We start from the raw sequence: 57,671 nt of genomic DNA on the forward strand, positions 1-57,671 counted from the left end.
ACCACCACCGGCACCACAGCCGGAGACACACCAGCCCCGACCTCCCCGACCTCCGGAGCGGGCGCCTCCTCCACCACCACATGCGCGTTCGTCCCGCCCATGCCGAAGGACGAGACGCCGGCCAGTCGCAGCCGGCCGGTTCCCTGCTCGTCGGGCTGCGGCCAGGTTTCCAGTCGGGTGGGTACGTGCAGGTTGAGCCGGTCCATGGGAATGGCAGGGTTGGGCGCCGCGTGGTTCAGGCTCGGAGGTACCGCGCCCTCACGGACGCACAGGGCGGCCTTCACGAATCCCACGATGCCCGCAGCCGCTTCCAGGTGGCCGACGTTCGTCTTGGCCGACCCCACGGACAGCGGTGTGCTCCGGCCCCGGGCCGTGCCGAGCACCGCGCCGAGAGCCGCCGCCTCGATGGGGTCGCCGGCAGGCGTTCCCGTGCCGTGCAGTTCGACGTAGGACACCTGGTCCGGGCCGACCCCGGACCGTTCGTACGCCGTGCGCAGCACGGCTTCCTGGGCCTCGCGGTGGGGTGTGGTCAGGGTGGAGCCGCCGCCGTCGTTGTTGACTGCGCTGCCTCGGATGACACAGTGGACGCGGTCCCCGTCGGCCAGTGCCCGGTCCAGAGGCTTGAGGACGACGCAGGCTCCGCCCTCACCCCGTACGTAGCCGTTGGCGCGAGCGTCGAAGGTGTAGCAGCGGCCGTCCGGCGAGAGCGCGCCCATGAGCTCCATGCCTGCCGTGCTGTTCTCGGCGAGGATCAGGCTGACGCCGCCGACGATCGCGAGGTCGGACTCGCCGCGGCGCAGGCTCTCGCAGGCCAGGTGGACCGCGACCAGCGAGGAGGACTGCGCGCTGTCCACCGCGAGGCTGGGACCGCGCAGGCCCAGGAGGTAGGAGAGGCGGTTGGCGGCCATACCCCGGCTCAGGCCGGTCGCGGTGTGGCCGCTGACGGGGGTCTCGGACCGGTGCAGGAGTGCCGCGTAGTCGTCGGCGGCGATACCGACGAAGACGCCGGTGTCCGTGCCGGCGAGGCTGCCCGGGACGATCCCGGCGTTCTCCAGGGCGGTCCAGCCGAGTTCCAGCATGAGCCGCTGCTGCGGGTCTGCGGCGGCGGCCTGGCGGGGGGACATGCCGAAGAAGGCGGCGTCGAAGTCGGCGGCCCCCTCCAGGGAGCCTCGCCAGGTGCCGTCGGCGCGACGCTCGATCGCGCTGCCTCCGGAGGTCAGCAGTTCCCAGAACTCATCGATGCCAGGCGCCCCCGGAAGGCGGCAGGACATGCCGACGACGGCTATGTCGCTCGAACGCTGCGCACCATTCTTGGGGGCCATCGGAACTCCTGGTCGATCGATAGGGGCTGTCATGCTGACAGTGCAGGGCGACTGTCAGCACTTGCTGAAATGGGTGAGGCCGTATGCGCGGCATTCCATAAGGAATTGCCGGGGAATTGGCCGGTTGTCGTGTCGTGCGCGCAATTGGGGTTCAGTCGCTGTGGGTGCGCGTCACGGGGATTCTTCGGCACTGCACCGGGCGGCCGGCGGCCCGGATGCCTGCGTTAAGGTTGGCCGGTCCGCCGACTCGTCCGAAGGAACGGTGCCCCATGCTCAACAGGATCGTGCGATACCTCGCCTGCCCGCACTGCGGCGCTTCGCTGGCGCTGGGCGACCGTGCACTTTCCTGCCCCGCCGGACACTCCTTCGACATCGCGAAGCAGGGTTATGTGAATCTGCTTCCCAGGGCGACGAAGCTGCGAGCGGACACAAAGGAAATGGTGGAGGCCCGGGACGCATTCCTGTCGGCGGGTCACTACGACCCTGTGATGGACGCGCTGGTCGATCTGGCGCGGCGGACGGCTGATCCGGCCGTGCCCGGTTGCATCGTCGACATCGGTGGCGGAACGGGCCATTACCACGCCAAGGTCATGGACGCGTTCCCTGATGTCGAGGGACTGCTGCTGGACATCTCCAAATACGCCGTGCGACGTGCCGCGAAGGCCCATCCGCGGATCGCGGCCGCCGTCACCGACGCCTGGCAGACGCTTCCGCTGCAGGACGCCGCCGCCGCCGTGGTGATCAACACGTTCGCTCCTCGCAACGGTCCTGAACTGCATCGCATCCTCCATCCCCGTGGCGTCCTCCTGGTCGTCACTCCCCTGTCCGATCACCTGCAGGAACTCATCGGCACTCTCGGCCTGCTGCAGGTGGACGAAGGCAAGGAGTCGCGTCTCGCGGAGCAACTCGCCCCGCACTTCTCGGCCGTCGCCACGGAGCGGCTGACCCGGACCATGGCACTGGACCACCAAGCTCTGGCCCACCTGGTCGGCATGGGGCCCAATGCCTGGCACCGTGACGCGCAGCGGGATCACGAGATGATCCAGCGGCTGCCGGTGCCGTCCCAGGTCACGCTCTCCGTGCGGCTCTCCGCCTACCAGCTCTCGGCGTAGCGGCGCGGGCCCCGGGCCCGTCGGCCGGCGGGCGAGCGGGTTCCGGCCCACCCGCCCGGCGGTGGCCGTCTCAGGGCGCGACCCGTGCTGTCTCCGCCCACTTCTCGAGGATGTCGCAGGCGGTGTCCACTCCCCGTTCCTTGGAGACCAGTTCGCCCAGCCGCCTGGCCCGGGCCGCCATCGCGGGATCGGTGACCGCCTGACGGACGCTCTGTGCCAGTGCCTCTCGGCTGAACCGGGTGAAGGGGACCGGCCGGGCGGCGACGCCTGCTCTGGACAGCCGCGCCGCCCAGAAGGGGTGATCGGCGAAGACCGGCACGATGACCTGTGGCACTCCGGCCCGCACGACTTCGGCGGTCGTGCCGGCGCCGCCGTGGTGGATCACCGCGGCCATCCTGGGGAACAGGGTGGCGTAGTCGACCTGGTGCAGGCGGAGCACGTCGTCGGGCAGGTCACCGTCCGGCCCGTCGACCATGACCAGTCGGCGTCCGACGCCGCGGACGGCGTCGAGGGCGGCCTGGAGGGCTTCTTCCTGCCGATGGAGTGACCAGGTGCTGCCGAAGGTGAGCGCCACCGGGGGTTCACCGTCCTCCAGGAACGCCTCCAGCTCGGCGGGCGGCTCCCAGTGCTGGTCCCAGAACCAGTAGCCGGTGACATGGCTCTGACGCGGCCAGTCCCGCGGCTTGGGCAGCACACTGGGGCTGAAGGGGAACAGGTACGGGCGGTCGTGGCCCAGTCGGAGGAACGGGGACTTGTCGCCGAAGGGGCGGAGACCGAGTCGCTTCCGGTAGCCGTCGACCTCGGGCCGCCGCCACTCCCACTCGTCGCGGGCCGCCCTGCGGTGGGTGTAGCGGTTGTACAGAGGCGTCAGCGGACCGAATCTGCGCTGTCCGGACTCGACGGCCGGGAAGGCCGAGGTCATGCTGTTGGGCCACCAGGACACCGAGGCCCACGGGGCGGGCGGGTGCCCGTACGCGGCGGCCAGGGTGAGGGGCGCGTTCACGATGAGGTCGGCGCCCTCGGCGGCGTCGTGGATCGCGTCGACGACCTGCTGCGTGTAGCTCTCGGGTGCCTCGGGCATCCCCGCGAGCATGTTCTTGAACGAGGGACTGCGCCGCAGCGCTTCGATGACCTCGGGCATGCTGAAGAACCCGTCGGGGTCCCCGGGCGAGAGCTTGTACGTCAGCCCCGCGCGCTCGACCAGTGGCCGCAGCGTGGCGGGAGCGGCCAGGGTGACGTCGTGGCCGCGGGCCTTCAGCCCGATCCCCAGGGCGATGAACGGCTGTACGTCACCTCGGGATCCCACGCTCAGCAGGCTCACACGCATGCCGGCCTCCCGCCGTCCGGTCGGGTGTGTCCCGGTGGCTGGTGCCGACGGCTCCTCATTCGTGCCCCCCCGAAGAGACGGCGACCAGCGTCTCGAAGTCGCGCGGGATCCACGGGGGGATGCCGCCCTCGGCGTTGGTGCCCTTCTCGATGAAGGCCAGGTTGTGGTACAGGTGCATGCCGACCACGTGCTGGTCGACGTAGCCGGGGCGGTGGCCGCCGGCCTGCGGCAGTTCCTCGTGCTGGATCGAGTCCACGAGGGACTTGAGCAGACCCAGGCTCGTGCCGCTGTACTGCTTCGGGTCCTCGTTGCCGCCGAAGCCGGACCAGTAGGCGGTCCACAGGTCCTCGATCACATAGAGGCCGCCGGGCCGCACGTGCGGGAACAGGGCCTGGAACGACGTACGGATGTGGTCGTTGATGTGGCTTCCGTCATCGATGACGATGTCGAACGGGCCGTACTCCTCGGCGATCGACCGCAGGTAGTCGGGGTCGCTCTGGTCGCCGCGCAGGGTCGTGATGCGCGGCGCGTCGAAGTGTGACTTGTCGACGATGTCCAGCCCGTAGATCTCACCGCGGTGGAAGAAGTGCTTCCACATGCGCAACGAGCCGCCGCCCCACTCGGGGTGCTTGTAACCGCCGATGCCGATCTCCAGAACGCGTACCTGCTGGTCACGGTAGCTGCTGAAGTGGCGGTCGTAGTGGGGGGTGAACCAGTGCAGGGAACCCCACTTCGGGGTCAGGTAACGCGAGGAGAGTTCGCTGAGGTCCGGCTTGTGGGAGTGGCAGCCGGCCAGCACGGTCTGGGAGCCCTGCTGCGCGGCCAGGAAGTGCGTGCCGATGTGTTCGGCTCCCGAGCCCTCCTCGCCTTCCGACTGCGCGTCGGTGACGTACGGGAAGAGGGTGGTCCGGCGCACACCGGTGACGTTCTCCCGCACCGGCCCGAACAGCTCCCGCGCCAGTTCGCCCAGCTCGTACTCGACACGCATGGCGACGAACGCCTCGTCCTTGGTGGCGAGGCGCACCGGGCCGCCCTTGAGGACGTACAGGTAGGTGGGAAACAGCTGGTCGCCCGCCCGGACGGCCAGCTCGACGAGGACGGGGACATCGTTCACGGGAGCGGGGCAGCGCGTGGTGATCTCGTCCAGGAGCACACGGACGATGTCGGCCGGAGCGTACCGGGCGGCCAGGTCCTTGAGGTCGGCGTCATGTCCGCCGGCGGCTCGGATTATTTCTCGGATCAACGAGTTCGGGGCGTGCTTGACCACGAGTTACCTTCCAGGGGTGTACGAGAGGGGTTCAGCGCTTGTGAAGGCGGTACCAGCGAGCGGTCTCTTCCAGCCCGGCCCGCAGAGGCTGGGGATCGAAGTCGATCACTTCTGACATTCTGGACAGATCCAGAAGTCTGCTCGGGGCGCCGACCGGGCGGCTGGGGTCGAGGCGGATGCGCTCGGGCCGTCCCAGGACGGCCATCACCATCCGGGCCAGCTCCAGGATGGAGACCTGCTCCGCGCCGGCCACGTTCATCTCCGGGTACTTGCCGGTCTCCAGCAGGCGCAGCGAGGCCCGCACCAGGTCGGCGACGTGCACGAAGGACCGGGTCTGGCTGCCGTCCCCCCAGATCTCGATCTCCTCGCCCGCGTCGGCCTTGGCCAGCATGCTCGGGATCACCCGGCCCCGGGAGCGGTCGAATCCGTCCCCCGGCCCGTAGACGTTGCCCGGTCGCACCAGGAAGACGTTGGTGCCGAACTGCTCGCGGTGGAGCCTGGCCAGGATCTCGCCGTAGGTCTTGGACAGGACGTAGCCGTTGTCCGTGTACCGCATGGACCTGCGGAAGTCGTCCTCCTCGCGCGCCGCCGCGGTGGGCGCGGCGGAGTACAGCTCGGAGGAGCTCATGACGACAACCTCGCCCACGCCGAAATCCCGCACACAGTTGAGCAGGTTGGAGATGGTGCGCTGGTTGCTGTCGAGGATCTCGGCCGAGCGTTCCAGCTTGAACTGTGCGTTGCCGTCCATGGCCGCGCAGTGGACGACGGTGTCGATGGACGGTGCCAGGTATTTGAAGGCTCCCCGCACGTCCGACTCGTCCCGCAGCTCGGTCCGCACCAAGCGGACCCGGCTCAGTGCCGCCAACTCGGCTTGGACTTCGGGCCGTTCGGTGCGGTACAGGGCCAGCACCTCGGCTCCGCGCGCGTCCAGCTGCCGGACGAAGTGGGAGCCGATGAACCCCAGTGCACCCGTGACGAGCACCGTGCGGCCGGCCCAGCGATCAGCAGTCACTCGGTGTCCTGCGGCGCGTGACCAGGAGCCTCTTCGACGGTCACGGCCTGTACGGGGCAGAGTTGCACCGTCTGGAGCACCCGCGGCCACAACGCCGGCTCGGGCTCGGCGACCAGGACCCGGCTCAGTCCTTCCTCGTCCTGGCGGAAAACCTCCGGTACCAACTGCTCGCACTGGCCGGCCCCCAGGCACCGGCTCTGCTCGACTGTCACCCGCACGCTGTATCCCCCTTCCGTCACCACTCGACCGGCAGCTCGTGCAGCCCGAAGATCGTCGAGTCGTGCTTGACGCGCAGTGCGTCGACTTCGCCGGCCAGCCTGAGCGTGGGAATACGCTCCACCACCGCGCCCAGTGTGACCTCCAGCTCCAGCCGGGCCAGGTTCTGCCCCAGGCACTGGTGCGGGCCGTAACCGAAGGCGACGTGCTGGCGTGCCGAGCCGTGCAGGTCGAAGTCGTCCGGGGAGGCGAAGGCGCTCTCGTCACGGTTGGCGGAGGCCAGCGAGAGGATGAGACCGTCCCCGGCGCGCAGCGTGATACCGCCGAGCTCGATGTCCTCTGTGACCGCCCGCCGAAGGCCGTCCGCGATGGAGTGGAAACGCAGGAGCTCGTCGACCGCCTGGGGCAGCAGCGTACTGTCGCCACGCAACTCTGTTAATGCGTCGGGGTGCTGCAACAGTGTCAGGATACTCAGTGCCACCATGCTGGCACTGGTCTCGTGACCGGCGGCGAGCAACAGCACGGCGTTGTCCACGATCTCGGCGTGCCGCATCTCACCGGTGTGCAGTCGATCGGCGATGAGCCGGCACAACAGGTCGTCGCCCGGAGTCTCGATCTTTGCGGTGACCAACCGGTCCAGATAGTCACGCAGCTCCAGGAGGGCGGCCAGTGACTCCTCGTTCCCGCCCACCCGCGTGGCCTGTTCGCTGCGCTCCTGGAAGAACTCATGGTCTTCGTACGGCACGCCGAGGAGCTGGCAGATCACCAGGGTGGACATCGGCAGCGCGAGTTCGGCCACCAGGTCCACCGGTCCCCGCTGTTCGAGGATCCTGTCCAGCAGCCTGTGCACCGTGTGTTCGATGCCCGGGCGCATCTCCCGGACCCGGCGCACGCTGAACTCGGGTATGAGCATGCGGCGGAGAACGCTGTGGTCCGGCGGATCCATGGTCAGCAGTGACCGGAAACCGCCGCCGTCGCCGTCGGAGGCGGAGAGCTTGGGCAGCTTGGCCGGATCGATGGTGATCCGGGGGTCGGCGAGAAGGGCTCGCACATGCTCGTGCTTGGTGATGAGCCAGGTCCTGGAACCGTCCCAGACCTGAGCCCGACATATGGGCTCGTTCTTCCGCTTCTCGGCGTACTGATCGGGGAGGCTGAAGGGGCAGGTACGCGCAAAGGGCCATGCGACACCTGGCTCCGGAGGGCTGTTGTGAACAACTTTCGAAGATTCCAAGGATTTCCTTGCTCTAAACGTATTCGTGAGGAAGTGATCTTCCTCCAACATGCAACCACACGGTCAGCAGCCCAGCAAGGGTCGACCAGAGCGACCACGGTCGTTACTGCACCATATGGCCCTCATTTTCCAGACACGCGCGACAATTGACATGGCTCGTTTTCGACCCTTGCCCGAATCTGATCACTGAGGTTAGATGGTCACCCCATCCAGCCCATCAGCGTGGATGCAGGGAATTCAGCCCCGGCGGCTCCCGCCCTGAACGAGCCGCCGCTGGGCACTGCTACCCGTAGGCGAGGAAAATGACAGTCATACCTGCCGGCACAGACTTGTATCTCGACCTTCTGAAGAAGGCCGTAACGAACATGATTTACGAGGACCAGACCAACGTCGCCGGCTTCATCAAGAGCAGCTCGTATTCTGCGGAACTGCGCGCGGTGGGCGAGGACTACCCGCGCGTCGCGCACACGATGATCGGTCTCAAGCGGCTCGACAATCTGCAGAAGTGTCTCGAAGACGTGCTGCGTGACGGCGTACCGGGGGACTTCGCGGAGACCGGGGTCTGGCGGGGCGGGGCCTGCATCTTTGCCCGCGGCGTCTTCCAGGCGCACGGCGTGCGGGACCGGAAGGTGTGGGTCGCGGACTCCTTCCAGGGTTTCCCCAAGACCACCGAGGACGACCATCAGCTGGATGTCGACATCGACCTCGGCCAGTACAACGAAGTCCTCAACATCCCGGTCGACGTGGAGACGGTGAAAAGCAACTTCGCCCGCTACGGACTCCTGGACGACCAGGTCCGGTTCCTCCCCGGTTGGTTCAAGGACACGATGCCTACCGCACCCATCGAGAAGCTCGCGGTGCTGAGGCTCGACGGGGACTCGTACGCAGCCACCAAGGAAGTGCTCACGAACCTCTATCACAAGGTGTCGGCCGGCGGATACATCATCGTCGACGACTACTGCATTCCGGCGTGCCGGCAGGCTGTCCATGAGTTCCGGGACGAGCACGGCATCACGGACGAGATCCACCAGATCGATCGCCAGGGTTCCTACTGGAGACGCTCCAGCTGATCGGCTCGGCCGTGACCGCCCAGCCCTGCCAGTGCCCGATCAATCGGTCCGAAGGACAAAAAGCGATGCACCCACTCAGCATCGAGGGGGCCTGGTCGCAGGAACCCGTCATCCACTCCGACCACCGCGGGAGGTCCCACGAGTGGTTCCGGGGCGAGAGGTTCCGTCAGGCGTTCGGTCATGATTTCCCGGTGGCCCAGGTCAATGTCGCGGTGTCCCACCGCGGCGCGCTGCGCGGGATCCACTACACCGAGATCCCGCCCGGTCAGGCCAAATACAGCGTGTGTGTGAGCGGAGCGGGCCTCGACGTCATCGTGGACGTCCGTACCGGCTCACCGACCTTTGGGCACTGGGAAATCGTGCCCATGGACGCGGAACGCAATACCGCTGTTTACCTGACCGCGGGACTGGGCCGCGCTTTCCTCTCCCTCACCGACGACGCTACTCTCGTCTACCTGTGCTCCTCCGGATACGCCCCCGAACGCGAGCATTCCATCAATCCGCTCGACCCGGACCTCGGGATCACGTGGCCGGCTGACATCGAGCCGCTGCTCTCCGACAGGGACAAGAACGCCCCGACCATCGCGACAGCCGAACGGCTTGGACTGCTGCCGACCTATCAGGCGTGGCAGGAGCAGCAACGGGCCGAGGCGTAGGGCGTCCGAGCACAGCCCGCCGTACCGGAGACCATCCCGGCGGAGGAGGCACGGCCATGGTTCCTTCCCTCGCCGCCACCTGAGAATCCCCAGCGGTTCGGAAGCGCTGCGCCGCCTCACGGCAGGCCGGAAAACACTCCCCGTTCTCGGCATCCACGACACGGCACCTCCTGCATTCGGGATTGTTCGGATTGCGGGTCACGGATCGGGATGATTACTGCCTGCCGCTGTGTCCGCGAGGCAATCACCGGTCCGGCCGGTCCCTTCGAAAACGGATGCCGTGCACGCATCCGCGCTGCCCGGAACCTTCCACGACATGCACGCGGCCTGCGAACCCGGCCGCATCGAGAGGACCAACCGTGTTCGAGACACCGCTGAAACGCCCCAAGGTGAGGGGGATAGTCCTCGCTGGGGGCAGTGCAACTCGACTGCAGCCGCTCACCGGTGCGCTTTCCAAGCAGCAGTTGCCCGTTTATGACAAACCCATGATCTACTATCCGCTGTCGGTACTGATGCTGGCCGGCATCCAGGACATCCTCATCATCTCCTCGCACCAGCACGTGGAAACGTTCCAGGTCATGCTCGGCGACGGATCACGCCTCGGCATCCACCTCGACTACGCGGTTCAGGACGAGCCGCGCGGTATCGCCGACGCGTTCCTGGTCGGCGACAAACACATCGGAAACGACCGGGTGGCGCTCATTCTGGGCGACAACGTCTTCCACGGCCCTGGATTCTCCACCGTGCTGAAGCACTCCATCCAACGCCTCGACGGATGTGAACTGTTCGGCTATCCATCCAAGTCCCCCGAGCGCTACGGCGTCGCCGAGATCGACGGGCAGGGGAACCTGCTGTCGCTGGAGGAGAAACCGAGCCGTCCCCGGTCCAACCTCGCGGTCACCGGGCTGTACTTCTACGACAACGACGTGGTGGAGCTGGCGAAGGACCTCAAGCCGTCCGCCCGCAACGAGTTGGAGATCACGGACATCAACCTCTCCTATCTGGAGCAGGGCCGGGCGCGGCTGACCCAGCTCGGTCGTGGATTCGCCTGGCTGGACATGGGGACCCACGACTCTCTGCTCCAGGCGGGTCAGTACGTCCAGCTGCTGGAGCAGCGCCAGGGCGTACGCATCGCCTGCGTCGAGGAGATCGCACTGCGTATGGGGTTCATTGACGCGGACACCTGTTACCGGCTGGGGGAGGAGCTGAGCGCCTCCAGCTACGGGAGCTATCTCATGGAGGTCGCTTCGGGACTCGGGGCGACGCTCACCGGTTGATCACCCCTCCCCCCACAGCACGGCAGAAAGGCAGATCAAGGATGCGCGTCCTGGTGACCGGGGCAGCGGGCTTCATCGGCTCGCACTTCGTCAGACAGGTCCTGTCGGGCTCCTACCCGGAGCTGGCCGACGTCCACGTCCTCGCACTGGACAAGCTCACGTACGCCGGAAACACCGAGAATCTCGCCGAGGTCGCCGGCCACCCCCGTTACACCTTCCTGCACGGCGACATCTGCGACCGGCATACGGTCACCCAGGCTCTGCGCGGTATCGACCTGGTGGTGCACTTCGCCGCCGAATCACACGTGGACCGCTCGATCACGGACTCCGCCGCCTTCATCACCACCAACGTGCTGGGCACGCACATACTGCTGCAGTCGGCGCTGGACGCGGGCGTGAGCCGCTTCGTCCACGTCTCCACCGACGAGGTGTACGGTTCGATCCCCGAGGGCTCCTCGGCCGAAACCGGCCCCCTGGACCCGAACTCCCCCTACGCGGCGTCCAAGGCCTCCTCCGACCTCCTCGCGCTCGCCTTCCACCGCACGCACGGCCTCGACGTCCGAGTGACGCGCTGCTCCAACAACTACGGCCCCCATCAGCACCCCGAAAAGGTCATCCCGCTCTTCGTGACCCACTTGCTGGAGGGCCTGCGCCTTCCCCTGTACGGCGATGGCCTCCACCGGCGCGACTGGCTGCACGTGGACGACCACTGCCGGGGCATCGCCATGGTCGCCGGCCGGGGAAGGGCCGGAGAGGTGTACAACATCGGCGGCGGTACGGAACTGTCCAACGTCGACCTCACCCGCCATCTTCTCGGCATCTTCGGCGCCGACTGGTCCGTGGTCGACAGGGTGCCGGACCGAGCGGCGCACGACCGCCGCTACTGCGTGGACACCCGGAAGATCACCGACGAGCTGGGATGGGCTCCCCGCGTCGCCTTCGAGCGCGGACTCGCGGAGACCGTCGACTGGTACCGGGACAACAGCACATGGTGGAAGGCGCTGAAACCGTGACGCCCGCAAGCGGATCACGCATGGGCGGGACACCTGCCGCGCCCGCGCCCGGCTCCACCGACGCAGGCGACCTCTGGCTGCGCCGCTACCGGCCCGTCGTCGACCCCGCGCTTCGGCTCGTGTGCCTTCCGCACGCCGGCGGCAGCGCCAGCGCCTTCCTCCCTCTCACCCGCCTGCTACCGGACTCGGTCGAGGTGCTCGCCGTCCAGTATCCCGGACGGCAGGACCGGCGCCTGGAGCCGTTCGTGGACACCGTCGACGGCTTGGTGACGCACATCGTCGGGGCACTCGAACCCTGGCTGGACCGGCCGGTGGCGCTCTTCGGCCACAGCCTGGGGTCGTTGGTGGCCTTCGAGACCGCCCGCCGCCTAGAGAAACAGGCGCCGGGAAACAGGTTGGCGCACCTGTTCGTCTCCGGCCGCGTCGCCCCGACCGTCGTCCATCGGACCACCACACATCTCCTGAGCGACGACCAGCTGGTCGCCAAGCTCGCCGAACTGCAAGGCACCGAGCCTCGTGTGCTGGCCGACCAGGAAGTCCTGCGACTGGCCCTGCCCGCGATCCGCAACGACTACCGGGCCGCCGCCACCTACACCTGGCGCGCGGGAGCGCCGCTCGCCTGCCCGATCACCGTGCTGACGGGAAGCGAGGACCCCCACGTCCCCGCCGACGGAGCCCGGGCCTGGCACCGGCTGACCACCGGGGAGACAGCGTTCCATTCCTTCCCCGGAGGCCACTTCTACCTCACCGAGCACGCCGAAGCGGTAGGCCGGACGATCCAGGCGGCAACCGGGCTCGCCGTGCAGCGCTCACACCCCTCAAGCGCTCCCGCTGCCCCCGTACGACCGAGAGAGTATTCATGACGTCCAGTTGTCCGGTCCATCAGGCTCGCCCCTACCCCTTCTCCATACCCGACGGCGTCGCGCTGGATCCGCTCTACAGCTATCTGCGGGAGCACGAACCCGTGTCCCGGGTCCATATGCCGTACGGGGGTGAGGCCTGGTTGCTGACCCGGCACGCCGACGTGAAGGCGGTCCTGGGCGACCAGCGGTTCAGCATGGAGGCCGGGGCCGGACGTGACGTGCCCCGGCCCACCGAGTACCCGCTGCCCGCCGGCGGCCTCATCTCCATGGACCCGCCCGAGCACACCAGGCTCCGGCGGCTGGCCGGGAAGGCGTTCACCGCCCGCCGAGTGGAGGAACTGCGCCCGCAGGTCTCGCGGTTCACCCACGAGCTGCTCGACGGCATGGTCGCGCGCGACGAGCCGTCCGGTGAGATCATGGAAGATCTGGCGCTGCCCGTGTCGATCTCCGTGATCTGCAAACTGCTGGGCGTCTCCTACAGCGACCGCCATCGCTTCCGGGACTTCTCCGAGGCGCTGGTCTCCTCCTCCCTGAGTCCCGCGGAGGTACAGCAGGCGACCGAGGAATTCACCGCTTACATGGCCGAGCTGGTAGCCGATCGCCGCGCCCGGCCCACTGACGACTTCCTCAGCACCATGGTCCAGGCCCGCGACGAAGGTGACCGGCTCTCCGAGGCCGAGCTTCTCATGATGGGCGCCGGCCTGCTGATCAGCGGCTACGAGACCACAGCCACCCAGATCGGCAACTTCCTCCACCTCCTGCTCAGCGACCGCCGGCTCTACGGCCACCTGGTCGCCGACCCGGACCTGGTCCCCGCCGCCGTCGAGGAGCTGCTGCGCTTCACCCCGCTGAGCACCATGGACGGGTTCGCTCGCATCGCCCTCGAGGACGTCGAGATCGGCGGCACGCTCATCCGCGCGGGCGAGGCGGTCATCACCTCGATCGCGTCCGCGAACCTCGACGCCACGGCATTTCCCGGTGCCGAATCCCTCGACTTCACACGCGCCCAGAACCCGCACCTCGGCTTCGGTCACGGCGCCCACTACTGCATGGGCGCCCCCCTGGCACGGCTCGAACTGCAGGTCGTGCTGAGCACCCTGGTCGAACGCCTGCCGGGGCTGAGGCTGTCCGTCCCCGCGAGCGAGCTCCGCTGGCGGACCGGCTCCCTCATGCGCACCCCCGAGGCGGTCCCCGTCACGTGGGGCCACCCCGCTGAGTGATCCGTCCCGAGCCCCGGCCCGGGCGAGCGGCCGGCAGCACGCAGCGCCGCCTTCCGTGAACCGGGGGGGGCAGGCACGTATGACTGCGGCCGCCGCACTCCGGTTCCCAGGACGCGAAAGAACCCGACCGACTCGATGTGGGGCCCGAATTGACCAGCACGAAGTCCGCACCCGTCTCCTATCCCTTCAGCCGCTCGACGGGACTGGACCTGGACGAGGCGTACGAGCAGGCCCAGAAGAGCGAAGGACTCCTGTGGGTCCACATGCCGTACGGGGAGCCGGCCTGGCTCGTCTGCCGTTACGACGACGCACGTTTCGTACTCGGCGACCGGCGGTTCAGCCACGCCGCGGAGGCGGAGAACGACGCACCGCGCATGCGGGAACTGCGGACCCCCAACGGCATCCTCGGCATGGACGCACCTGACCACACCAGGCTGCGCGGGCTGGTGACCAGAGCATTCACTCCGCGCCGCGTGGAGGCCATGCGGCCGCGTGTCAGGAAGATGACCCAGTCGCTGCTCCAGGACATGACGGCGCTCGGCGCACCTGCCGACCTCGTGGAGCACTACGCCGTCCCGATCCCCGTGGCGGTCATCTGCGGCCTGCTGGGCGTGCCCGAGGAGGACCGTGCGCTGTTCCGCGGCTGGTGCGACATAGCGATGTCCACCAGCTCGCTCACCGCCGAGGACCATGTGCGGCTGGCCGGCGAGTTGACCGGCTATCTGGCAGACCTGATCGCAGACCGCCGCGCCGCTCCGCAGGACGACCTCGTATCGGCACTCGTGGAGGCCCGCGACGCCGAGGGCCGGCTCTCGCAGGAGGAATTGGTCAACCTGATCGTCTTCCTTCTGTTCGCCGGACACGAGACCACGGCCAGCCAGATCAGCAACTTCGTCCTGCTCCTGCTCGAACAGCCGGACCAGTTGGCCCTCCTCCGCGACCGTCCGGACCTGCTGGACAACGCGGTGGAAGAGCTGACGCGATTCGTTCCGCTGGGCAGCCAAGCGGGGTTCCCGCGCTACGCCACCGAGGACGTCGAGGTGGGCGGGACCCTGGTGCGGGCGGGCGAGCCGGTTCTGGTCCAGATGAACGCGGCCAACCGGGACGCCCTGCGCTTCCGTTCGCCCGGCGTGCTCGACATCACCCGCGACGACGCCCGTCAGCACCTGGGTTACGGGCACGGTCCGCATCACTGCCTCGGTGCGTCCCTCGCGCGGCTGGAACTCCAGGAGGCGCTGCGGACCCTGCTCGACGGACTCCCCGGGCTGCACCTCGCCCAGGCCGTCGAGTGGAAGACGCAGATGGTGGTGCGGGGACCGCGCACGATGCTCGTGGCCTGGTGAGCGTTGAGACACGGACTGAGGCGAGCGGACCCGGCCTCACACGCGTATTCCGCCCGGGGCCGGCGCCGAGGCCGTACGGACGGCGACCGGGTCGTGCCTACGGAGACGAATGACCCTGCCCCCACGAGGACGGCAGCCTCAGCAGAAAGGACATCTGTCAGCATGCTGTTCGGCACAAGGAGAACGGGCCGCCGCACCCGGCGCACCGTCGGCTACGCTCTCGCAGCCCTGTGCGTCGGCGGTCTCCTCACCGCCCCTTCCGCCACCGGCGCTCCGGCCGCCGGTCCCGGGACGCCGCGGGTGCGCAGCCTGGTGGCGAAGATGACCCTCGACGAGAAGATCTCGTTCGTCCACTGGACCACCGGGCCTGTGGGCGGGCCGACCATGACCGGCATCGGCTACCTGCCGGGCGTTCAACGACTCGGCATACCCGAGCTGCGCACCGCCGACGGCCCGGTCGGCATCCGCCTGCTCGGCGGTACCGCCACCGCCATGCCCACACCCGTGGCGCTCGCCTCCACGTTCGACGAACACCTTGCCGAGGAGTACGGCACCGTCCTGGGCCGGGAGGGACGAGCCCTCGGGCAGGACATCGTCCTCGGCCCCATGACCAACATCATCCGGGTGCCTCACGCCGGGCGGAACTTCGAGACGTACAGCGAGGATCCGCTGCTGTCGTCCCGGATGGCCGCCGACGAGGTCCGCGGCATCCAGGACCAGGGCCTGATGGCCACGGTCAAGCACTTCGCCGCGAACAACCAGGAGTACCAGCGGGAGACCATCGACGCCACCGTCGACGAGCAGACGCTCCAGGAGGTGGAGCTGCCGGCCTTCCGCAGCGCCGTCAAGGCGGGAGCCGCCTCGGTGATGTGCTCGTACAACAGCGTCAACGGCACGCACGCCTGCAGCAACGAGCATCTGCTGCAGGACGTGCTGCGCGAACAGTGGGACTTCCGCGGCTGGGTGCTGTCCGACTGGCTGGCGACCCACGCCACCAGCGACATCACCAAGGGCCTCGACCAGGAACTGGGCGTCGAGCTGGCCCTGGGCCAGCCGGTGCCGGACTCCAAGTACTTCTCCTCCGCGCTCAAGACGGCCATCGAGGACGGCAGCATCCCCGAGGCGGCGCTCGATCGGTCCGTCATCCGCATCCTCGGCCAGATGGAGCGTTTCGGCCTGCTCGACGGCAAGGCGACCGAGCGCCCGCAGCGCGACCCCGAGGCCGGCCGCAAGACGGCCCGCACCATCGCCGAGAACGGCGGCGTGCTGCTGCGCAACGAGCAACAGACGTTGCCCTTGGCCGGCGGGAAGGCCGCGGACATCGCCGTCATCGGCAACAGTGCCAAGCACCCCAAGGTCACCGGTAACGGCAGCGCGCACGTCATACCCGACCAGGCGACCGCCCCCGTCGACGCCATCGAACGGCGCGCCGGCGACAAGGCCACGGTCGTCTACGAGCCGGGCGAGGACCTCGTCGGCGTGCCCGTGCCCGACAGCTCCCTCGTTCCCGCCTTCAAGGGCGGGAAGCAGTTGCAGCCCGGCGGCCAGGGCGTCTTCTACAAGGGCCAGCTCACCGTTCCCGCCGACGGTGACTACAAGATCGCCTTCACCGCCGTCGGAGGGGTCGCCAACCTGCAGATCGCGGGACAGTCCGCTGTCCTCGGCACCGAGGCGTTCGGCACCGTCACCACCACGATGCATCTGACCCGCGGCACCCACGAGGTCACCATGAACGGATGGGCCTTCGAAAAGACCCCGCTGTCGGTGGAACTGAGCTGGGTCACTCCGGAGGCGGCCCGGACCGACTTCGACCGCGCCGTCGCGGCGGCGGCCAAGGCCCGCACCGCCATCGTCTTCGCCCAGGACGACAGCGCCGAAGGCGTCGACCGGACCTCCCTGTCCCTGCCCGGCCGGCAGGACGAGCTCATCGCGGCGGTCACCAAGGTCAACCCCCGCACGATCGTCGTCCTCAACACCGGTTCCTCGGTGCTCATGCCCTGGCTGCGCGACACCGCCGCCGTGCTGGAGATGTGGTATCCGGGACAAGAGGGCGCGGAGGCCACCGCCGCGCTGCTGTTCGGCGACGCCGACCCCAGCGGCCGGCTGACGCAGACCTTCCCCGCCACCGAGACCGGCCACCCCATGGCCGGCGACCCGCACCGCTACCCGGGCGTCGACGGCAAGGAGACCTACTCCGAGGGACTGGATGTCGGCTACCGCTGGTACGACCGGACCGGCGTAGCACCGCTCTTCCCGTTCGGGTACGGCCTGTCCTACACCACCTTCGCCTACAGCGACCTGTCCGTGGTGCGCACCCCCCGGGGACTCGACGCCACGGTCACGGTCCGTAACACCGGTGACCGCGCGGGCCGGGAGACCGTCCAGGTCTACCTCGGCGCCAGCCCGGACACCCAGGCTCCCCAGGCGCTGCGCAAGCTCGCCGGATTCGGCAAGGTCACCCTCGAACCGGGAGAGCAGCGGCGTGTCACCGTCCCCGTCGACGAGGAGCAACTGCGCTACTGGGACACCTCCGCCGGCAGGTGGCAGCTGGGCACCGGCCGGAGGGCCGTGTACGTGGGGCCCTCCGCCGCCAAGACGTCCCTGACCGCCTCCGTCACGGTGCTACCCCGGTGACCGCCCCGCCGCGTCAGGGCGGCGCCCCCCTCCCCGTCGGGAGCCCGGGCACCGCAGGAGTTCTCAGCTCGCACGCGACGGAGGCCGCCCCGTTGGAGGCCGCCCCTTCCTCCGAGGGACGTCCGACGCGTGTGCGCCATCGTGCCGCTGTGCGCCTCGGGGATGGAAGTGACCCGACGACAGGGAGGCAGGGCGCCGTCCTGTCCCCGTTCCCTGGCAACCGAACCGAGCACCGGACGCAGACGATTGGACACGAAGGATGACGTCTCAAGCCTCCACCCCGGCCGATCCGGTCGCCGCCTGCGCTCGCCCCGGCGCCGACCTCGCGGCAGCGGTCCAGACGGTGCGGCGCGCCCTGACCGCCGACGGCCACGTCGGCGCTGACGAGGCCCCGGCGGTCGCCCGCCGGCTCGTACAGCTGGCCGAGCACTACGGGAACCACCCGTTCACTCCCCTCGAGGACGTCCGCCGGTTGCTGGACGTCGACCGGGCTTCCTTCAGCCGTCTCCTCGGCTTCTTCGGTCTCGTCCCCCAGCTTCGGCACGCCGTGGAGACCGGGCCGGCGGGCAAGTACTGGCAGAACACCCTGCTGCCTCTGGAGCGGCGGGGAGTCTTCGACGCGGCACTGGCGCACAAGCCGGTCTTCCCTTACATCGTGGGCCTGTACCCGGGGCCGAGCTGCATGTTCCGCTGCCACTTCTGCGTCCGTGTGACCGGCGCTCGCTACGATCCGTCGGCGCTGGAGTCCGGTAACGCGATGTTCGAGTCCGTCATCGATGAGATACCGGCCGGCAATCCGTACGCCATGTACTTCTCCGGTGGCCTGGAGCCTCTGACCAACCCGGGGTTGGGCGCGCTCAGCAGTCGTGCGGCGGCCCGCGGCCTGCGCCCGACGGTGTACACGAACTCCTTCGCGCTCACAGAGCGGACGCTGGCCAGACAGCCCGGGGTGTGGGATCTGCACGCGGTGCGCACATCGTTGTACGGGCTCAATGACGAGGAGTACGAGGAGACCACGGGCAAGCGGGCCTCCTTCGGCAGGGTCCGCGCCAATCTGCAACGCTTCCAGCAGCTACGTGCCGAGCGGGAGAGCCCGATACGGGTCGGGCTCAGCTACATCGTGCTGCCCGGGCGCGTGCATCGCCTGCTCGACCTCGTCGGCTTCATCGCCGAGCTCAACGAGGCGGCGCCGGACCGGCCAGTGGACTTCCTGAACGTGCGCGAGGACTACAGCGGCCGGGGAGACGGCAGGTTGTCCGAGGCCGAGCGCACGGAACTCCAGGAAGGACTCCTCGCCTTCGAGGAGCAGGTGAGCCGCCGGACCCCCACGTTGAACATCGACTACGGCTACGCGTTGCACAGCCTGAGGACCGGCGCGGACGCCGAACTGCTGAGGATCAGGCCCGGGACAATGCGCCCGTCCGTGCATCCCCAGGTCTCCGTGCAGGTCGACCTCCTGGGTGATGTGTACCTGTACCGGGAGGCCGGGTTCCCGGATCTCGACGGAGCAGACCGCTACATCGCAGGCCGGGTGGGGCCGGGCACCTCCCTGGCGGAGGTGGTCGAGCGGTTCGTCAACGACGACCGCCGGATAGCGCCGCACGACGGTGACGAGTACTTCATGGACGGGTTCGACCAAGTGGTCACGGCACGGCTCAACCAGCTCGAGGCGGATGTCGCCGCGGGCTGGGGGGACACGCGCGGTTTCTTGCGGTGACGTGACCGCGACGGCCTGAGCCGGCCTGAATCGACCTGCCGAAGATTGCTATGAGCCGCACGGCAGTGGAACAATGGACAGTGCACGGAGAACCGACGAGAAACAGGCGCATTTCTGACAGCGTCACCCCGTCGGGGGTGAATTCCCGAGCCTGCCGCTCCGCATAGCCGTGCATTTACCGATACCGCCGAGATGAATCCTTGCCCCCCTCCCGGATAGCCGTTAGGGTCGGTTGAAGAATTTATTTCTCTGCTTGATTCTCCAGCTGGGGGACATTGTGACTGTGCCGACTCACGAGCTTTACGTGGACCTCATGAAACGTGTCGTGACGAACACTATTTATGGGGATCACCCGACTTTCCCGGTCGGGATGAACGTCCTGGACAAGGATCTGGCGGACAGCATGCGTCCGGACGCGCCCGGCTCGGCCGTCGACCACGGGACGTTCGACGCCGGCCACCGGGCCGAAGGTCTGGACGTGCCGACGGTCGCGCACACCATGATCGGCCTGCACCGCTTGGACAACATCCAGAAGTGTGTGGAGCAGGTGCTCCGGGACGGCGTTCCCGGCGATTTCATCGAGACCGGCGTGTGGCGCGGTGGCGCCTGCATCCTGATGCGCGCGCTCCTCAAGGCGCACGGCGTGGAAGACCGGAACGTATGGCTCGCCGACTCGTTCGCCGGTGTCCCCGTGACGTCCGAGGACAGTCACCCGCTCGACCAGGCCATGGAGTTCCACAACCTGAACTGGGTGCTGAGCTGCTCCGAGGAGCAGGTGCGGCAGAACTTCGCTCGCTACGGCCTGCTGGACGACCAGGTCAAGTTCCTGCCCGGCATGTTCGCCGACACGCTGCCGAATGCGCCGATCGATCAGCTCGCGGTCCTGCGGCTGGACGGCGACCTGTACGAGTCGACCATGGACGCGCTGGTCAACCTCTACCCCAAGGTCTCCGTGGGCGGCTTCGTGATCGTGGACGACTACCTGATCCCGGCGTGCAAGCAGGCCGTCCATGACTACCGGAGCGAACACGGCATCGACGAACCGATCGAGACGGTGGACGTGACAGGCGTCTACTGGCGCCGCGCGCACTGATCGAGTCCGTGCGCTTCTCTCGAACGTGCGCGACGGAGAGTGTCGTGCACTGCGGTCTCTGTCTCTTCGGCACGTCCGAATCCTTTGTGCCGGCCGCTGCCGGGTGCACCTTTTCGCACGCACCGGGAAGGTATGACCATTGAAACGCAATGTCGGTGACCTCGCTGTATTCGGCGGTCCTTCGGCATTCCTGCAACCGCTTCACGTGGGGCGGCCCAACGTCGGTGACCGAGCCCGGTTCTTCGATCGCGTGAACTGGGCGCTGGACCACCAGTGGCTCACCAACGGCGGACCGCTGGCGCGGGAGTTCGAGCAGCGGGTGGCGGAGCTGGCCGGCGTGCGCTATTGCGTGTCGACCTGCAACGCGACCGTCGCCCTCCAGCTGCTGGCCCGCGCCGCGGATCTGTCCGGGGAGGTCATCATGCCGTCACTGACCTTCCCGGCGACCGCCCAGGCATTCCGCTGGCTGGGTCTGACCCCGGTCTTCTGTGACATCGACCCGGCCACCAGTTGCCTGGACCCCGCACTGGTCGAGGCGGCGATAACCCCTCGCACCAGTGCGATCGTTCCCGTCCATCTGTGGGGTCGTCCGTGCGCGGTCGACCAGCTCGCGAAGGTCGCCGCCGATCACGGCGTCAAGCTGTTCTACGATGCCGCGCACGGGCTCGGCTGCACGGCGGAAGGGCAGCCGATCGGTGGCTTCGGGCAAGCCGAGGTGTTCAGTTTTCACGCCACCAAGGTGGTGAACGCCTTCGAGGGCGGCGCGGTGGTGACCGACGACGAGGAACTGGCCCAACGGGTCCGCGCGATGCACAACTTCGGGTTCGCCCAGGGACGCGTGTCCACGGAGGCGGGCACCAACGGGAAGATGACCGAAGCCGCCGCCGCGATGGGCCTGACCTCACTCGACGCCTTCGAGGAGACGGTTCGCCGGAACGAGGCCAACTACGACGACTACCGGTCGGAACTCGCTGGTGTCGCCGGGCTGAAGGTCATGGAATTCAACCGTGCCGAGCGCAACAACTACCACTATCTGATCGTGGAGGTGGACGCCGCGGTGACCGGTGTCCACCGTGACCTGCTGGACAGGGTGCTCAGAGCGGAGAACGTGGTGTGCCAGCGGTACTTCTCCCCCGGCTGCCATGAGATGGAGCCCTACCGCTCGGAGCGGCCGGTCACCCTGCCGCACACCGAACGGCTCGCGCAGAAGGTACTCGCCCTGCCCACCGGTCCCACCGTCTCCCGTGAGGACATCCGGCGGGTCTGCGACATCGTCCGGGTCACCCTGGAGCGGGGACACGAGGTGACCCGCAGAGCCGACGAGCGGGTGCCCTCCACGCTGGCCCCCTGATCAGGGGATCTCCCCTGTCCGGATGGCGAAGGCCGTCCCGGCGGCCCGGCCGGGCGGGGGCCGGCGTCCACCACGACCTGGTGGCGGGTGGGGTCGCGGGGGTTGTCGCCGGAGGCGGCGCGCCCAGCCCCTGCGGCACAGCCGCCGTCACCGGCACGCCCGCACCGAGGTCACCACGTGCCCCACCTGAGTTCACGGACGTCGTTCAGGAGGAACGAATGGCGCAGCCCGACAGGACCACCTTCTCCCTGGGTGGCGACCTTGCGGTTCACCGGATGGGATTCGGCGCCCTGCGGCTGACCGGCCCGGGGCACTGGGGTCCGCCGGAAGACCGTGAGGCGGCGATCAGCATGGCCCGGCTGGCCGTGGACCTCGGTGTGTCCTTCATCGACACGGCCGATTCCTACGGGCTGGGGAGCAGCGAGGAAGTGCTGGCCGCGGCACTGCGCCCGTACCCGGACGGCCTGGTGATCGCGACAAAGGCCGGACAGTGCCGGCCCCGTCCCGACCAGTGGGTGCCGTGCGGCCGACCGGAGTACCTCCTCCAGCAGGCCGAGCTGAGCCTGCGCCGGCTGGGACTCGACCGCATCGACCTCTTCCAGCTGCACCGGATCGATCCGAAGGTGCCGGCGGCCGAGCAGTTCGGCGCGCTCAAGGAACTGCAGGATGAAGGAAAGATCCGGCACATCGGGCTGTCGAAGGTCACCGTCGCGGAACTGGAGGAGGCCCATGAGCACATCACCGTGGCCAGCGTGCAGAACCTGTACAACCTGACCGACCGGCACAACGACGAGGTGATCGAGTATTGCGAGAAGCACTCGATCGCGTTCGTCGCATGGCTGCCGATCGCCCGCGGTGAACTCGCGGCCGAGGGAAGCCCTGTGACCGACATCGCCACCGAACTGGAGGCGACTGCCAGTCAGGTGGCGCTCGCGTGGCTCCTGCACCGCTCCCCGACGGTCATCCCTATTCCCGGCACCAGCTCGCCCGCGCATCTCAGGGAGAACGTCGCGGCGGCGGACCTCGTTCTCACCGATGACCAGTTGGCCCGGCTGAACGCGCTCGGGCGAACGCGACACGCCGATGAAGAGACCGGCTCCGGCGCCACGACGGCAGAGACGCAGCGCAGACCCCGGGAAGTCGGTGCCGGCAGGCGGGCGACGCCCGAGGAACCCTTTGCTTCTTCCAGTTCGAGAGAGAGCTCCGCAATGAGCCACCGATGACGGCCACCACGGCCCCGCGCAGGACCGATCTGCGGTGGCCGAAGGAATAAGTCCAGTCGGGTCCATACGGTCTCCGGGTCTTCCGGGATCAGCCGGGTACTCGCGATTTCTTTTGGGAGAACAGATGTCTGAGGAACATGCCGACTGGACCGTGTCCGACACCGTCGGCCTCAGCGCCGTGGTCAACTGCTCCGCACGCGCGGTGGAGTCGGATCGCCCCGACGGGCTGATCAACGACCCGCTGGCAGCCCGTTTCGTGCACGCTGTGCGGATACCGACGACGTTGCCCACACAGGTCGACGAGCTCGAACGCTCCGGTGCGGCGGGCGCCATGGTGGCCTCCCGGTTCGGCGGCATCCGGGCCCGGGTGATGGACGACTTCCTGCTGGCGGCGAACGCGGCGGGCGTCGACCAGGCGGTGATCTTCTCGCCGGGCTTCGACACGCGCGCCTACCGGCTGGACTGGCCGTCCGAAATGGACTTCTACGAAGTGGAGCAGCCCGGCCTGCTCGACCTGAAGGACAAGGTGTTGCGCGAGGCCCACGCGGAACCCCGCTGCGCGCGGCACGTGGTCGGCGTCGATCCCCGGCGGGACGAGTGGGAGTTCTCCCTGCGCGGCGCCGGGTTCGACGCCACGAGGCCGACGGCGTGGGTGGCGGAGGGCATCCTGCTCTACCTCTCCGCGCAGGGCGAGGCCGACCTGTTCACCGCCGTCCACAAGCTTTCCGCGCCCGGCAGCCGACTGGCCATGCAGTACATGCCGGCGGAACTGATCCACTGGTTCGCCGAGCACACGGCGCTGACCGACACGACCGCGACGCTGGGCGCGGACATCGGCAGCGTCAACTGGAACACCGAACCCCGGCAGGCCGCGCCGGCCCGGCTGAAGGCCGCAGGCTGGGAGGTCCGGCTGGACTCCGTCATGGACCGGGGGCTCGCCCTGGGCGTGTCGCTGTACGAGGAGTTCAGCGCCGTGGGCGATGACGCCGGTATCGAGTTCCCGGTGTCCGACGAACCGGACGGCTTCCTGTTCGGCACGCTGCCCCGGTGACCGACGCGGGCCCACCGCGCGCGAACCTCCGCGCACAACGGGTCCCGTCAACGTCGCAACCGTCACCATCCGATCGGCAGCCGGAGCGTCCCGATCGGCGTCGTCAAGGAGAGAACCGCGTTGGACCAGCAGGCGAAACTCGCCCCACAGATGAAGCACTACGAGGAGTTCGCCAGCGGTGAGATGCGCTGGCTGCCCTACCTGATGTTCTTCAGCCGGGCCGGCTACCAGTCCCCCGTGCTCACCACCGACTCCGGCGGCTTCCGGCCGACGGAGGTCGGAAACCAGCGCTACTCACTGCTCCAGGACCGCCCGTCCGGCGAGGTCAGCGTGATGCTGGGCGCCTCGCCCGCGTTCGGCTGGGGCGCGGTGGGCGACGCCAACACCATCCCCTCGCTGCTGGCGCGGGAGCCCGGCTCGCCGCCGTGGCTGAACCTGGCGGCGTCCGCCTTCAACTCCACCCAGGAGCTGCTGGTCTTCCTGCTGCACCGGCACCAACTGCCGCGGATCCGGGACATCGTCGTGCTGGCCGGGCTCAACAACCTGGTGGTGGCCGGGCTGCCCGAGGCCGGCAGCGATTACGGCCAGTTCTTCTTCTCCGGCGAGTTCTTCACCCAGCTCGGCAATCCGGATCTGAAGAAGTACTACCAACAGCCCAAGTGGGCGGTGGGCCGACTGGCCCGGCGGCTGACCGGGGCCGAACCGGGACCGGACCGGACGCTCAGTCCGCTCGCCCGGTCCGAACTCGCCGCCGAGATACAGGCGCGCGATCTCGACCGGCTGCTGGAACTGGCCGCGCCGACCGGCGCGAAGGTGCATTTCATGCTCCAGCCGACGGCGACGTGGACGAAGAAGACCTTGTCGCCCGAAGAGGAACTGTTGATCGACGAGGTGAACGTCGAGCGGTCCGCGCTCTGGACGATGTTCACTCCGATCCTGGGCGACGACGTCTACCGCGATTACCGCGACCGGCTCGCGGCGGTCTGTGCCCGGAGAGGCATCTCCTTCCTCGACGCCAGCGCACTGCTCGGCGGCGACGAGTGGCTGTTCATCGACCAGGCGCACATCACCGACGCGGGCAACAAACGGTTGGCGGCGGCCATCAGCGGAATGCTGACGCCCGGCGGAGCACGAGGAGAGTCCTGATGTGGCAGACGATCAAACGCTGGTTCCGGCGGCGTAAGAAAAGCCGCAGGAACGACAGCTCGATCTACCCGATGTTCTGAGCTGACTTTCGGCCTGGGGGAAAGCTGTGACGAACGTCGAATACCGGGCGCTGTACGCCCGGGCGTTGAATCCCGAAGCCTGCCCGTCACCGGACACGGACCTGCCGATGGTCCGCGCGGCCATCGACCCGGCCGCCGGTCGACGGGACGAGCCGGAGCGGGACCTGGCCGGTCTCGTGGACGAGGCGCGCCGATGGGCATCCGAACGGAGGCAGGGCTTCCGCTCCGTGCTGGACAGTCCGCACCGGGCGTCGGGCCTGCGCTGTGTGCTCGGCAACTGCGCTCCGCTGGCACTGTCGGCCGGGGCCTGGCTGCAGTGGCTGTCCAGCGCGGGCAACGCGGAGAGCGAGCTGACGCTCACCCTGCTGCGGCTCTACTCCTCCGACCTCGGGGTGGGATATCCGTTGGCGGACAGGGGAAGCGCGTACCGGGCGGTGTTACGAGCTCACCGCTTCAAGGACGAGATGCCCGGACCCCGGCTCGCCGCGAGCGACCAGGTCGAGAGCTTCAGCTTCCGACTGCCCGCCGTACTGCTGACGATGAGTCGGCTGCCCGACCGGTTCCGCCTCGAGCTCGTGGGGGCGGATCTGTGCCTGCGCGCGGTCGGCGTGCTCCCGCCGCTGGCCGCGCTCGCACCCGGGGACCTCCCGGTTCCGGTCGACACCTTCGACCTGGGCCGGGCCCGGACGCCGGACGAGCCGGTCCCGCTGGACCTGGCCCTCGCGGCGGCGCAGGCGCTTGCCGATCGCGGTGACGGGGACCGGGTGCGCCATGGATTCCGTTGGGCCGCCGAGGAACTGGCGCTGTGGTGTGACGCACTGGAGCGGGAGACGCGGCTGGCGACCCACCCGGACTACCCGGTGTGGCGGCTGATCTGGAACCGGGCCCGGCAGGCTTCCGTGTACCACGGGCAGTTCCCGCTGGAGGGCCGTCCGCTGGCGGAATGGTTCGCAGACGTCGACGCCGGGCCGAGCGGATTCCTGCGGGCGCTGGCCCGCAGCACGCTGGTGCGGCCGGGCGAGCCGGACCGCAGCCCGCTGGTGTGCGGACTGATCGGTGAGAAGGGACGCATGTTCCGCGTCTTCACCGAGCAGGAGATCGCGCTGCTCCGCGACTGGATCACGCACCTGCCGCAGGAGGGATCGGCCCTCGGCGCCGGCGAGGACGCCGACGAGCGGCACCGGCGTCTGCGCGTCGCGCAGTGCTCCTGGCACCGGTCGGACACGAAGATCGATGCCCGCCCCGCCCACGCGCCGGCCGCCGGCGACTTCGGCCGGCCCACTGCGCGATCGGCCTACCGGGCGCTGCTCAGCCGGACGGAGCCCCCCGGGCTGCGGCAGTTCGCCCACCGCTACGTCCGGCGCTGGCTGGCCCGCTCGCGTTTCCGCATGGACAAGGCGGAACGGGGGCTGCCCGCACGCTGGGACCCGGACAACGGGCTGCGCGGCTGGCTGGCCGCCGAACACGACCGGCACGGCGCGGCCTGGGTCGCCCGCGACACGCCGCTGCCCAGCCGGGAGGAGCTGGTCGAGTCGACGCTGCAGCTGGCACCGCTGATCCTGATCGACGGCGGCTGGCTGCAGGGCTACACCGACTACCGGCTGGCCTCCTCCCCCGCCGGGCACTTCCTGTTCCAGACCTACTGGGACGAGCTGGGCAACGGGATCTGGCGGCAGAACCACCCCAAGATCTACCGGGACCTGCTCCGGGAGATGGGCGTCGAGCTGCCGCCGACGGACTCCGAGGAGTTCGCCGCGTGGCCCGGGTTCGACGACCGTTCCTTCGCGCTGCCCGTGTTCTGGCTGTGCATAGCCAAGTTCCCGCAGACCTTCGCCCCGGAGATCCTCGGGCTCAACCTGGCCATGGAGCTGTCCGGGGTCGGCGGCAGCTATCGCGACGCCCAGGTGGCTTTGCGCCACCACGGGTTCAGCACCCAGTTCGTCGACCTGCACAACACCATCGACAACGTGTCCACGGGGCACTCGGCATGGGCGGTCGACGCGATCGACACGTTCCTCGCCGAACAGCCGGACCCGGCCGGGCGGCGGACGACCGACGCCGTGTGGCAGCGCATCCGGGGCGGGTACCGCTCCCTGAGCCCGCCGCAGGGGCTGGCGGCCAGGGTGTACGGCGCACTCACTGCAGAGATCGGTCGGCGATAAGGAGCTGGACCCGTGAGCACCACTGCCCTCGGCATCTCGTCCTACTACCACGACAGTGCGGCCGCCGTCGTCGAAGACGGGCACATCGTCGCCGCCGCCCAGCAGGAGCGGTTCAGCCGGCGCCGGCACGACGCGGGCTTCCCGGCCCTCGCGGTCGCGTCCTGTCTGGCCGAGGCCGGCCGGAAACTCGACGACGTCGACGTCATCGCCTACTACGAGGATCCGCGGCTGAAGTTCTCCCGGGTGCTGGCCACCTACCTGGCCACGGCCCCGCGGGCGTGGAGCTCGTTCCGCCAGAGCATGCCCGAGTGGCTCGGGTGGAAGCTGCGCACGCTCGGCGTGGTCCGCGACGAGCTGGCCCGGCTCGATCTCGGTGCCGTGCCGCCGATCCGGCGCTTCCGGCACCACGAATCGCATGCGGCCTCGGCGTTTCTGCCCAGCCCGTACGAGTCGGCGGCCGTGTTGTGCGTGGACGGCGTCGGCGAGTGGGCGACCACGACCCTGTGGCACGGTCGGGACCGGCGCGTCGAACCGCTGCGGGAGCTGCGTTTCCCCCATTCCCTGGGGCTGCTGTACTCGGCGTTCACCTACTTCTGCGGTTTCAAGGTGGATTCCGGCGAGTACAAGCTGATGGGCCTGGCACCGTACGGCCGGCCGGTGTACGCGCCGCTGATCCGGGAGAAGCTGGTCGACATCCGGCCGGACGGCTCCTTCCGGCTGGACACCGGCTACTTCGAGTTCCTCTACGGCCAGGTGATGACCGGGCGCGGGTTCGCCGAGCTGTTCGGCGGGCCGCGCCGCGAGCCGGAGGGGCCGCTGACAGAGCGGGAGTTCGACCTCGCCGCGTCCGTGCAGCTGGTCACCGAGGAGATCATGCTCAACCTCGCCGCCGCCGCACGGGAGCACACCGGGGAGCGCCGGCTGTGCCTGGCCGGCGGGGTGGCACTCAACTGCGTGGCCAACGGCAAGCTGGTGGAGAGCGGGCTGTTCGACGAGATCTGGGTACAGCCGGCGGCGGGCGACGCGGGCGGAGCGCTCGGGGCCGCGCTGCTGGCCGCGAACGGGCCGCGCGACCACCTCGGTTCCGGCGGGGACGGCATGCGGGGCGCCCGGCTGGGCCCCGGCTACGACGACGATCGGATCCAGGTCTATCTGGACGCCCAGGGGCTGCCGTACCGGCGCCTGGCGACCGACGAGCTGCGTTCCACCGTCGCCGGGCTGCTCGCCGAGGGCAAGGTCGTCGGCTGGTTCCAGGGCCGGATGGAGTTCGGGCCCCGGGCCCTGGGCGGCCGGTCCATCCTGGGCGACGCGCGCAACGCCGAGATGCAGTCCACGATGAACCTCAAGATCAAGTTCCGGGAGTCCTTCCGGCCCTTCGCGCCGATCGTGCTGGCCGAGCACGCCACCGAGTACTTCGACCTGCGCCAGGACAGCCCGTACATGCTGATCGTGGCGCAGGTGGCCGAGCAGCGCCGGCTGCAACAGGCCGGCACCGAGCACCTGCGCGGCCTGGACCTGCTCCGGGTGCGGCGCTCGCAGATCCCGGCCGTCACCCACGTCGACCACTCGGCCCGGGTACAGACCGTCGCGCAGGACACGGACCCGGACCTGCACGGGCTGCTCACCGAGTTCCACGCCCGGACCGGCTGCCCGGTGCTGGTGAACACGTCCTTCAACGTGCGCGGCGAGCCCATCGTGGCCACGCCCGAGGACGCCTACCGCTGTTTCATGCGCACCGACATCGACGCGCTGGCGATCGGCCGCTTCCTGCTGCTCAAGTCCGACCAGCCGCCGTGGCACGAGGACACGGACTGGCGCGGCCAGATCCCCCTCGACTGACCGACCGGCACAGAAAGGCCCCGCCCCATGACATTCGCCAGGCATGCCCTGCTGACCCTGCTGCTCCTGCTGGCCTATCTGCTGGTGCTGGTGCTGGGCCTACTGGGCCGGCTGTTCGGGGACCCGCTGCGCCGGCGTCCCGCACCGGCGTCGGCCGGCTACTGGCGACAGAGCCGCCGGTACTGAGCGGTGCCGGCGCCACGACTACGCGAGGAGTGCTCGACCATGACATCCGACCGCACGCGGCTGATCCGCGAGATGGTGCGCATCCGTGTGGTGGAGGAGGTTCTCGCCGACTACTACCGGGACGAGCAGGAGATGCGCACTGCCATCCACTTCTCGATCGGCCAGGAGGCCACGGCGGTGGGGGTGCTGTCGGCGACCACACCACGGGACTGGGTGTACGCGGCGCACCGCACGCACGCCCCGTATCTGGCCAAGGGCGGCGATCTCCGGGCGCTGGTGGCAGAGCTGTACGGCAGGCAGGACGGCTGCTCGCACGGCCGGGGCGGGTCGATCCACGTCATCGACCAGTCGGTGGGATTCGCGGGCTCCGGGGCCATTCTCGGCGAGATGATCTCCGTGGCGGTCGGCACCGGCTGGGCGTTCGCCCGCAGCGGCGAATCCCGGGTGGCGCTGACCTTCTTCGGTGACGGCGCCACCGAGGAGGGCGTCTTCGCGGAGTCGCTGAACATCGCGGCGGTGCAGCGGATTCCGGTCGTCTTCGTCTGCGAGAACAACCTGTACTCGATCTCGTCCCCGCTGACGGCGCGACAGCCGGCCGGCACCTCGATCCGCGGCCGGGCCGAGGCGGCCGGGGTGCGCGCCGCCGCCGTCGACGGCAACGACGTCTTCGCCGTGCGCGAGGCCGCCGCGGCCGCACTGCGCCACTGCCGGGCGGGCAACGGCCCGTACCTGCTGGAACTGGCGACCTACCGTTGGCGCGAGCATGTCGGCCCGGGCTGGGACCACCACCACGGATACCGGTCGAAGCAGGAGATCGACTCCTGGATCGAGCGCTGCCCCATCCAGCGGGCGGTGACCGAGGTGCGCGCCGAGGAACCCGGGATCGACGATCTCGTGCGGCAGTGGCAGGCCGAGTCGCAGGAGGAGATCCACGCCGCGGTGGCGTACGCCAAGGAGCTGCCGTTCCCCGACGTGGCGGGCCTGCTCGACGGCGCCTACCTGCCCGTGGGCCGATGACCGTGAACCGAGGCGTGGAAAGGGAGTTGGACATGCGGACGCTCACCTACTGGCAGGCGATCTCCGAAGCGACCGTGCAGTGCATGCAGGCCGACGAGCGTGTCCTCGTCGTCGGCGAGGGGGTGGATGACTTCCGCGGCACCTACGGCACGACCAAGGAGGCCTTCGCCCGGTTCGGTCCCGACCGGGTCGTGGACGTCCCCAACTCGGAGAACGCGACCGCCGGCCTCGCCGTCGGCGCCGCGGTGGCCGGCATGCGGCCGCTCGTCGTCCACACCAGGGCGGACTTCATGTTCCTGGCCATGGACGCGCTGGTGAACCTGGCCGCGAAGTGGCGGTACATGTACGGCGGCGACAAGGGCGGCGCACCCGTGGTCATGCGGGGAGTCGTGGGTCGCGGCTGGGGGCAGGGCGCCACCCACTCCCAGAGCCCGCACGCGACCTTCGGCCACTACGCGGGGCTGCACGTCGCGACGCCCGCGACGCCCGCGGACGCCAAGGGGCTGCTCATCACGGCGCTCACCAGCGACACCCCGACGATACTGATCGAGAACCGGACCCTCTATCCGCTGACCGGCGAGGTGCCGGAAGAGATGACCCCCGTCCCGTTCGGCGTCGGCCGGGTGGCCCGTGCGGGCACCGACGTCACGGTGGTGGCAGCCTCCCTGATGGTGTACGAGGCGGAGCGGGCCGCCGAGCAGCTGTCCACCCAGGGCATCAGCGTCGAGGTCGTCGACGTCCGCAGCATCCGGCCGCTGGACGACACGATCATCTGCGAGTCGGTGGCCAAGACCGGCCGGCTGGTCGTCGCCGACACGAGCTGGGCGCGCTACGGGTTCGCCGCCGAGGTGGCCGCCGTCGTGGCCGAGCGGATTCCGGAGGCGCTGCGGTCCCCGGTCCGCAGGGTCACGCCACCTGACTGCCCGGCACCCGTCTCATGGCCGCTGGAGGAGGCGTTCAACCCCAGCGCCACCGAGATCGTCAAGGCCTGCCTGGCGGTGTGCGACACGACCAGGTCCGGACTGCCCGCCCTGGAGACTGTCACCGCCGGCTTCCAGGGCCCCTACTGAGCGGAGGACAAGGATCATGCGGCCACTTGCCTTGATCACCGGGGCGTCCCGCGGCATCGGGGCGGCCATCGCCTCGGCCCTCGCCCCCAGCCACAACCTGCTGCTGGGCGGTCGCGACGACGTCCTACTGCGAGACCGAGCGGCCCGGCTTCCGCACGCGCGGCCCTTCGCCGCGGAACTGACCGACCATGCCGCCATGGCCGCGGCCGTGGCCGGCATCGAGCGCCTGGACCTGTTGGTGCACAGCGCCGGTGTCGCCACGCTCGGGCCGGTCGCCCGGACCCCGGCCCAGGTGTGGCGGGACACCCTGGAGGTCAACGTGATCGCGGTCGCCGAGCTGACCCGGCTGCTGCTGCCCGCCCTCCGGGCCGCGCGCGGACAGGTGGTGCTGATCAACTCCAGTGTCGGACTCGACGCCTACCCCAACTGCGGCTCCTATGCGGCCAGCAAGTTCGCCCAGCGGGCCTTCGCGGACGCGTTGCGCGCCGAGGAACCCAGCCTGCGCGTCACCACGGTCTACCCCGGCCGGGTGGCCACCGACATGCAGCGGTCCATCCGCGCCCAGGAGGGGGCCGAGTACGTGGCGGAGCACTACCTGCGGCCGGAATCCGTCGCGGCGGCCGTACTCACCGCGGTGACCGCCACGCGGGAGGCGCATGTGCAGGACATCAGCATCCGGGCCGTGCCCGCAGCCAGCCACTGACTCGAAAGGCACCGCCATGAGCACCCGTTCACTCCAGGTCCATCTGTGCGCCGTTCGCACGGCGCGCCGACCGTCGACAACTTCGCGTTCGTCGAGGTCGACGTGCCCGACCGAGTCGGTAACTCACGGGCATATGACTGGCCTGGGCTCGGGCCTGGTGACGGCGTCGCCAGGCGGACCAGCGGAGCCGGTGCGCGACCACGAGGTGAAGCGGCGGACCCGGTGTTTGTCCAGTCAGGCCAGGCTCTTTCCGGACTCGAAGGTCTCCACCCGCCATCTTGAGCCGACGACGCGACAGGGTGGCCCGGGGCACCAGGACGGGCGAGAAGCAGCGAGAGTAGGCGAGTTCGCCGGTGGTGGGCGTGCGGATGCTGCGCGGCTGGTGCGCATACTTTCGCCGGGAGTGTCCAGTTCCACGTTCCATTACCTCAGCTCGTATACCTGGGCCAGGGTGATCGGATGGCTACGACGAAAACACCCTCGGATGACCTGGAAGGAGCTCCGTCGACGGTTCTGCGGCGGAGGATGGTGGCCGGCTAGCGAAGAACGAGAGCTGCTCGATCCGGCGACGGTACGCACCAGGCGCTACCGATACCGGGGCACAGTGGTCCCCTCGCCATGGCCGATCACAGGATGAGAAGCACCCCGAGCGAGACTACGGGGCTTGTGGAGCGCCCGCTGCGTTGAAAGGCGCACGGCGGGTGCGGGAAGCGGTCCGGAGAAACGGCCCGCCCGAGAGGCGGGACCGCGCTCCGGACCGACTTCACTGCTCGCCCCGGCGGGACCTGCCGGATGAGCTAGGTCCGTTCCAGACCGCTCACAAACGGCTGATCAGGTGGGCCGTGGACGGTACCTGGGAACGGATCCTGGCTGCGCTCCTGGCAGCAGCCGACGACATCAGCTGGGCCGTGTCGGGGGCTCCACGCGTCTGCCGCGCCCACGAGCACGCCGCCAGTGCCAGGAAAAGGGGCGCAGGACCGGACCGAACCTGACGACCATGCGCTCGGTCGCTCCCGCGGCGGCCTGAGCACGAAAGTCCACCTCGCCAGCGACAGCCGTGCACGGCCGCTGTCCCTCCGCGTCACCGGAGGCCAGGCAGGAGGCGCGCCGGCCTTCGAGGCCGTCATGGCAGGCATCCTGTTCCGCGTGGTGGTCCCGGGAGACCGAGGACTCGACCGGAGGCCGTCCTGGCGGACCGCGCGTATTCGTCCCGCGCGATCCGGAAGCATCTCCGCCGCCGCGGGATCCGAGCTGTCATCCCCCAGCCCTCCGACCAGGTCGGTCACCGTCTGCGCCGAGGGCGCACCAGTGGCCGCCCGCCCGGATTCGACGCCGAGGCATACAAGCAGCGCAACACGGTCGAGCGATGCATCGACCGGCTCAAGCAGTGGCGGGGCCTGGCCATGCGAACCGACAAGCTCGCCATCGTCTGTCAGGCAGCACTCCACCGCACCGCCATCCTCGTATGGGCCCGGGAACGGGTCGCGTAATGGGAGAGGCACGCCCTCGGCCCAGCGTGACAGCATGCGGCAATGGCGTTCCGACACCCCGACGGCGACTACACGATCACCGTGATGTACTCCGTGCCCGATGACGCCTGATACTTGGAACTGGACCTTGTGGCCGGGCAACGGAATCTCGTGACCGCAATCGTCCCCGACGAGGATCCGGCCCGGGAGCCGAGGGTGTGCTTGAACCCGCATGAGCCACACGTCGAAGTTCCCTACGAGGTCATGCGCTGGTTCATGCACCGGGTCGGCGAAGAGATCCGCACCTCCCGTGCCTGGATGCGGCTGAGGCCCGAACTCGTTGAGATCATTTACCAACTGCGTCAGGAGCAACAGATCATCTCGTTCCGCTCTGCGGGTAACGTCAAGGTATGAGTCATCCACACCCCGACCTCAAAGCCGCCCCTACCCTGCCCGAAGGAGGGCTGAGGGTCATCGCCCTGGGCGGCCTGGGTGAGATCGGCCGCAACATGACCGTCTTCGAGCACGCCGGCAAACTGCTCATCGTCGACTGCGGCGTGCTGTTCCCCGAGGAGACCCAGCCCGGCGTGGACGTGATCCTGCCGGACTTCACCTCGATCCGGGACCGGCTGGACGACATCGTGGCCGTCGTCCTCACCCACGGCCACGAGGACCACATCGGCGGCGTGCCGTACCTGCTGCGCGAGCGGTCCGACATTCCCGTCGTCGGCTCCAAGCTGACGCTGGCGTTCCTGGAGGCCAAGCTCAAGGAACACGGCATCCGGCCGCGCACGGTGCGAGTGCGGGAGGGCGACCGCCGTGGCTTCGGGCCCTTCGACTGCGAGTTCGTGGCGGTCAACCACTCCATCCCGGACAGCCTCGCGGTCGCGATCCGCACCCAGGCCGGGATGGTGCTGCACACCGGCGACTTCAAGATGGACCAGTTCCCTCTCGACGACCGCATCACCGATCTGCGCGCCTTCGCCCGCCTCGGCGAGGAGGGCGTGGACCTGTTCCTCACCGACTCCACCAACGCCGAGGTACCCGGCTTCACCACCTCCGAGCGGGAGCTGAACCCGGCGATCGAGCAGGTGATGCGCACCGCGCCGCGCCGGGTCATCGTCTCCAGCTTCGCCAGCCATGTGCACCGCATCCAGCAGGTCCTGGACGCCGCCCACCAGCACGGCCGCAAGGTCGCCTTCGTCGGCCGGTCGATGGTCCGCAACATGGGCATCGCCCGTGACCTGGGCTATCTGAAGGTCCCCTCCGGTCTGGTCGTGAGCACGAAGGAGCTGGAGAAGCTCCCGGACCACAAGATCACTCTGGTGTGCACGGGCTCCCAGGGCGAGCCGATGGCCGCGCTGTCGCGGATGGCCAACCGCGACCATATGATCCGCATCGGCAAGGGCGACACCGTCCTGCTCGCCAGCTCTCTCATCCCCGGCAACGAGAACGCCATCTACCGGGTGATCAACGGCCTGACCCGCTGGGGCGCCAACGTCGTCCACAAGGGCAACGCCAAGGTGCACGTCTCCGGGCACGCCAGCGCCGGCGAACTCGTCTACTGCTACAACATCGTCAAGCCCCGCAACGTCATGCCCGTGCACGGCGAATGGCGCCACCTGCGGGCCAACGGCGACCTCGCCATCCGTACCGGTGTCGACCCCGAACGGGTCGTCATCGCCGAGGACGGCGTCGTCGTCGACCTGGTCGACGGGCGCGCGTCCATCACCGGCAAGGTCCCCGCCGGCAACGTCTACGTGGACGGCATGGAAGTCGGCGGCGCCACCGAAGCGTCCCTCAAGGACCGCCTCACCCTCGCGGAGGAGGGCGTCGTCACGGTGGTGGCGATCGTCGACGCCGACACCGGCGCCCTCGCCGAGGCCCCCGACTTCCTGGCCCGCGGCTTCGTCCACGACGACACCACCTTCGAGCCCGTCATCCCCGTCATCGAGAAGACCCTGGCCACCGCGGCCGAGGAAGGCGTCGGGGACGCCCACCAGCTCGAACAGCTCGTCGCCCGCGCCGTGGCGAACTGGGCCTTCCGCACCTACCGCCGCAAGCCCCTCATCATCCCCGTCATCATCGACGCCTGAGCCCCGGCGGCATGGTTTCCGGTTCCGTTCACGGTCTCGCCGGCATCGAGGCCGGGCACGGGAGTCAGCAGCCACCCACCTGTACGACGACGTGATCCGCACCCAGCGCCCGAGCGTGGAGGACAAGGGTTAGGGCGCGCTGGTGCGGGTCGTCGGCCCCGTGACCAACCGCGGGGACGCCATCGGGCTCCTCGAACTGTTCCTGCGCGGGGCGCCGGACGCGGAGGTGATGCGGGAGATCGGCGAGACCGCGCACGTCCTGGCGTACATCGTCATCGCGAACCGGTCCTACACCGACGTGTAGGGCCGCCGTACCGTCCCGCTGAGCCTGGCCGCGGAGATCCAGCACCGGCTGCTGCCGTCGTCGCTGGCGTGTGAGGCTGCGCGGTTCGCGGTGGCCAGGGCGCTGGAGCCGGCCGACCATGTCGGGGGTGACACCTTCGGCTACGTGATCGACCGGGACACGGTCCAGCTCTCCGTCACCGATGCCATGGGTCACGACGTCGACGCCGCGCTGCTGGCCACCCTCCTGGTGGGCGAGGCGCGCTGCGCCGGGCCCGGCGGGCCGGCGCCGGCCTGGCCAAACAGGGGCCGCCAGGCAGACCGGGCCATGCGCGAGCACGGCCGCCAGGGTTACGTCACCGGTCAGCTTCTGCGGATCAGCCTGATCGACGGCGAGGCGGAGTTCGTCAACGCCGGGCATCCCTGGCCGCTGCGGAGGCGGGACGGACAGGTGCGGGAGATCGCTCCGAAGATCGATATGCCGTTCGGCTTCCCTGCCCCTCGCAGCTACCGGGTGCAGTCGCTGGACCTGCGGCCGGGCGACCGGCTGATGATGTTGACCGACGGCATGCCGGAGCGCAACGCAGGCAGCCTCGATCTGCCCGACCTGATCGTGCGCACGCGCGCGCTCCACCCCCGCGAGGCCGCCCGCACCCTCATCGCGGCGATCGTCGACGCCCACCACGGTCACCTGCAGGACGACGCGACGGTCATGTGCCTGGACTGGCAGGGCGTCGCCCACTCCCGGCGGGACGCCGACACCGGTGCCGGCCTCACCGACGCCTCCGCCCCATCGCGGACGAGGCAGAGCATTCCCGGACCATGACTCGGGCCTTCTCCGGTCCCCGCTGCTGCGGGCCCCACGGACCGATGCCTCGGCCACCGCCTGGCCCGTTCGCGGTGCAGCACGCGGCAGCGCGTGTGAACAGCGGCGCAAGCCCGGACGCCGTCGCGGTCAGTAGGTGGCCAGGGAGATGGCGATGTAGTGCGCGGTGAAGGCTGCCACGGTCAGGGCGTGGAAGACCTCGTGGTAGCCGAACCAGCCGGGTGAAGGGTCGGGCCGCTGCAGGGCGTAGACGACCGCGCCCGCGCTGTAGAGGAGACCGCCGACAACGATCAGGACGACTACGGCTGCTCCGCCGGTGTGCAGGAAGTCGGGCAGGTAGCGCACCGGCGCCCACCCCAGGGCCAGGTAACACGGGGTGTACAGCCATCGCGGAGCTCCGACCCACAGGACCCGGAACACGATGCCGGCCAATGCCCCAGTCCATACGATCCACAGCAGCATGGAACGCTGTTCAGGCCGCAGGAGGAGCACGGCCAGGGGGGTGCAGGTGCCGGCGATGATCAGGAAGATGTTGGCGTGGTCGAGTCGTCGTAGAAGAGCCTCGCCCCGTGGTCCCCAGGTGCCACGGTGGTAGACGGCGCTCGTTGCGAACAGCAGCAAGGCGGTGACCGAGTACACGGCGCAGGCCAGGACTGCCTGCGGAGTACGGGCCAGGCAGACGAGTACGACGCCAGCGATCAGTGCGGCGGGGACCATTCCGGCATGGAGCCAGCCACGCAACTTAGGCTTGATCGGTTCGGCGAGGTCGGCCGCCCGTTCCGCCAGGGCGGAGACCGAGTGAGCCTTCTCCCCTGCGTGTCCGCCTTGCGATCCGTCGGGTAGCCCGTCTTCACGGCGCTCTCCACGCGCTGAGGCGACGTGACCGTATTCGACTTCAGCGGCATCACGGGACACAGCTTCTCGTTCTCCCTCGGGCGACTGGGCGTCACTGGCAGCAATGCGGTCATGCTAAAAGACCTCACTCCGGCAGCATCCATAAAAGGTCGGTCCAGGACCCCCGGGTCATCGCCGGGCCCGGGCCGGCTCGCCACCGCGTGAACTCCAGCCCCGTCGAACCTCCCGCCGATTGGGCCCGCCCAAGCCGAGTAGAACGGCCGGCCATGGGAAAGATCAGAGCTTCCGACCGGGCATCTCCGCTCGCCTACGCGCAAGGATCGCCGATGCTTCCTGAGATCCGCCCTCACGTATCCACCGCCCTCGCAGACCAGTTGGAACACCAACTGGACCTGGCTCCGCATCTCGAGGCCGGCCGGCTCGATGTGGAGGGCGTCGCCGGCATCGCAGTCGTCGCAGCGGCCCACTCCGACGGCTATGCGGCCACCGGTCATCTCCTCGGGCTGCTGGCCGCGCTGCCTGCCCCCACCGAGGCAGGCGAACGCTTTTGGTCGGACCTGTGGAGGTCGTCGGGCACCGCGTACCTGCTACCGGTCAACATGAAGGCTCAGGTGCTGCGTTCTCTGGAAGGAGAGGGAACCGCCCTGGCCAGGCAGATCCTCTCGGCCGTCGATGAGATGACTCCGCCCCAGCGCGTGGCGGCCGGGGAGGTGATCGGTCAAGCCCTCGCCGAGTCCGACCATTTGCCCGACCTCAAGACACAGGTCATCGGCGAGTTGTGGCTCCGAGATCTCGAGCTCACCGCCTGGCGCGTTCTGCATGCGGACCGCAGGCGGGACGATCCGGATGGACGGCAAGCCTTCCTCGCCGCCTGGACGAGCACCTGATCGTCTACTGCTCCAAACTGCGCGCACAGAGGCGCAGGGCATGCGGCGCCCGAACCGGACGACGCTCGAAGCAACTGAGGTCGGGAAGTTCGGCCGAGGTCACACCCGTCTCAACAGATCAGGGGCCGCGCAGCAATGGCTGCGCGGCCCCTGATCGTGCACGCCCTACACGAGAGCAGGCGCTTCGCCCGGTGGGCGGCAAAGCCCACACAGGCGGCGCTCACCGGACGCGGTGTACGCGATCCCTCGGGCGGGTCTGTGAGGTCAGGCCGGGGTGATGTTCTCGGCCTGCGGACCCTTCTGGCCCTGGGTGACGTCGAACGTCACGGCCTGGCCCTCCTGGAGCTCACGAAATCCCGTGGAGTTGATCGCGGAGTAGTGCGCGAAGACATCCGGGCCGCCGCCGTCCTGGGCGATGAAACCGAAACCCTTCTCCGCGTTGAACCACTTCACAGTTCCCGTTGCCATGTCTGATGCCTTCCAGTCGATGAACGCCTACCACTCCATGTGGAAGGCAGAGGTGATCGCCCTGGTCCCTGCGGCACAGCACAGCAAAACGCCCACACCGAAGGCGTGGGCAAGGGGGAGTTCCGAACCACGACAGCTGACGCAGACGCTACACGCCCACACGCCGCGTCACCACAGGAAACGATCACACCGCACGGCAGACCATGCGTGCGGTGCCCGCCGACGCGGACGGGCACGCTCGTCTCACGCTGCTGCGGTCGGGTCCGCCGATTCGGTGGCGCGGCGGTATTCGGCGTTGAGGCGCTGGGCTTCCTCGAGCTGGTCTTCGAGAATGATGATGCGGCAGGCGGCCTCGATGGGGGTGCCGTGGTCGACGAGTTCCCGGGCGCGGGCGGCGATGCGCAGCTGGTAGCGGGAGTAGCGGCGGTGTCCGCCCGCGGAGCGCAGCGGGGTGATGAGGCGGGCTTCGCCGATGGCGCGCAGGAAGCCCTGTGTGGTGCCGAGCATCTCGGCGGCCCGGCCCATGGTGTAGGCGGGGTAGTCGTCGTCATCGAGACGGCCGAACGTGTCGTCTGCTGTCATCGCACCTCTCTGGAACGCGTGGAGGGGCCCTGGCGCCGTACCGGCACCAGGGCCCCGAAGGAACTACTACACCATCTGCCGGCCCTGATACTGCACCGGCCCTGTGTTTCCGCAGACCCGACGGAGACGCTGTCGGGGGCGCGGGGATCGCGGTTGCTCGACCGGAGACCACCTCACTATCGATGTCCTGCGGTACCCGGGTCCAAGGCTTCCACCCGGGCGATCCTGATGGCGCTCGGCTCCTCCGTTCTTCCCTCTTGATCAACTACTCACTAACGGAAACAGCAACTGCTGATACCGCGAACCACTAGTGGCCTCGAACAGCGCCACGCTTCGACAGCCAGCCCCGTCGCCCGTCCTGCGTCTGCTCTGGCTTGGAACCCCACTGCCGAACTTCCCGGTGCGCGCGCCCGCAGCCGACGCCTTCACCGAGGTACTGCTCACTGACTTCACTGCTGGGTACTGCGAACCTTCACTTACCGGTACTGCCACTGCGGTACTGCTCATGGCGGCCCCTGATCACTGCGGGCCACCCGGTCCGGTCGTCAGTCCCGTCGCCGTCCTGCGACCACTCTGGCTTCGGAACTCCACCACCGCACCGTCATGCCAATGCGTACTGCTGCCCGGCAGTTCATCTCTGCCGGGCCTCTCCTGATCTCGACTACGACAGAAATCGTAACCACAGCGTCGGCCAATGTCTACTCCAGCGAGTATAGATTTCCGCGCGCTGGAGGATGAGGTACTCCGCCTCGACCAGTCCGCCTCGACCGGTCCCCATGGTTCGAGCAGCTGCGAGGCTCTGGCCGGCTCTCACAGTGACCCACCACCGCGTGGCATGGCGGGTTGGGCGTGACGTCGCCGCCTGCGCCGCGGCTGCCGTCGGCGGCACCGGCCGACACTGCGTCTCGTGAGAACACCACCGACCGGTACGGACGTGCCAGCCGTGGCGCCCCCAGGTCGGCCGTTGACGAGCGTGGCAAAAGGCCCTGCGCCGCCTTCGACGATCCCGGGATGATCGAGCAGCTGGTGGCGAACCAGCACGGCCCCTGACTCGAGCAGTCCGCGGGCTGCGGAGACACGGGCTCACGGCAGCGGGTGCCGTCACGCGTCGGCTGTGACGATTCAGAGATCAGGGTGACCCTGATGATCACGATGATTGCCGGGGCCGCAGCCGACCGTGGCTCCTGACGCGGCGGACACTGTGGTCCTGGTCGTCTCCGAGCTCGTCACCAATGCCCTGGCCGCGGCCACCGGTGGCGCTGTCATCACCGGTGGCCGGCTGCCGAAGTGGTGTGGAGGCAGAGGGTGTCGGCTGTGCTGGGGATTCCGCTCACTTGGGCGAGTTCGCCCGCCGTCTTCGACGCCCCCGTGAAGGAGGACGGGCCGCCCACGCGTCTGCACTTCGATGTCATCCGGATCCTGCAGGGCAACGGTGACGGGAACCCGCTGCACACGGTGTGGGCCCGACCGGCGTACCGGTCGGGCCCACACTGCTGCTCAGGTGTCGGCTCGTGTCTGTTTACCCGATCAGGTAGTGACGGGGGTGCCGAGCATCGCGGAGGCGTGCTGCATCGGGCTGAGAATGCCCAGGGGTGCTGCCTTGGGAACGGCGCGGCAGGTGAAGCCGAGCGCAGCCATGGCCCGCAGGACTTCGGTGGCGCTGAAGTCACGGCGGTCCTGGCGCGTGATGACCTGGCCGACCTGCTTGACGGGGTAGTGGCGGCGGCCGATGATCACCGATTCGCCGGTGACCGGTTCGGGCTTGATGCCCTTCATCGATTCCAGCACGCCGCCCTTGGTGAGCTCGAAGGGGAAGCGGGCGATGACGCAGCGCATGTGGCCTCACAGGGAGAAGGAAAGAACGGTCCGACCAGGGGGCGAGGTGTTTCAGCGGGAGAGGGCCAGGATGCCCGGGGCGCTGCCTTGCTCGTCGACCACCGGCAGGACACCGAGCCGACGGGTGCGCATCGCGTGCTCGGCTTCGGCCATCGTGATCACGGGTGAGGCGAACGAACCGTGGTCGCCGAGGATGTCGCGCAGGCGGACACGGTCCGTGTAGTCGGAGCGGTCACGGACGGCGGCGAGTTCGGCATGGGTGACAAGGCCGGTGCACTGGCCGTCCTGGTCGCAGACGACCAGTCGGACCGTGCGGGCGGCGGCCATGACGGCCAGCGTCACCTCGACGCTCATGTCGTCACAGACCTGCGGTCCGGCCGCGTCCATGACCCCCACCCTGTCCTGTGCGCGGGGTCGGCGTCCGCCGGGCAAGGACTGTGTCTGAATCAGCGTCAAAAGGTGCCTCCTGCAGAGATGGGCCGGCTTCCTGATCACGGCAGTTCTAGGCCACCGTGCCGAAGCCGGACTGGCGTCCGGGGGTGCGCCTGGTCGCCGAGGCGGGGCGACGGCGGCCTCGGGAGGTGGTGCTGCGCTTGGGGCGTTCGACCACCGGTGCCGTGATGACGACCGGGATGCCGGACGGGGCCTGGGCGCCGGTGATCCGGCTCAGGGCCTCGTCGCCCGAGCGGATCTGGGTGGTCTGCGGCCGGATTCCGGCGTCCGCCATCAGGCGGACCATGCCTCGGCGCTGGTTCGGCGTGACCAGGGTGACGACGCTGCCGGACTCGCCGGCGCGGGCGGTACGGCCGCCGCGGTGGAGGTAGTCCTTGTGGTCGGTCGGCGGATCGACGTTGACGACCAGGTCGAGGTTGTCGACGTGGATGCCGCGCGCCGCGACGTTGGTCGCCACCAGCACGGTGACGTGCCCCGTCTTGAACTGCGCCAGCGTGCGGGTGCGCTGGGGCTGCGACTTGCCGCCGTGCAGCGCGGCGGCCCGCACCCCGCTGTTGAGCAGGTCCTGAGTCAGCCGGTCGACGGCGTGCTTGGTGTCCAGGAACATGATCACGCGGCCGTCGCGGGCGGCGATCTCGGTCGTGGCGGCGTGCTTGTCGGCGCCGTGGACGTGCAGGACGTGGTGCTCCATCGTCGTGACCGCACCGGCCGACGGATCGACCGAATGCACGACGGGGTCGGTCAGGTAGCGGCGCACCAACAGGTCGACGTTGCGGTCCAGGGTGGCGGAGAACAGCATCCGCTGCCCCTCCGGGCGCACCTGGTCGAGCAGCGCGGTGACCTGGGGCATGAAGCCCATGTCAGCCATCTGGTCGGCCTCGTCCAGCACGGTGATGCCCACGTGGTGCAGCCGACAGTCGCCGCGGTCGATGAGATCCTTGAGCCGGCCCGGGGTCGCGACCACGACCTCGGCTCCGCCGCGCAGCGCGCCGGCCTGCCTGCCGATCGACATGCCGCCCACCACCGTGGCCAGCCGCAGTCGCACGGAGCGGGCGTACGGGGTCAGCGCGTCGGTCACCTGCTGTGCCAGCTCACGCGTGGGTACGAGGATCAGCCCCAGCGGCTGACGGGGCTCAGCACGCTGCCCAGCGGTACGCGCGAGCAGGGCGAGGCCGAAGGCCAGGGTCTTGCCGGAACCGGTGCGGCCGCGGCCGAGGACGTCACGGCCCGCCAGGGAGTTCGGCAGCGTCGCTCCCTGGATCGGGAACGGTGCGGTCACACCCTGCCTGCCGAGTTCGGCCAGCAGCTGCTCGGGCATGTCGAGATCGGCGAAGCCCTCAACGGCGGGCAGCGCGGGGGTGATCGTCCTGGGCAGCGCGAACTCACCTTGCACTGCGGCGGGCCGACGGCCGTAACCGCCGGAGCGGACGGGCCCGCCGGTACGACGCGGTGCCCGCGAGCCATGGCCGCTGGCGCCCCTTCCGGCGGCGGCACGGGCGCGGGCGGAGCGGTCGTTCGTGTACGTGCGGTTCATGCGGAACCTTCCTCGATGTGGCACATATCAAGGAATTCCCGCCGCGATGAATGGCATGGAGAATTACAAGTATGGACCGGTGGCAAAAGAAAGCAGAGCCGGCCGACGGAAACATCCGTGGGCACAGGTGCTGAAATAGGTGAAGCGATGGGGACCTTGAGATCCGGGCGCCCGCTGCGATGCAGCGCTTCAGGATGCGCCTGCGCCCTGAGGGAGGAACCGCTTGTGGTGGTACTGCGGATTCCTCCGGGTCGTCCCGCGGGTGAAAGCCGCTGCGGGATACGCGTGCAGCTGGGGCCCGCACCCCGAGGGATGCGGGCCCCAGCTACGGATTGCGCGTGAGCGTCAGGCCGGAACGATGTTCTCGGCCGTCGGGCCCTTCTGGCCCTGCGCGATGTCGAAGTTCACCTTCTGGCCCTCGAGCAGCTCACGGAAGCCCTGCGCGGCGATGTTCGAGTAGTGGGCGAACACGTCGGCGCCGCCACCGTCCTGCTCGATGAAGCCGAAGCCCTTTTCCGCGTTGAACCACTTCACGGTACCAGCAGCCATGCCATATCTCCTTTGGGGCAGTGCATCGGCATCCGCGCTGCGCGGACGCCGTGTCGCCGCGATGATTACCCCGCCCGGAAATGACCGGAAATACAGAAGTCCTCCCGCCCGGCAGAAGCCTGGCGAGGGCACTTGAAGTTTTGGGAACCACAACTGCAACTGAGATAGACAGTAGCACGCCGAAGCCGCCCGTGTGCGTTGGATAATTCTACTCTGCTCTTCGCGGAAAAAACTCCGGCTGCGCGGCCCTCCAAAAACTGATCCCTCGGGAACAGATATTGATTCACTCGGCGTTCCCGATGTTCCAGCCCCCAAGGGCTCCTGCAGAAGTTATGGAGTGGACACCGAAGATCACCTTGCCGAGTCAAGTCCATCAGGACCGGCAGGACGGCCGGACGCTGAGCAGTTCGGTCCTCAGCACGGGCGTGCCGTCGACAGGCGCCGGGTCCTGCGCAGTTGGCTCGATTCCGCCGGCAGCGATCTTGTCGAGCGTCTTCAGGCCGGCGGCACCGACCGTGCCGAACACCGTGTAGTTCGGTCGCAGCGCGGAGTCGCCGTAGACGACGAAGAACTGCGAACCGTTCGTGTTCGGTCCGGCGTTGGCCATCGCCAGCAGACCGCGCCCGTAGAGGCGACGGGTGCCGGTCGGATCGCTCGGTGCCGGCGGCAGGTCCACGGGCAGCTCGTCCTTGTACGCGTACCCCGGCCCACCCTCGCCGGTGCCGGTCGGGTCGCCGCACTGCAGGACCTTCAGCGTCGGATACGCCGTCAGCCGATGGCACACCGTGCGGTCGAAGAACCGGTGCCGCGCCAGGTGCACGAAGCTCTGGACCGTGCACGGCGCCTTCGCCCGGTCCAGACGCAGCGGGAGCGGGCCCTGGCTGGTCCGGACAGCCGTACCGGCCGAGCCGTGGCTGGGGGTGTGCCGCGGGTCGGGCGGCAGGGGAACCCGCCGCGCCGCCGGCTCGTCCGGGGTCTGGGTGTACTGGCAAGGACCATGCGTGGATCGCGGCGGGGCATCGTGAGCGGAGGCGGTGGTGCTGCCCCCGGACACGACCAACGCTGCTGCCGCCAATGCGGTCATGAGAGCTCGGTTCATCCTGCACACCCTCCAGAAGATCGCCGGATTTCGGAGCGGTCGCAGCCTAAAGCGCGGCCCGGCAGGCGAGAACCCGCCCGCAAGCCACATCCGCCTCCCAGCCTTGGGCCCGCGGCCGAGGGCCACTGCGTCCGGGTGCGGCACAGCGTCGGCCGGCCGATCACGGCGTCCGCCCGGTGCACGACGGTGGCGTGTCGGCTTCGTGCGGCGTGGGCCGGTGCCCCGGGCTCCCTGGGCGCGACGGGGGAATACTGCGGGCGCCGGGACGTCAGCGCCAGATGTCGTTGAGCGTCACAGCGCCGGTGGACGTGGTGAAGACGGTGCGGTTGTCGCCGTTCTCCCAGGTGACCGTGCCGTCGGGGTTCTTCTTCAGGTACTTGTACTGCACGGCGGTATGGGGCGGCAGCTGGTGGGTGCGGGCCCACAGCGGGTAGGTGGCGGAGTCGGTGGTGAGGGGGAGCGCCTTGGCCGGATCCCAGGCACCGAGGTCGGCGACGTTGCCGGAGACGTAGAGGTTCTGGCCCCAGGTGGTGGCGGCGGTGGCGTGGAAGGTGGTCATCACGGGGGTGACGTCCCAACGGTCGTCGTTGCCCGGCCCGTTCTGGGAGACGGTCAGGGTGCGGTTGGGAATGCTTTCCCAGGTCAAGATGCCGGTGGGGGAACGCTTGATGTACTTGTACTGCACCGTGAGGCCGGCGGGCAGCTGGATGCTGGTTGACCAGTGCGGGTAGGCGCTCGCCGTGGTACCCAGGGGGACGGCCTCGGCCGGGTCCCAGGCACCCAGCTGCGGGGCGCTGCCGGACACCAGGAGGGTCTCGCCTTCGGTGGTGGCCTGCACGCCGAAAGTGACGGAGACGTCCTGTGCCGTGGCCGCTCGGGCGCGGGGAGCCGTGACGGCGAGCAGGCCGGCGAGGAGCACGCCGAGCATCAGCACCGACCGCCAGGCGGACGGAACCCGAGTACGTGTCGAGAACATGTCACTCCTTGCGTGGTGGGAAGCGGCCGCGGGGCGCCGCTGCGGACGGACGCGGACTCGTGCCCGCCATCCGCGCACATCCCAACACAAGTTGGAGTCGCGTGGTGACTGAAGGTGCCTCATGCGTTCAATGCAGCATGCGTTTTGGCCGCACAGCCCGAATTCATCCAGGCCCTTCATTTAAGGGTTGAACAGAACGACGGGCATCCAGGGGAGGAACCCCTCCGGCTGGCCGACCGGGCCCGCAGACCTCCGGGAGCCTCTTCGCGCCGACGTCCGCAAGCCGTCTCCCGGCTGCGGACCGGCCTCACCGACGCCATCCACCCCTTGCGCAAGATGACGCAAAAGTCGTCATGCAGAGAGCGATCTAATCGAACATGTTGGCGATTGTGCGGCGTGATCCCGTAGCTCTCGACCGGAAACCCGTGCACACCGCGAGGAAGTGACGGTAGTGCCCAGCCGAAACTTGCTGCAATTTCTTTCATCGAAGGGTTCGCGCTGAGCATCGGCGGACTGATCAAGCACGCCGGACGGTGCGAAAACTTCTGGACCGACCTCGCCCTCCGGCAGCAACGCGGGCCCCAGCGACAGGCGGACGATTCGCCCCGGACGAGACCGAGCGTCGGTCCGCAGCAACCACCGGTCGACTGATCAGGCCCCGTGCCGGCTGTGGCTCGACCCGGCCGGCTCACATCGGCGATTGCTCGGTCAGACCCCGGACCGGGTAACGCTGCTCGCAGCAGCTCGCGTGCTGGAGGGGGCTTGCGGGCGCGCCACAACCGGTGGGCGTGGGGTTCAGGGGGTGCGCAGGAGAGACGCTCGGTCGATCTTGCCGTGCGGCGTGAGCGGAATGCCGTCCACGAAGACGTAGTGCGGCGGCACCATTTCGGCGGGCAGGTACCGGCCGGCGAACTCCTTGAGCACCGGGGCCGAGAGAGGCTCCGCACCGTGCGGGTCCCCGGCCACATAGGCGGTGAGGGCGGCCCCGTCCCGGTCCCGGTCGACCACGACGTCCCGCACCCCGGGACACCGGCCCAGCACCGCCTCGATCTCCCCCGGCTCCACCCGCACGCCGCGTACCTTGATCTGCCGGTCGATCCGCCCGAGGAACTCCAGCTCGCCCTCGTCGTTCCGGCGCACGAGATCACCCGTGCGGTACCACCTCCGCTCGGAGCCGGCGAGGCGCACGAAACCCCGCTCGGTGGCCGCCCGGTTCCGCCAGTAGCCGAGGGCCAGGCAGGCGCCGCCGACGAGGAGTTCTCCGGCGGCACCGGTCACGGCCTCGCGCTCGCCGTCGAGCACCAGGGTCCGGGCCGGGCCGATCGCCCGGCCGATCGGGACGGGGCCGGTGCTCGTCGGCGCCACCTCGTGGCTGGTGGCGACCACCGTCGTCTCCGTGGGGCCGTAGTGGTTGACGAAGCGCCGCAGGGGGTGCCCGTCCCCCAGGCGCAGCCGGTCCCCGCCGGTCAGCAGGCAGCGCAGCTGTCCGAAGCGGGTGCCGTGCCGCAGATACGCCTCGGCCAGCGGTGTCGGCAGGAACGACAGGCCGATGGCCTGTTCCCGGTACCAGTCGCCGAGTTCCCAGGGCGCCAGCTTCAGTTCGTCCGGCGCGAAGTGGACCGACGCCCCGCGACAGAGGTACGGCCAGATCTCCCACATGAAAGCGTCGAACGACATGGCCGCGATCGACGAAGCCCGGTCCGCGGGCGTCACGTCGTAGGTGTCGCCGTGCCACCGCGCCAGCAGCGCGAAGGACTCGTGTCCCACGAGCACGCCCTTCGGGACCCCTGTCGACCCCGAGGTGTGGATGAGATACGCGCTGCCTCCGGGCGCACCGGGCGCCTCCGGTTCCAACGCGGCGCAGGCCGCCAGGTCGATCACCCGGGGCACGCCGGGCAGGTCGGTGTCCGCGACACCGGCGGAATCCGCGACGACGGCTTCCGGAGCGGCATCGGCCAGGATCGCCTCCAGCCGGCCGCGCGGCATGCCGGGAGGCAGCGTGAGGCAGATGCCTCCCATGAGCCAGATGCCGAGCTGGGCGGCCGGCACGGCGACGCCGCGCTCCAGATGGATCGCGACCACGGCACCCGGCCGGACCCCGCTCCGGGTCAGGGCGAAGGCGATGCCGGCGGCTCGTTCCACCAGCGCGCGGTACGTGGTCGACTTCCCGCCGCCCTCCAGGGCCGGCGCATCGGGCTGCCGGCGCGCCTGCTCCAGGACCATCTCCGCGACGGAGCCGATGCCGTCGCGCCCCGTCGAGGTGTTCACTCGCTCTCCACCGCGACACAGGCCGCCGCCACCGCCTCCGCGCGGGCGTCCGTCAGGAACTGCCGTGCCGGGACGGTCATTCCGTACTCGCTGCGCAGCAGCGAGATGACCTCCATGACCAGCAGGGAATGGCCGCCGATCTCGAAGAAGTCGGATTCCGCGCCGACCTCGGACGTGCCGACGACCTTCGCGTATGTCTCGATCACCGCATCGAGCGAGTTTTCCATGTCGTTTTCTCTTTCTTCACGTGTCTCTCGGAGAACTGAGCGAATGCGTCCGTGGAAGGTGGGCCGCCGGGCACCAGGGGTCAGGAGAGCCGGACGTGGGCGGATTCGAGTTTCCGGTAGCCGGTACCGACCGCCCACCGGACGGATTCCGGGGAGAGCCGGGCCGCGGGAAAGGCGGCCGTCCACTCGGAGATCGCCGTCCGCGCGGCTCTGCGGGCCGTCGGGGCGCCGAGGCAGTAGTGGAGGCCGGCGCCGAAGGCCACATGCCTCTGCTTCCGCGCGAAGTCGAGGACGTCGGCGTCGGCGGAGTTCCGCCAGTCCCGGTTGGCCGCGGCCAGCAGCACCAGCATGCGGTCGCCCGCCCGGATGGTGTGCCCCTCCACGGTCAGGTCGGACAGTGCGACCCGGGGGACCTGGGGGACGGGCGTGTCGAAGCGCAGCAGTTCCTCGACGACCGCCTCGGGTTCGGCCTGTCCCGCGGCCACGTCCTTGTAGAGACCGGGTTCGCGCAGCAGGTGCAGCAGCCCGGTCGCGATGAGTCCGGCCGTGGTCTCCTGTCCGGCGAAGGAGAGGAGGTGGGCGGTGTGCAGGTAGGCGTCCTCGGGCGCCGCCGGGTCGTCGCCGACCAGGGGGAACAGGGCGCTGTCCGGCGAGAGGTCCGGGGCGAGCGCACGGTAGAGGTCGTCGAGCCGGGCGACGGCGTCGGCCGCCTGTGCCGCGCATTCCCGCTTGTGCGGCAGGGCGAGGAAGCCCGCGATCGTCCCCATGTGCACGGCCGCCGCGGACACGACGTCGGCCGGCACGTCGAGAACCCGGGCGAGCACACCGCTGGCGACCGGGGTGGAGAAGTCGTTGGCGACGTCCACGCAGTCGAGCGGGCGGATCCGTGCCAGGTGTGCGGCGACGACGTCCTGGAATTCCTCGGCCAGGCCCTCCACGCGTGTGCGGGCGAAGAAGGACTGCAGGGTTCGGCGGAGCCGGGTGTGACCGGGTGGATCCATGAGCATGAACCAGCCGAGCAGCATCCGTTCCAGTCGGGGGAATGCGCGGGCGGCCGAATCCCCGGTGCTGAGCCGAAGCCAGTCCGAGGACACTTCCGGCGAACGCAGCACGGTGTGCACCGCGTTTCTTCCGGTGATCACCCAGACTTCCAGCATGTCGTCCCAGAACACGCTGGAAAGCTTCTGGAAATTCTTGTAGACAGGGTAAGGATCTTCCCAGAACGAAAGCCCCACGGCCGCTGCTCCCTAATAAGCTGTGTGACGTCGTGCGGTGGTCTCGTAGTCGGTGACCACCTCTGCGAGGAGCGTGTGGTAAGCCGTCCGCACGGCGTGGACGGTCCGCGCGGGAACGCGTTCCGGCTGATGGTCGAACGTGACCCGCACCGTGCCGTCGGGCCGCGGCCAGGCTTCCACGACGAGTTCGTGCATGGAGCGTGGATGTCCGGCCTCGAGGCCGGTGACGTGGCAGTCCGGGAGGTCGAGCGTCTCCTGGTCGACGTCCTGAAGGGCGAACATGGTCTGGAACAGCGGGTTGCGGTCCGAGCGGGCGGGCCGGACGGTTCCGACCACCTCGGTGAAGGGCACGTCCTGGGCGGCGAACGCCCTCGTCACCATGTCGTGGGTGCCGAGCAGCACCGACGGGAAGTCCTGGTCCAGGCCGTGGAACGGGACGCACAGCGTGTTGATCAGGCAGCCCACGAAGCCGTCGGCCGAGGGGATGTCGCGCTTGGCGACCGGTACGCCGATGCCGAACCCGTCCTGCCCCAGGGTCCGGTGGAGTGCCGTGGCGTAGGCGGCCAGGAGCAGGGTGAACAATGTCGTACCGGATTCGACCGCCGCTTTTTCGAGGGTTGCGGCGTCCGCCGCCGACAGCGAGAAGGACGCCTCGGCGCGTCCGAGGGCGGGGCCCGGTGACTGCGGTGAGCGGCCGAAGACCAGCGGCGGCAGCCCGGTGAGCGCCTGCGACCAGAACGCGAGCTGCCGTGTCACCCGGTCCGGGGGCAGTTGCAGCGCGCGTTCCCGGACGACGTCCGCGAGGAGGGCCGGGGCGCGGCCGAAGTCCGGCTCCTCCCCCGCTCGGCGAGCCGCGTAGGCGAGGGCCAGCTCCTCGCGGAGGATCCGCTGCGACCAGGCGTCGAAGGCGACGTGATGGACGCAGAGCGCGAAGAAGTGCGTGGCGGCGCCGGCGACGGCGGCGCACCTCCACACCTCTCCCCTCTCGATGCTCAGCGGCGCGAGCACGTACTCCCTCAGCCGGCGGACGGCTTCGGCCTCGCCGGCCGCCGCGGGCAGGACGTGCAGGGAGGCGGGCGCGTCCGCTGCGCCCACGACCGCACGAGGTCGGGGTACGGCCGGGTAGGCGGCTCCCAGGGCCTCATGGCGCCGTCCCACGTCGTGCACGGCCTCGGCCAGGGCATCGAGGTCCAGGGGTCCGTCGATCCTCCAGAAGGAGGGGCAGAGCGGTGCCAGGTCCTCGGGGTGGAATTCGTGCGCCATCGCGAAGCCCGCCTGCATGCCGAGGAGTTCCACCGCCCCGTGCGGCGAGGTGTCACCCGGACCCGCCGTCCCGGGCCGGGGCGCGTCCGGTCGCGAGCGGCGCAGTTCGTCCAGGAAGCCGCCGAGCGTCGGGTGGGCCATGATCAGCGAGATGGGGACGGGTGTCCCCAGACGCGCCCCCAGTTTGGTGCACAGCCGGCCGGCGTCCAGGGACGTGCCTCCGAGCGCGAAGAACGACGCGTCGGACGCCACGCTCTCGCGACGCAGCACCTCCGCGAACGCGGACCGGACGACGGCTTCCAGCCGATCGCGGGCTGTCGCGTCGTGTGCCGCGGCGGACGCGGGCGGAGGGGGCAGCGAGGAGGCCAGTCGCCGGTGGTCGATCTTGCCGTTCGCGGAGAGCGGGAAGGCGTCGACGTGGGCGAAGTGGTCGGGGACGAGGTGCCCCGGAACGCGAGCGGTCATGGCGCGGCGGAGTGCGTCGGGCCGCGGGTCCGCCGGGTGCTCCGTGGTGTAGAAGCAAGCGATGCCGACGCAGCTGCCGTTGCCGTCCGTGCGGGGGACGGCGACACACTCCGTCACGCCCGGCGACTGCCGGACCAGCGTCTCGATCTCGGCCAGTTCGACGCGGTGACCGCGGAGCTTCACCTGCCGGCCGACGCGCCCGTGGAAATGGAGCACTCCGGCCGCGTCGGTGGAGACCAGGTCGCCCGTACGGTACATGCGCTCCGCGGGTCCCGGACCGCCGGCCCGGACGAAGCGTTCCTCGGTGAGTGCGGGTTGCCCGAGATAGGAGAGCGCCAGGCCGTCCCCGGCGACGTACAGCTCGCCGGGCTGTCCTGTTCGGCACGGCTTCCCGTCCCGGAGCACCCGCAGCCGCCGGCCGGCGACGGCCCTGCCGATGGGGATGCCGCTCTCGCGTGAGCAGTCCTCGGCCGTGATCTCGTGCACCGTCGCGAAGACCGTGCTCTCCACGGGCCCGTAGCCGTTGACCACCGTGATGGTGGGATGGGCCGTCAGGAACCTGCGCACATGCCCCGGCGAGAGGCGTTCGCCGCCGATGAAGAGGTGCTCGAGACCGGTGAAGCAGCCCGGGTCCTCCTCGACGAACATGTTGAAGAGCGAGGCGGTGAGCCACAGGACGTTCACCCGGTGGTCGGCGACCAGCGTCCGGAGCGCGGGGGGCAGCAGGTAGGGGCCGTCGATCAGGACCGACGTCCCGCCGGACAGCAGCATGCCCCACAGTTCGAGACTGAAGGCGTCCCAGGGCAGGGCGGCGGCCAGCGGCATGGCGGCCCCCGGCGCGAAGCCGCGGAACACCGGGTCGGCGAGGAGGCTGACGGTGGCCCGGTGCGGTGAGACCACCGCCTTGGGCACGCCGGTGCTGCCGGAGGTGAAGAAGACGGTGGCCGGGGCTTCGGGGGAGACGGCGGGTACGGCTGGAGGTGTGGGCCGCCGCTCCGCCCGCTCGACGGGCGGGGGGACGAAGACGGGGAGGTCCCACCGGGCCGTCCCGGTCGTCACGACGACCGGCGCGGCCAGCAGCCGCACCAGCTCCTCCTGCCGGGCGCGAGGCCACTCCGGGGCGATCAGCGAGTACGCGGCGCCGGTCTTGAGGACGGCGAGTATCACCGCGACCAGCTCCGCCGAGCGCGGCATGACGACGGCGACCGTGTCACCCGCTGCCGCGACTCCGCGCCGCGTCAGCTCCCGGGCCCAGGCGTTCGAGACCTCGTCCAGGGTGCGGTAGGAGTAGTGCCTTCCCCCGTCGATCAGCGCGGTGCGGTCTCCCTGCTCCCGTGCCCGCGCGGCGAAGGACCCGCACAGGGTGCCGCCCCGGCCCATGGTCCCCACGGGTCCCGGCGGCGTCGTCTCGCTCGTCATCTGCCGGTCGTCCCGGACGAACCGTGCCTCGCCGTTCCCGCCATGCCGCTGACTCCTCGTGCAGTCGGACCGTCATCACGCCAGCTCAGAACGTAGGTGGCACAGCTTTCGTCTCGTTATCGCGCACGCTTCGCGCCCCGGTGTCCCGGTGCCCGGGAGCGAGCGCCCCGTCGGACGACTGATACGGCGTCGATAATGCGCGCCCCTAGGGTCCCTGCCGCAGCCCTTCCTCGATCCGGTCCTGAGTAGTGGATGGAAATGTCTGACGTTCTCCCCAAGACCTCCCGGTCCGTAGTTCTGCGTGCATTCGGCGAGCCCCTCGCCCTGGAAGAGCTGGACGTCACCGAGGTCGGCCCCGGGGAAGTCCAGGTCAAGGTGGAGTACGGCGGGGTCTGCGGCACCGACGCGCACCTGTGGAGCGGACGGCTGGACATCCCCACGCCCGTGGTCCTCGGCCACGAGGGACTCGGAACGGTGGAGCGGATCGGTTCCGGCGGGCTGCGTGACGCCAACGGCGACCTCCTGGGCGTCGGCGACACCGTCATGTGGGCGTCCTCGATCTCCTGCGGTACCTGCGTCCCCTGCCGTATGCACGAGGAACCCACCCTGTGCGAACGGCGCACCACGTACGGCGTCAACATCCCGGTGCCCAACGCCCCCGGCCCGTCCGGTTCGTGGTCGGAACGCATGGTCCTGCGCGCCGGCACCAGCCTGGTCAGGATCCCGGCGGGCGTGGACCCGTCGGCGGCGATGTCACTGGCCTGTGCCGGGCCCACCATGGTGCACGCCCTGTACGGCCGACGCCCCGTCAGGCTCGGTGAGACGGTCGTGGTCCAGGGCAGCGGACCGGTGGGACTCGCCGCCGCCGCCATGGCACACCTGGCCGGAGCGGCCCGGGTGATCGTGGTGGGCGGCCCCAGGGCACGCCTCGCGGTCGCCGAGGGCCTCGGTATCGGCGACGTCCACCTCGACATCGTCGACGACCGGGACGCCGCATCCGTCCTCGCCGAGGTCCGCGCGGTGACCGGCGGCTACGGCGCCGATCTCGTCATCGAGTGCGCGGGCGCTCCGGACGCCATCCCCCAGGGCATCGCCATGGCGCGGCGCGGCGGCTCCTACCTCGTCGTGGGGCAGTACACCGACCGCGGCGAGATCGACATCAACCCGCACCAGCTCGTCCACCGCCAGCTCTCCCTCTTCGGCTCCTGGGGCTTCACCGGTGCCCATCTGGTCGCCTACGTGAATCTGCTGCCGGCTCTCAGCGCACGGTTCGACATCAAGAGCCTGGTCACCGAGTACCCGATGACGGAGTGCGAGGAGGCCCTGCGGCACGTGGGCGCCGGCTCCGTGCTCAAGGCCGTGCTGCGCCCGTAGCCGAGAACCACGTCCGAGGGGGACACCCGTGCGGCTGAGCACCGTCATCCTGCCCACCCGGCGCTGGAGCGAGGGCGGCGACCGCAGCTGGCGGCGTGCCGAGGAACTCGGCTTCCACGCCGCCTACACCTACGACCATCTGTCGTGGCGCAGTCTGCGCGACCGGGCCTGGTTCGGTGCCGTGCCCACGCTGGCCGCGGCCGCGGCGGTCACCCGGTCCATCCGGCTGGGCACGCTCGTCGCCTCCCCCACCTTCCGTCATCCGGTGCCGTTCGCCAAGGAACTCCTGTCCCTCGACGACCTGTCGAGCGGGCGCGTCACGCTGGGGGTGGGCGCCGGAGCGAACGGCTTCGACGCCACGGTGCTGGGAGGTCCGGCGTGGTCGCCGCGAGAACGGGCCGACCGCTTCGAGGAGTTCCTCGGACTTCTCGACCGGCTCCTGAGGGACTCCCCCGTCTCGTACGACGGCCGGTTCTACCGCGCCCACGAGGCGTACAACCTGCCCGGGTGTCTCCAGCGCCCCCGGCTGCCGTTCGCGGTGGCCGCCACCGGGCCGCGGGGCATGAAGCTGGCAGCCCGCTACGGGCAGGCCTGGGTGACCCTGGGCGATCCGCGGCTGCCCGACGGCGACGAGCAGCAGTTCCACGCGACGATCGCCGAGCAGGTCGAGACCCTGGACAAGGCGCTTGCCGAGCAGGGGCGAGCGGCGCGGGACATCGAGCGGATCCTGCTGACGGGCTTCGGCGGCGGCAGTCCGCTCCGGTCCGTCGATGCCTTCGTGGACTTCGCGGGGCGCCACGCCGAACGGGGCTTCACCGAGATCGTCGTCCACTGGCCCGTCCCGGATTCCGTGTTCGAGGCCGACGAGGAGATCTTCGAACGCATCGTGTCGGCCGCGCGGACGCAACTCGCCGGCCGGGACAACGGGAGCGATCATGCCTGAGCTGCGCAGTGGGGACGCCGACCTCGTCTACACCCGCAAGGGGGCGGGCGAACCCGTCCTGCTGATCCCGGGAAGCGGTGGCCGGGCCCGGATGTGGGACGCCCACCAGGTGCCGGCTCTGGTGCGGGCCGGCTACCAGACGGTGACCTTCGACCAGCGGGGCGGCGGACCGGGGCCCGGCAGCCCCTTCGGCTTGGACGACATGGTCGCCGACGCCGCCCGTCTCATCGAGGCGCTCGGTCTGGCCCCCTGCCGGGTGGTGGGCGTGTCGCTGGGCGCCATCGTCGCCCAGGAACTCGCCCTGCGTCATCCCGGACTGCTGCGCCAGGCCGTCTTCATGGCCACCCGTGGCCGTACCGACGCCATGCGCCGGGCCATGGTGAGGTCCGAGATCGAGCAGAGCCTCGGCGGGCCCACGGTCTCGGCCGCTCATCGCGGGGTGCTGCGGGCGATGCAGAACCTGTCCCAGTCCACCCTGGAGGACGACTCCCGGGCCGAGAACTGGATGGCCCTGATGGAAGGACCGCTCGACGCGAGCGACGGCTACCGGTATCAGCTGGAGGCCACGCTCATCCCGAACCGTCTGAGGGACTACGGGGGCATCCGGGTGCCCTGCGCGGTGATCTCGTTCAGCGACGACATCGTCACCCCGCCGCACCTGGGCCGGGAGGTGGCCGAGGCCGTCGGGGGCTGCCACTACGTCGAGATTCCGCGTTGCGGGCACTTCGGTCATCTGGAGGATCCGCGGTCGGTGAACGACGCGCTGACCGCGTTCTTCGCATCGTCCCCCGCCGGTCGTGTCACCGGGTGACCGGATCTCCCTCCCGGTCGTGTCCTGGTACGGCGGCTTTCCACAGGCCCGCGTAATACCCGTCGCGGGCGAGGAGTTGATCGTGGCTGCCGTCCTCCACGACGGTGCCGCCGTCCATCACGAGGATGCGGTCCGCGCGGGCGGCGGTGGCCAGACGGTGCGCCACCAGCAGGGAGGTGCGGCCGGTGGTCAGCCGGGCCACGGCACCGGACACGGCCGCCTCGGTCGCCGGGTCGAGCGCCGAGGTGGCCTCGTCGAGCAGGAGGACGTCCGGGTCGACGAGGCGGGCCCGGGCGAGGGCGATGAGCTGACGCTGGCCCGCGGAGAGGTTCCGGCCGCCCTCCCCCACCGGGTGCCGGTAGCCGCCGGGGAGCCGGGACAGCAGGTCGTGGGCGCCGACGGCGCGGGCCGCGGCGATCACCTCGGCCTCCGTCGCGGCGGGGCGGCCGTAGGCGATGGCGTCGTGCACCGTGCCGCCCGAGAGGTGTGTCTCCTGGGGGACGATGCCGAGCCGGCGCCGGTAGTCCCCGAGTTCCAGGGTGCGCAGGTCCTGCCCGTCGGCCCGGACGGCTCCGGAGGTCACGTCGTAGAACCGCCCGACCAGTTTGACGAGCGTGGACTTGCCCGCGCCGGTCTTGCCGACCAGCGCGACCGTCTGTCCGGCCGGGATGCTCAGCGTGACGTCGTGGACCGCGTCCCGCGCGGCGCCCGGGTAGCGGTAGCGGACGTCCGCGAGGTCGATGGCGCCGGCCACCTTCCGCACCGGCACGGGGCGTTCCGCCCGCGGTGTGCCGCTCGGGGTGCGGAAGAGGTCCTGTATCCGGCGGAGCCCCACGGCCGCCTGCTGGTAGCCGTCGAAGACCTGCGAGAGCTGGAGCACCGAGGCGAAGAGGACGTCGACGTAGAGCAGGAACACCACGAGCAGCCCGATGGTCAGGGCGCCGGAGCGGACCCGGCCGGCCCCGAAGGCCAGCACGCACCCGGCGCTCGCGGCCGGCAGCAGCTCCACGAGCCCGAAGTAGCCGGCGGCGTAGCGCTGGGCGCGCAGTCGGGCGGTGCGGTAGGCGGCGCTCTTGCCGGCGAACCGGTCGGCGACGCGCTCCGTCTGCCGGAACGCCTGGGCGATGCGCAGGCCCGCGACGTGTTCCTGCAGCTCGGCGTTGAGGGCGCCCGAACTGTCGCGGGCGGCGTCGTACGCCTTGGCGGACGTCAGCCGGAAGACGACGGTGGCCACGGCGAGGACGGGCAGGGCCGCGCACACCACCAGGCCCAGCCGCCAGTCCAGGACGAGCAGCACGGCGAGGACCGTGACGGTGGAGACGAGGCTGACGAGGGCCGTGGCGAAACCGGTCTGGCTGAACGCGGCGACCGCGTCGACGTCGGCGGTCAGCCTGGTCATGATGCGCCCGGACAGCTCCCGCTCGTAGTAGGACAGGTCGAGACGCTGGAGGTGGGCGAAGCCCCGCAGCCGCAGCAGATAGCGGATCCGCTCGCCGAGCACGCCGTTCGCGCGGATCTGGGCCAGGCTGACCGCCCAGCCCGCCAGTACGACG

The 57,671-nt window shown here is 69.6% G+C and carries 49 protein-coding genes and 4 pseudogenes (1 of these 53 running past the window's edge); 32 read left to right on the top strand and 21 right to left on the bottom strand.

Going from position 1 to position 57,671, the window contains the following annotated elements:
- Window positions 1–1,322 (bottom strand): beta-ketoacyl [acyl carrier protein] synthase domain-containing protein (locus ACZ7KF_RS38890; RefSeq protein WP_471086489.1); only part of this gene is annotated, 1,322 nt, incomplete at its 3' end.
- A gap of 269 nt (window positions 1,323–1,591) precedes the next feature.
- On the opposite strand from ACZ7KF_RS38890, the gene ACZ7KF_RS38895 reads away from it, so the two are divergent.
- Window positions 1,592–2,434, top strand: coding sequence for a putative RNA methyltransferase (locus ACZ7KF_RS38895; protein WP_471086492.1), 843 nt, complete (start codon window positions 1,592–1,594; stop codon window positions 2,432–2,434).
- Window positions 2,435–2,504: 70 nt separating this feature from the next.
- Here the strand turns inward: ACZ7KF_RS38895 and ACZ7KF_RS38900 are convergent, their stop codons facing one another.
- From ACZ7KF_RS38900 to ACZ7KF_RS38920, 5 genes are read right to left on the bottom strand one after another with little or no spacing between them, the layout of a single operon-like run.
- A complete protein-coding gene (locus ACZ7KF_RS38900; protein ID WP_471086494.1) occupies window positions 2,505–3,761 on the bottom strand; it encodes a glycosyltransferase in 1,257 nt (418 codons plus the stop codon).
- Between the two features lie 55 nt (window positions 3,762–3,816).
- Window positions 3,817–5,028, bottom strand: a complete 1,212-nt coding sequence (locus tag ACZ7KF_RS38905) for a hypothetical protein (RefSeq protein ID WP_390546213.1) — start codon at window positions 5,026–5,028, stop codon at window positions 3,817–3,819.
- Window positions 5,029–5,059: 31 nt separating this feature from the next.
- A complete protein-coding gene (locus ACZ7KF_RS38910) occupies window positions 5,060–6,040 on the bottom strand; it encodes an NAD-dependent epimerase/dehydratase family protein (RefSeq protein ID WP_471086497.1) in 981 nt (326 codons plus the stop codon).
- Entirely contained in the window at window positions 6,037–6,252 is a 216-nt protein-coding gene (locus ACZ7KF_RS38915; protein ID WP_471086500.1) for a ferredoxin, read from the bottom strand. Before ACZ7KF_RS38915 ends, ACZ7KF_RS38910 begins: the two co-directional genes overlap by 4 nt.
- Before the next feature lie 23 nt (window positions 6,253–6,275).
- Window positions 6,276–7,307 (bottom strand): cytochrome P450, encoded by a 1,032-nt coding sequence (locus ACZ7KF_RS38920; protein WP_471086503.1) that lies wholly within the window; start codon window positions 7,305–7,307, stop codon window positions 6,276–6,278.
- A gap of 482 nt (window positions 7,308–7,789) precedes the next feature.
- Between ACZ7KF_RS38920 and ACZ7KF_RS38925 the strand changes: the two genes are divergently transcribed.
- From ACZ7KF_RS38925 to ACZ7KF_RS39020, 20 genes are all read left to right on the top strand, one after another.
- Window positions 7,790–8,557, top strand: coding sequence for a TylF/MycF/NovP-related O-methyltransferase (locus ACZ7KF_RS38925; protein ID WP_471086506.1), 768 nt, complete (start codon window positions 7,790–7,792; stop codon window positions 8,555–8,557).
- 65 nt (window positions 8,558–8,622) lie between these two features.
- A complete protein-coding gene (gene gerF / locus ACZ7KF_RS38930; protein ID WP_471086610.1) occupies window positions 8,623–9,213 on the top strand; it encodes a dTDP-4-dehydro-6-deoxyglucose 3-epimerase GerF in 591 nt (196 codons plus the stop codon).
- Between the two features lie 389 nt (window positions 9,214–9,602).
- Window positions 9,603–10,490, top strand: a complete 888-nt coding sequence (gene rfbA / locus ACZ7KF_RS38935; protein WP_471086612.1) for a glucose-1-phosphate thymidylyltransferase RfbA — start codon at window positions 9,603–9,605, stop codon at window positions 10,488–10,490.
- Window positions 10,491–10,531: 41 nt separating this feature from the next.
- Entirely contained in the window at window positions 10,532–11,503 is a 972-nt protein-coding gene (gene rfbB / locus ACZ7KF_RS38940) for a dTDP-glucose 4,6-dehydratase (RefSeq protein WP_471086509.1), read from the top strand.
- Window positions 11,504–11,523: 20 nt separating this feature from the next.
- Window positions 11,524–12,366, top strand: coding sequence for a thioesterase II family protein (locus ACZ7KF_RS38945; RefSeq protein ID WP_471086512.1), 843 nt, complete (start codon window positions 11,524–11,526; stop codon window positions 12,364–12,366).
- Window positions 12,363–13,586 carry a cytochrome P450 gene (locus ACZ7KF_RS38950; RefSeq protein WP_471086515.1) on the top strand — a complete coding sequence of 408 codons (1,224 nt, stop codon included), beginning with the start codon at window positions 12,363–12,365 and terminating at the stop codon, window positions 13,584–13,586. Before ACZ7KF_RS38945 ends, ACZ7KF_RS38950 begins: the two co-directional genes overlap by 4 nt.
- Before the next feature lie 149 nt (window positions 13,587–13,735).
- Window positions 13,736–14,929, top strand: a complete 1,194-nt coding sequence (locus tag ACZ7KF_RS38955; RefSeq protein ID WP_471086518.1) for a cytochrome P450 — start codon at window positions 13,736–13,738, stop codon at window positions 14,927–14,929.
- Between the two features lie 162 nt (window positions 14,930–15,091).
- Window positions 15,092–17,563 carry a beta-glucosidase gene (locus tag ACZ7KF_RS38960; RefSeq protein ID WP_471086520.1) on the top strand — a complete coding sequence of 824 codons (2,472 nt, stop codon included), beginning with the start codon at window positions 15,092–15,094 and terminating at the stop codon, window positions 17,561–17,563.
- Window positions 17,564–17,822: 259 nt separating this feature from the next.
- Window positions 17,823–19,280 (top strand): dTDP-4-amino-4,6-dideoxy-D-glucose ammonia-lyase, encoded by a 1,458-nt coding sequence (gene desII / locus ACZ7KF_RS38965; protein WP_471086522.1) that lies wholly within the window; start codon window positions 17,823–17,825, stop codon window positions 19,278–19,280.
- A gap of 313 nt (window positions 19,281–19,593) precedes the next feature.
- The gene (locus tag ACZ7KF_RS38970; protein WP_471086524.1) at window positions 19,594–20,373 is read left to right on the top strand and encodes a TylF/MycF family methyltransferase; all 780 of its coding nucleotides are present in this window, start codon (window positions 19,594–19,596) and stop codon (window positions 20,371–20,373) included.
- Window positions 20,374–20,512: 139 nt separating this feature from the next.
- A complete protein-coding gene (locus ACZ7KF_RS38975; protein WP_471086526.1) occupies window positions 20,513–21,724 on the top strand; it encodes a dTDP-4-dehydro-6-deoxyglucose aminotransferase in 1,212 nt (403 codons plus the stop codon).
- A 218-nt stretch (window positions 21,725–21,942) separates the two neighbouring features.
- Complete coding sequence (locus tag ACZ7KF_RS38980; protein ID WP_471086528.1) at window positions 21,943–22,947, top strand: aldo/keto reductase; 1,005 nt, start codon at window positions 21,943–21,945, stop codon at window positions 22,945–22,947.
- Window positions 22,948–23,071: 124 nt separating this feature from the next.
- A complete protein-coding gene (locus ACZ7KF_RS38985) occupies window positions 23,072–23,998 on the top strand; it encodes an SAM-dependent methyltransferase (RefSeq protein ID WP_471086529.1) in 927 nt (308 codons plus the stop codon).
- A 120-nt stretch (window positions 23,999–24,118) separates the two neighbouring features.
- Window positions 24,119–25,144, top strand: coding sequence for an IopA (locus tag ACZ7KF_RS38990; protein ID WP_471086532.1), 1,026 nt, complete (start codon window positions 24,119–24,121; stop codon window positions 25,142–25,144).
- 106 nt (window positions 25,145–25,250) lie between these two features.
- On the top strand, window positions 25,251–27,386 hold the full coding sequence (locus ACZ7KF_RS38995; protein ID WP_471086535.1) for an iron-containing redox enzyme family protein: 2,136 nt from the start codon (window positions 25,251–25,253) through the stop codon (window positions 27,384–27,386).
- Between the two features lie 12 nt (window positions 27,387–27,398).
- Entirely contained in the window at window positions 27,399–29,225 is a 1,827-nt protein-coding gene (locus tag ACZ7KF_RS39000; RefSeq protein WP_471086538.1) for a carbamoyltransferase family protein, read from the top strand.
- Between the two features lie 27 nt (window positions 29,226–29,252).
- Entirely contained in the window at window positions 29,253–29,411 is a 159-nt protein-coding gene (locus tag ACZ7KF_RS39005) for a hypothetical protein (protein WP_181384401.1), read from the top strand.
- A gap of 39 nt (window positions 29,412–29,450) precedes the next feature.
- Entirely contained in the window at window positions 29,451–30,428 is a 978-nt protein-coding gene (locus tag ACZ7KF_RS39010) for a thiamine pyrophosphate-dependent dehydrogenase E1 component subunit alpha (protein WP_471086541.1), read from the top strand.
- Window positions 30,429–30,460: 32 nt separating this feature from the next.
- Window positions 30,461–31,498: an alpha-ketoacid dehydrogenase subunit beta gene (locus ACZ7KF_RS39015; protein ID WP_471086544.1), complete on the top strand. Its 1,038-nt coding sequence runs from the start codon at window positions 30,461–30,463 to the stop codon at window positions 31,496–31,498.
- Between the two features lie 16 nt (window positions 31,499–31,514).
- A complete protein-coding gene (locus ACZ7KF_RS39020) occupies window positions 31,515–32,201 on the top strand; it encodes an SDR family oxidoreductase (RefSeq protein WP_471086547.1) in 687 nt (228 codons plus the stop codon).
- Between the two features lie 133 nt (window positions 32,202–32,334).
- On the opposite strand, the pseudogene ACZ7KF_RS39025 reads toward ACZ7KF_RS39020, so the two are convergent.
- Window positions 32,335–32,568: pseudogene (locus ACZ7KF_RS39025) on the bottom strand (IS701 family transposase); the annotation flags it as partial.
- A gap of 400 nt (window positions 32,569–32,968) precedes the next feature.
- Between ACZ7KF_RS39025 and ACZ7KF_RS39030 the strand changes: the two are divergent.
- The 5 genes and pseudogenes from ACZ7KF_RS39030 to ACZ7KF_RS39050 form a co-directional block, all read left to right on the top strand.
- Window positions 32,969–33,691: pseudogene (locus ACZ7KF_RS39030) on the top strand (IS5 family transposase); the annotation flags it as partial.
- 114 nt (window positions 33,692–33,805) lie between these two features.
- A pseudogene (locus ACZ7KF_RS39035) lies at window positions 33,806–34,039 on the top strand (hypothetical protein); the annotation flags it as partial.
- A gap of 41 nt (window positions 34,040–34,080) precedes the next feature.
- A complete protein-coding gene (locus ACZ7KF_RS39040; RefSeq protein WP_471086550.1) occupies window positions 34,081–35,766 on the top strand; it encodes a ribonuclease J in 1,686 nt (561 codons plus the stop codon).
- A gap of 160 nt (window positions 35,767–35,926) precedes the next feature.
- On the top strand, window positions 35,927–36,070 hold the full coding sequence (locus ACZ7KF_RS39045) for a hypothetical protein (protein ID WP_471086552.1): 144 nt from the start codon (window positions 35,927–35,929) through the stop codon (window positions 36,068–36,070).
- A gap of 90 nt (window positions 36,071–36,160) precedes the next feature.
- Window positions 36,161–36,874, top strand: coding sequence for a PP2C family protein-serine/threonine phosphatase (locus ACZ7KF_RS39050; protein WP_471086555.1), 714 nt, complete (start codon window positions 36,161–36,163; stop codon window positions 36,872–36,874).
- A 129-nt stretch (window positions 36,875–37,003) separates the two neighbouring features.
- Here the strand turns inward: ACZ7KF_RS39050 and trhA are convergent, their stop codons facing one another.
- Window positions 37,004–37,660 carry a PAQR family membrane homeostasis protein TrhA gene (trhA, locus tag ACZ7KF_RS39055; RefSeq protein WP_471086615.1) on the bottom strand — a complete coding sequence of 219 codons (657 nt, stop codon included), beginning with the start codon at window positions 37,658–37,660 and terminating at the stop codon, window positions 37,004–37,006.
- A gap of 395 nt (window positions 37,661–38,055) precedes the next feature.
- Here trhA and ACZ7KF_RS39060 point away from each other — a divergent pair, with 395 nt between their 5' ends.
- Window positions 38,056–38,616 (top strand): hypothetical protein, encoded by a 561-nt coding sequence (locus ACZ7KF_RS39060; RefSeq protein WP_471086560.1) that lies wholly within the window; start codon window positions 38,056–38,058, stop codon window positions 38,614–38,616.
- 264 nt (window positions 38,617–38,880) lie between these two features.
- On the opposite strand, the gene ACZ7KF_RS39065 is transcribed toward ACZ7KF_RS39060, so the two are convergent.
- Complete coding sequence (locus ACZ7KF_RS39065) at window positions 38,881–39,084, bottom strand: cold-shock protein (protein ID WP_030212004.1); 204 nt, start codon at window positions 39,082–39,084, stop codon at window positions 38,881–38,883.
- 243 nt (window positions 39,085–39,327) lie between these two features.
- Window positions 39,328–39,666: a MerR family transcriptional regulator gene (locus ACZ7KF_RS39070; RefSeq protein ID WP_189557667.1), complete on the bottom strand. Its 339-nt coding sequence runs from the start codon at window positions 39,664–39,666 to the stop codon at window positions 39,328–39,330.
- Window positions 39,667–40,843: 1,177 nt separating this feature from the next.
- Between ACZ7KF_RS39070 and ACZ7KF_RS39075 the strand changes: the two are divergent.
- Window positions 40,844–40,921: pseudogene (locus tag ACZ7KF_RS39075) on the top strand (ATP-binding protein); the annotation flags it as partial.
- Between the two features lie 272 nt (window positions 40,922–41,193).
- Here the strand turns inward: ACZ7KF_RS39075 and ACZ7KF_RS39080 are convergent.
- The 9 genes from ACZ7KF_RS39080 to ACZ7KF_RS39120 all read right to left on the bottom strand — a co-directional run bounded on the left by ACZ7KF_RS39080 (window position 41,194) and on the right by ACZ7KF_RS39120 (window position 49,609).
- Window positions 41,194–41,502, bottom strand: coding sequence for an SCO5918 family protein (locus ACZ7KF_RS39080; protein WP_471086566.1), 309 nt, complete (start codon window positions 41,500–41,502; stop codon window positions 41,194–41,196).
- 51 nt (window positions 41,503–41,553) lie between these two features.
- On the bottom strand, window positions 41,554–41,958 hold the full coding sequence (locus tag ACZ7KF_RS39085) for a CBS domain-containing protein (protein ID WP_471086569.1): 405 nt from the start codon (window positions 41,956–41,958) through the stop codon (window positions 41,554–41,556).
- Window positions 41,959–42,004: 46 nt separating this feature from the next.
- The gene (locus tag ACZ7KF_RS39090; protein WP_471086572.1) at window positions 42,005–43,489 is read right to left on the bottom strand and encodes a DEAD/DEAH box helicase; all 1,485 of its coding nucleotides are present in this window, start codon (window positions 43,487–43,489) and stop codon (window positions 42,005–42,007) included.
- Window positions 43,490–43,834: 345 nt separating this feature from the next.
- The gene (locus ACZ7KF_RS39095; protein WP_003973099.1) at window positions 43,835–44,038 is read right to left on the bottom strand and encodes a cold-shock protein; all 204 of its coding nucleotides are present in this window, start codon (window positions 44,036–44,038) and stop codon (window positions 43,835–43,837) included.
- Between the two features lie 373 nt (window positions 44,039–44,411).
- Window positions 44,412–45,137 (bottom strand): peptidylprolyl isomerase, encoded by a 726-nt coding sequence (locus ACZ7KF_RS39100; protein WP_471086574.1) that lies wholly within the window; start codon window positions 45,135–45,137, stop codon window positions 44,412–44,414.
- Window positions 45,138–45,405: 268 nt separating this feature from the next.
- Window positions 45,406–46,113, bottom strand: a complete 708-nt coding sequence (locus tag ACZ7KF_RS39105; protein WP_471086577.1) for a CBM20 domain-containing protein — start codon at window positions 46,111–46,113, stop codon at window positions 45,406–45,408.
- A 795-nt stretch (window positions 46,114–46,908) separates the two neighbouring features.
- Window positions 46,909–48,381, bottom strand: coding sequence for an amino acid adenylation domain-containing protein (locus ACZ7KF_RS39110; protein WP_471086580.1), 1,473 nt, complete (start codon window positions 48,379–48,381; stop codon window positions 46,909–46,911).
- Window positions 48,378–48,608, bottom strand: coding sequence for a phosphopantetheine-binding protein (locus tag ACZ7KF_RS39115; RefSeq protein WP_471086583.1), 231 nt, complete (start codon window positions 48,606–48,608; stop codon window positions 48,378–48,380). The genes ACZ7KF_RS39110 and ACZ7KF_RS39115 overlap by 4 nt, the downstream gene beginning before the upstream one ends.
- An 80-nt stretch (window positions 48,609–48,688) precedes the next feature.
- The gene (locus tag ACZ7KF_RS39120; RefSeq protein ID WP_471086586.1) at window positions 48,689–49,609 is read right to left on the bottom strand and encodes a cytochrome P450; all 921 of its coding nucleotides are present in this window, start codon (window positions 49,607–49,609) and stop codon (window positions 48,689–48,691) included.
- Here ACZ7KF_RS39120 and ACZ7KF_RS39125 point away from each other — a divergent pair.
- Window positions 49,608–49,808, top strand: a complete 201-nt coding sequence (locus tag ACZ7KF_RS39125) for a hypothetical protein (protein WP_471086589.1) — start codon at window positions 49,608–49,610, stop codon at window positions 49,806–49,808. The genes ACZ7KF_RS39120 and ACZ7KF_RS39125 overlap by 2 nt on opposite strands.
- A 47-nt stretch (window positions 49,809–49,855) precedes the next feature.
- Here ACZ7KF_RS39125 and ACZ7KF_RS39130 read toward each other — a convergent pair whose 3' ends face one another.
- Window positions 49,856–52,990, bottom strand: coding sequence for an amino acid adenylation domain-containing protein (locus ACZ7KF_RS39130; protein ID WP_471086592.1), 3,135 nt, complete (start codon window positions 52,988–52,990; stop codon window positions 49,856–49,858).
- A gap of 258 nt (window positions 52,991–53,248) precedes the next feature.
- Here ACZ7KF_RS39130 and ACZ7KF_RS39135 point away from each other — a divergent pair, with 258 nt between their 5' ends.
- Genes ACZ7KF_RS39135 through ACZ7KF_RS39145 form a run of 3 tightly spaced genes read left to right on the top strand, consistent with a single transcriptional unit; the run spans window position 53,249 to window position 56,118 of the window.
- A complete protein-coding gene (locus tag ACZ7KF_RS39135) occupies window positions 53,249–54,364 on the top strand; it encodes a zinc-binding dehydrogenase (protein WP_471086595.1) in 1,116 nt (371 codons plus the stop codon).
- Between the two features lie 28 nt (window positions 54,365–54,392).
- Entirely contained in the window at window positions 54,393–55,307 is a 915-nt protein-coding gene (locus tag ACZ7KF_RS39140; RefSeq protein WP_471086598.1) for an LLM class flavin-dependent oxidoreductase, read from the top strand.
- Complete coding sequence (locus ACZ7KF_RS39145; RefSeq protein ID WP_471086601.1) at window positions 55,300–56,118, top strand: alpha/beta fold hydrolase; 819 nt, start codon at window positions 55,300–55,302, stop codon at window positions 56,116–56,118. Before ACZ7KF_RS39140 ends, ACZ7KF_RS39145 begins: the two co-directional genes overlap by 8 nt.
- Here the strand turns inward: ACZ7KF_RS39145 and ACZ7KF_RS39150 are convergent.
- Window positions 56,108–57,671 carry the 3' end of an ABC transporter ATP-binding protein gene (locus ACZ7KF_RS39150; protein WP_471086604.1) on the bottom strand. Its footprint extends 2,156 nt past the window's final position, so only the last 1,564 of its 3,720 coding nucleotides appear in the window; its start codon lies off the right edge, out of view; the stop codon is at window positions 56,108–56,110. The two genes, ACZ7KF_RS39145 and ACZ7KF_RS39150, sit on opposite strands and share 11 nt — an antisense overlap.

The sequence above is a fragment of the Streptomyces sp. NPDC038200 genome (assembly GCF_055600785.1).

What these genes read in the sequence shown, in the direction of transcription:
- ACZ7KF_RS39135 (WP_471086595.1), top strand. Translation starts at nt 53,249, where the DNA reads ATGTCTGACGTTCTCCCCAAGACCTCCCGGTCCGTAGTTCTGCGTGCA.
- desII (WP_471086522.1), top strand. Translation starts at nt 17,823, where the DNA reads ATGACGTCTCAAGCCTCCACCCCGGCCGATCCGGTCGCCGCCTGCGCT.
- ACZ7KF_RS38925 (WP_471086506.1), top strand. Translation starts at nt 7,790, where the DNA reads ATGACAGTCATACCTGCCGGCACAGACTTGTATCTCGACCTTCTGAAG.
- ACZ7KF_RS39090 (WP_471086572.1), bottom strand. Translation starts at nt 43,489, where the DNA reads ATGAACCGCACGTACACGAACGACCGCTCCGCCCGCGCCCGTGCCGCC.
- ACZ7KF_RS39070 (WP_189557667.1), bottom strand. Translation starts at nt 39,666, where the DNA reads ATGACAGCAGACGACACGTTCGGCCGTCTCGATGACGACGACTACCCC.
- ACZ7KF_RS39040 (WP_471086550.1), top strand. Translation starts at nt 34,081, where the DNA reads ATGAGTCATCCACACCCCGACCTCAAAGCCGCCCCTACCCTGCCCGAA.
- ACZ7KF_RS38980 (WP_471086528.1), top strand. Translation starts at nt 21,943, where the DNA reads ATGGCGCAGCCCGACAGGACCACCTTCTCCCTGGGTGGCGACCTTGCG.
- ACZ7KF_RS38950 (WP_471086515.1), top strand. Translation starts at nt 12,363, where the DNA reads ATGACGTCCAGTTGTCCGGTCCATCAGGCTCGCCCCTACCCCTTCTCC.
- ACZ7KF_RS39145 (WP_471086601.1), top strand. Translation starts at nt 55,300, where the DNA reads ATGCCTGAGCTGCGCAGTGGGGACGCCGACCTCGTCTACACCCGCAAG.
- gerF (WP_471086610.1), top strand. Translation starts at nt 8,623, where the DNA reads ATGCACCCACTCAGCATCGAGGGGGCCTGGTCGCAGGAACCCGTCATC.
- ACZ7KF_RS39080 (WP_471086566.1), bottom strand. Translation starts at nt 41,502, where the DNA reads ATGCGCTGCGTCATCGCCCGCTTCCCCTTCGAGCTCACCAAGGGCGGC.
- ACZ7KF_RS38900 (WP_471086494.1), bottom strand. Translation starts at nt 3,761, where the DNA reads ATGCGTGTGAGCCTGCTGAGCGTGGGATCCCGAGGTGACGTACAGCCG.
- ACZ7KF_RS39060 (WP_471086560.1), top strand. Translation starts at nt 38,056, where the DNA reads ATGCTTCCTGAGATCCGCCCTCACGTATCCACCGCCCTCGCAGACCAG.
- ACZ7KF_RS39120 (WP_471086586.1), bottom strand. Translation starts at nt 49,609, where the DNA reads ATGGATCCACCCGGTCACACCCGGCTCCGCCGAACCCTGCAGTCCTTC.
- ACZ7KF_RS39115 (WP_471086583.1), bottom strand. Translation starts at nt 48,608, where the DNA reads ATGGAAAACTCGCTCGATGCGGTGATCGAGACATACGCGAAGGTCGTC.
- ACZ7KF_RS39105 (WP_471086577.1), bottom strand. Translation starts at nt 46,113, where the DNA reads ATGTTCTCGACACGTACTCGGGTTCCGTCCGCCTGGCGGTCGGTGCTG.
- ACZ7KF_RS39065 (WP_030212004.1), bottom strand. Translation starts at nt 39,084, where the DNA reads ATGGCAACGGGAACTGTGAAGTGGTTCAACGCGGAGAAGGGTTTCGGT.
- ACZ7KF_RS38945 (WP_471086512.1), top strand. Translation starts at nt 11,524, where the DNA reads ATGGGCGGGACACCTGCCGCGCCCGCGCCCGGCTCCACCGACGCAGGC.
- ACZ7KF_RS39010 (WP_471086541.1), top strand. Translation starts at nt 29,451, where the DNA reads ATGACATCCGACCGCACGCGGCTGATCCGCGAGATGGTGCGCATCCGT.
- ACZ7KF_RS38970 (WP_471086524.1), top strand. Translation starts at nt 19,594, where the DNA reads ATGAAACGTGTCGTGACGAACACTATTTATGGGGATCACCCGACTTTC.
- ACZ7KF_RS39020 (WP_471086547.1), top strand. Translation starts at nt 31,515, where the DNA reads ATGCGGCCACTTGCCTTGATCACCGGGGCGTCCCGCGGCATCGGGGCG.
- ACZ7KF_RS38895 (WP_471086492.1), top strand. Translation starts at nt 1,592, where the DNA reads ATGCTCAACAGGATCGTGCGATACCTCGCCTGCCCGCACTGCGGCGCT.
- ACZ7KF_RS39015 (WP_471086544.1), top strand. Translation starts at nt 30,461, where the DNA reads ATGCGGACGCTCACCTACTGGCAGGCGATCTCCGAAGCGACCGTGCAG.
- ACZ7KF_RS39100 (WP_471086574.1), bottom strand. Translation starts at nt 45,137, where the DNA reads ATGAACCGAGCTCTCATGACCGCATTGGCGGCAGCAGCGTTGGTCGTG.
- ACZ7KF_RS39005 (WP_181384401.1), top strand. Translation starts at nt 29,253, where the DNA reads ATGACATTCGCCAGGCATGCCCTGCTGACCCTGCTGCTCCTGCTGGCC.
- ACZ7KF_RS39125 (WP_471086589.1), top strand. Translation starts at nt 49,608, where the DNA reads ATGAGCATGAACCAGCCGAGCAGCATCCGTTCCAGTCGGGGGAATGCG.
- rfbB (WP_471086509.1), top strand. Translation starts at nt 10,532, where the DNA reads ATGCGCGTCCTGGTGACCGGGGCAGCGGGCTTCATCGGCTCGCACTTC.
- ACZ7KF_RS38985 (WP_471086529.1), top strand. Translation starts at nt 23,072, where the DNA reads ATGTCTGAGGAACATGCCGACTGGACCGTGTCCGACACCGTCGGCCTC.
- ACZ7KF_RS39095 (WP_003973099.1), bottom strand. Translation starts at nt 44,038, where the DNA reads ATGGCTGCTGGTACCGTGAAGTGGTTCAACGCGGAAAAGGGCTTCGGC.
- ACZ7KF_RS38960 (WP_471086520.1), top strand. Translation starts at nt 15,092, where the DNA reads ATGCTGTTCGGCACAAGGAGAACGGGCCGCCGCACCCGGCGCACCGTC.
- ACZ7KF_RS39130 (WP_471086592.1), bottom strand. Translation starts at nt 52,990, where the DNA reads ATGACGAGCGAGACGACGCCGCCGGGACCCGTGGGGACCATGGGCCGG.